This window comes from Mesorhizobium sp., from assembly GCF_041661565.1.
Lineage (GTDB): Bacteria > Pseudomonadota > Alphaproteobacteria > Rhizobiales > Rhizobiaceae > Mesorhizobium.
In genome coordinates this window covers 1-55,337 of record NZ_JBAZUD010000009.1, presented here as the reverse complement: position 1 = coordinate 55,337, position 55,337 = coordinate 1, and the positions used below count along the sequence as shown (strand labels likewise).

Genomic DNA, 55,337 nt, shown 5'->3' with positions numbered 1-55,337 from the left:
GTCGGCTTCGCGCTCGACATCCTCGATGCGGCGCTTGACCACGTCGCCGATCGACACGATGCCGTCGAGCATGCCGTCCTTTTCGACCGGCAGATGGCGGAAGCGGCCGCGCGTCATGATCTCCATCACCTCGTTGACGGTGTGGTTCTCGTTGCAGATCTTCACCTTAGGCGTCATCGCTGAACGCACGGCGATGTCGAGCGCGGCTCCGCCTTCCCTGGCGATGACCCGCACGATGTCGCGCTCCGAGAGAATGCCGACGATCTTGCGATCGCCATTGGTGATGACCAGCGCGCCGATCTTGTGTTCGGACAGGAGTCGAATGGCCTCGCTGAGCTTTTCGTTTGGCCCGAGCGTCAACACATCGTGGCCTTTTCTTTCCAGAATTGCCTTAACCGTCATGGCGTCCTCCTCTGCTTCGCCCGCCGACCCCCTGCCCTGACCGGCTCGCGCAAGTGTGAACATCGTGCGCCGCGATCGGCCGTATTTCAAGTGCGGTGGTCGGGGGCCTCCCATTCGGGCGCCGACCATCGCCGGTCGAACCAGCGCAGGCCGAGGAAGCCGGCGACGAAGCCGCCAATATGAGCCTCCCAGGCGATCTGGCCGTCAATCCCCGATCCGATGCCGATCAGGCCTGTTACGAGGTTGATCACCATCCAGATGGCGAGGAAGGTGATCACGCCCCGTGATCGCAACGCCGCCGCGATCGGCAGGGGCGCTCCTGCAAAGGCCGCCTTGCCGGACGATCGGTCGGTCCGGAAGCCGAAACGTGCGGCGGCTCCCATCATGCCCGAGATCGCGCCGGACGCCCCGACGAGCGGCGCCTCTCCGTAAGGATGAACCGCCCAGAAAAGCACGACGGACGCCAGGCCGGTGACGGCGAAGAAAATCGCGAACCAGAGCGCACCCAGGCGATTTGCCAAGGGCGAACCAAATGCGGCAAGCCAGACCATGTTGATGGCGATATGGGCAAAACCGCCATGCATGAAGGCATAGGTGAACGGCCTGGAAAACAGGAACCAGTCGAAGCCGTACTTGCCGGTGTAGAGGACGGGAATGAAGGCCCCGTCGTAAAGAAATGTCAGTTGCTGGCTCTCTGTGAGCACATATTGCTGCAACAGATAGACAGAAGCGCAGATGGCGATCACCGCCAGCACGACGGGCGGCAGATTGAACACAGGCTCGCGCCGCGAGCCCGGCTCCGGTTCGATTTCGTAAGGACCTGCGGGTTCGCTCATGCGCTCAGACAATCGGTGCGGGTGTTTGTTCTAGCGGCCATCCACGCCGCTTACCCACAAATTGTGGCCAGCGCCAGCCAGGCCGCGCCCGCATTTTGCATGGTGACCAGCGAACCGTCGATCATGGCCTTAACTCGCTGGGTGGTCGCGGAATGACCTTGCCCACTTGTGACCCTGTATCCGGTGCGCTCCGATTGCTCTCGGGCGCTGCACGCCAGGGCCGAATCAAGAAGAGCGAATCAAAAAAAAGCCGCTCAAGGTTTCCCTTGAACGGCCGGTCGAGCCCCCTGCTCCCCTAATAAACTCTTAATGAAGTGCTGCCGACCGTCGCGAAACGACCGCTTCTGGAGTGGTTTTTATGTGCCACGAGCCCCGCCCCAGCGCAACGTCAACCAATTGTTAACCTTAACGACCCCCACCCGTGAACAAGTCTTAACGATGCTGGCACGCTTCCTGCTCCCCAACGCATGTAAGTCATCGGAGGGCGCCCCTTCTGTTCACCGACGGGACACAAGACGACAGATCGTGCGGAGCTGCCTAGCATGAAACAGAACGGATCGATCACGCTGTTCCAGTATTGGAATCGGCTGCGTGACGGGCGCCCGGCCCCCAAGCGGTCTGAGGTCGAACCGGCCGATATCAAGTCGCTGCTGGCCGATACCTTCATCCTGGAGCGGGACACACGCGGGCAAGCCGTTTTCCGGCTGGCCGGCACAAGGCTCTGCGCCCATTATGGCCGTGAACTCAAGGGGTTCTCGTTTCCGTCGCTGTGGCGCGAAAAGGATCAGAGGCTGGTTTCGCGGCTGATTCATGGCGTTTTCGAGAACAAGTCGGTCGTGGTCATCCACTTCGAGGGTTTCAGCCGGGGCGGCCGGTCGAACAGGTTCGAACTGCTCACCTTGCCGCTCGACGGCGGCATCGAGAATCCGCGCTGCCTGGGAGTGATCAGCGCCGTGGAAAAGCCTTTCTGGCTGGGCGCCGACCCGATCACCGACGCATTGATCGATTCGATCCGCGTCATCGATCCGGAGAAAGAGTTGATCAACAATCGTTCGGCGATCGATGTTCCGTCGCTCGTTCCCGATGAGCTCGAGGCGCCCGAGACGATCTCGACGCTCGGTCGGGCGCGGCGCATCCGCCATCTCGTCGTTTTCGACGGAGGACGTGAAGAATAGGACTGAAATGCCGCTGCGAACGCACCGGCTTTTTCCCTTTGTTAACCTGCTTTGTTGTAGTTCTTCGATGGAGTTCCCCGCATCGACGCGCGGAAATGCCATATGAGGTGTAGGCAGTCATGAGGTCAGCGGCGGTCGACTACGCGCCGTCCCAAGCTGAAAGGCGTAACTTTCAGCGCGTCCGGGTCAAGATATACGGGCGCTTCATGCTGGAAGACCGCACCGAGCACCCCTGCCAGGTCGTCGACATGTCTCCCGGCAATGTGGCGCTTCGCACCGAGAGCATCGGGACGCCGGGCGAAAAGGTCATTGCCTATATCGACCATATCGGCCGCATCGAAGGGGTCGTCACGCGCACCTTGCCCGATGGTTTCGCGATGACCGTCATCGCGTCGGACCGCAAGAAGGACAAGCTTGCCGCGCAATTGACCTGGCTTGCCAACAAGCACGAGCTCGACCTGCCGGAAGACCGCCGGCACGAGCGCGTCGCGCCGCGCAACCCGACCAGCGTGCTGCAGCTTACCGATGGCCGCCAGTACCAGTGCCGCATCATCGACCTGTCGCTTTCGGGCGCGGCGGTCGAGATCGACGTCAAACCCGCGATCGGCGTCCAGGTCATGCTTGGCACCATGCGCGGCCAGATCGTTCGCCATTTCGAGGACGGCGTCGCCATCGAGTTCGCTGTCATTCAGCGTCCCGAAACGCTCGATTCCGAATTCAACCCCCTGGGCACCTGACAAGACAGCAGAAGCAGCCCCGCAAGCCGGCCCTCGCGGCCGGCTTTTTTGTTCCAGCGCCGACGGGAAAGCAGCCAGGAACCCCGACCAAGGTCCGACAGGGCACGCATGGCGGGTCCACGCTTACGAAATTCCAAACAACTTAATACTTAAATGATTCAAATTTTACGCTTATTATACTGGTGTTTTACTCAATATCTGCTTCGCGCTTTTGCGTCAAATAAATCCACATGTGGCAATGTCTCCTTCGAACGGGGAGACTACAACAATGAAGAAAACGAGGGGCATGCTGTTGCTGGTGGCAATGGCGATCCAGTTTTCCGCCTTGGGAGCAGCCTATGCCGCGGGACCGGCTTACATGCACACAGGCGGACGTACCACGCAGCCTGTTGGTCACTATGAGCTTTGCCAGCGCATGGCTGGTGAATGCAGTGAAATGACCCGCAAGGGAGCCCCGGTCGAACTGACCCGCAAGCTCTGGGCGACGATCATAAACATCAACAATTCGGTGAACAACAGGGTCAAGCCGCGCACGGACATGGCGAACTACGGCGTCGATGAATACTGGGCCTACCCCGACAATGGCTATGGCGACTGCGAGGACTACGCGCTGGAAAAGCGCCGTGAATTGATGGATGAGGGGGTACCCGCCGGCAATCTGCTGATGACGGTCGCGCGCCAGCCGAATGGCGACGGCCATGCGGTTCTGACCGTGCGGACCAGCCTGGGAGAGTTCATCCTCGACAATCTCGAGACCAAGGTGCTGTCCTGGACGGACACTGACTACACCTACCTCAAGCGCCAGTCGGATCAGAACTCCGGCGTTTGGGTCACGATCAACGACGGTCGCTCCGACGCGGTCGCCAGCGTCCGCTGAGGACGCGGATGCATGTCGTCCAAACAGGGCCTCGGTCCTGGGATCACGGCATGTGTGGAACAGAGGTCAAGCGCGCTGCTTAAAATGCGATACGCCGACGAGAAACCCGGTCGAGTCCCCACCCTCCCCGTCCCCAACGACCGGGTCAAGGAGCCGGCCCCGTCCCCGGGCCGGCTCCGCCATTTAGGCGGCACCATCCGTGGTGGGGCAGTTCGGCAGCTTGGTCACTCGCCCGCTTCCACCCGAGAACGGCGCTTTATCACCGGTCGCGCCATTCAGGCCGGTGCCAGCCCTTCCCTGAAGCGCTTGCCGTTGGCGACATAGTGCGCCGCTGAGCCGCGCAGCTTGGCCACCGCTGCGTCGTCCAGCGTCCTGATGACTTTCGCCGGCGACCCCACGATCAATGAATTGTCCGGAAAGTCCTTGCCCTCGGTGACCAGAGCGCCGGCCCCGACCAGGGAGTTCCTGCCGATCCTGGCGCCGTTCAACACGATGGCTCCCATGCCGATCAGGCTGTTGTCGCCGATGGTGCAGCCATGCAGCAAGGCGCGATGGCCGATCGTGCAGCCTTGCCCGATTGTCAAGGGAAAGCCAGGGTCAGTGTGCATGACCGTGTGTTCCTGCACATTGGTATCGTCGCCGATAATGATCGGCTCGTTGTCGCCGCGGATAACGGCGCCGAACCAGAAGCCGGCATTGCGGCCAACACGGACGTCGCCGATCAGGGACGCATCTGGCGCCACCCAGTTGCTGCCCGCATCGGCAAAGCTGGGCTGTTTTCCGTCGATGGCATAGAGCGGCATTGTCGGTCTCCGAATCGTCTCTCAGACAGGAAGGCCTGACCCTAGGAGGCGGACCGCCCATGAGGCAATGGCGAGCACGACGACGCCCAGCGCTACTGTCCAGGCGATGGCGGTGCAGGCGCAGGACATCAGCATCATCAACGAAATGCGGCCGTCGCGCCGGGCATCGAGGGCGTCGTTCAAAAGCATGAAGGGTCCGGCACAAGCAGTCGTCGCCAGCGACCGCAGCACATGCGACGGCGACACATAGGGCTCGGCGAATGCGAGCTTGCGGCCGGATATGGATTCCATCATCGATCCGGCCAACCCGCAGGCCGTCAGTCCGACGACAAAAGCGACGAGAGTGGGTTCCAGCGAGATCATCTTAACTTTCCGTTTACCATGAAATCGCACAGTCGTTCCAGGGACTCGCAAGAGCCGTGCCGTGCGATGTGTGCCGGCCGGGGACAGCCCGGAGCAGACAGGCCCAGGATATCCGGGGAGCAAGATGAAGCAGGCAGTGATCGCCGAGGGTCCGGAGCCCACAGTTGTGGATTCCAAGCTGATGAGGCGGGTGTTCCACACATTCGCGGCCTTGGCCCTGCTGTCCGTAGCGATCAGCCTTGGCGGCAAATGGTTCGGCCGCTCGATCGCGATGGCCGGATACACCGATGACCCAACCATCCATCAGGTGGTGATCGGCAACAATGTCATCGCCGTGCCGGCCAATGCCATCCGTTTCGACCAGGCCCGCCGCGATGGCATCGCATCGCGGCTCGACCTCTACCTCCGCTATCCCCAGATGACCGGCTACAGCGAGGCGGCGCGCGACGATTTCAATCACACGGGGACGAGCAAGACCATCATCTTCCTGACCTTCGAACAGCGGATGATGTCGCGCGACATGAGCGGCCGCTTCGCGCCGATCTACAGCGCCCTGATCACCCAGCCCGGCATTCCGGGACCAGGCGGGACGACGGTCTACGGCTTCAACGAGAAGTCAGGCTACCTGAACGAGGAGTTGGTTGTCGGCAAGCTGACCGGCAAGGAGCCGTTCGTGGCCCGTTGCCTGAGCGGGCCGAGCGCCGAAGAATCGCTGGCGCCCTGCGAGCGGGACATCCACGTCGGCGAGGATCTGAGCCTCACCTACCGCTTCCCGAAGGAACTTCTCGGCGACTGGCAAGCGCTCGACATGTCGATCGCTGCCGAGGCCGGACGCATTCTGAAGACGGGACATTGAGAACCATGGGGGGCAAGCCGGCCGCGTTGCACGCGGTTCCGGCCGGCCAAGGCAGTCCGGCTCAGGCCAGATCGATGTCGAGGATGGCCATCGAAAAATTATAGTCGCCGTCGTCCTCGTCCTTGAAGACGATGCCGAGGAATTCGTCGCCGACGTAGACTTCGGCCGAATCATCCTTGCGCGGCCGTGCCTTGACCTCAAGCTTGGGATTCTGGAAGACGCGCTTGAAATAGGCGTCCAGCTTTCTGATTTCGTCAGGCTTCAACAGTCTTCTCCGATCATCGGCTTGCTGGTTTGAACGGGGCTTCTGGCACGTCGACGATGGCGATGTAAAGGCAAGCCGGCGGTATTGCACCGCAACGACATCGCCGCCGGGCGCATCGCAACCATGCCAGGCAACGCGCCTGGCGTGGAAAATCAGATGTCGAAGCTGACCACCTGGTCCATCTTCTGGGACGGCAGGAGCTGGTCCATCTGGCGCGAGGGCTGGTCACAGCCGGTCTCGCCGACGACGCGCGCGGGCACGCCGGCGACCGTCTTGTTGTGCGGTACCGGCGAAAGCACCACGGAACCCGCCGCGATCTTCGAGCAATGGCCGATTTCGATGTTGCCGAGGATTTTGGCGCCGGCGCCGATCAGCACGCCGTAGCGGATCTTGGGGTGACGGTCGCCGCCGGCCTTGCCGGTGCCGCCCAGCGTCACGCCGTGCAGGATCGACACGTCGTCCTCGATGACCGCGGTCTCACCGACGACGAGGCCGGTGGCATGATCGATGAAGATGCCCTTGCCGATGCGGGCAGCGGGGTTGATGTCGGTCTGGAAGACCGAGGACGAGCGGCTTTGCAGATAGAGCGCGAAATCCTTGCGGCCCTGGTTCCACAGCCAGTGCGCCAGCCGATGGGTCTGGATGGCATGAAAGCCCTTGAAATAGAGCACCGGCATGATGAACCGGTCGCAGGCGGGGTCGCGATCATAATAGGCCTGGATGTCGACGCGCACGGTCGTCGGCCAGTCCTTGTCGTCGGCTAGCATTGACTTGAAGGTCTGGCGGATGAGATCGGAGCCGATGTCCTGGTGGGCAAGCCGCTCGGCGATCCGGTGGATGACGGCCTCTTCCAGGCTCTCCTGGTTGAGGATCGTCGAATAGAGAAACGCCGCCAGCAACGGATCCCGGTTGACCGCCTCCATGGCTTCATCGCGGATCGAACGCCAGATCGGGTCGACGGGCTGCAACGCGCTGTGTCGGGAAATGCTGATGCTGTTCATCGACGTCTCGTCCTGCGTCCTGCCGGGCATGCCTGTTGTGCTTGCCTGTTGTCCGGCCGCACATATAAGCCAGATCATGGCACGATTGAACTCAATTTTCCTTAGTGCTTTGTCAAATGGATTTGGTTCGCGGGAATTCAAGCAGCCATGGAAAACGAACCCTTGATGGATGACGCGCTGAAACGCGCGCTTTCGCCGCTGTACCGGGCCGAGGGCCGCCACTATCACAACCTTGCCCATATCGAGGCAATGCTGACGCTTGCCGCCGACTATCGGGCGCTGCTGGACGATCCCGATTCCGTCGAGGCGGCGATCTGGTTCCATGATGCGATCTATGACAGCAAGGCCAAGGACAACGAGGCGCAAAGCGCTTCCCTTGCCCGGGGAAAGCTCGCCGGCCGCGCCGATCCCGCGCGTCTTGGCCGCGTGACGGCGATGATCCTCGCGACCGCCACGCATGAGCTGCCCTATTTTGACAATGCGGCGGCCGTACGGGACGCCGCTTTTTTCCTCGACATGGATCTGTCGATCCTGGGCGCCGCGCCGGATGCCTTCGACGCCTATGAACAGGCGGTGCGCCGCGAGTACGACTGGGTGGCGGAGCCGATGTGGCGCGCCGGTCGCGGCGCGGTGCTGAGGAACTTCCTCGCCCGACCGCATATCTTCCACACGGAGGAATTTCGACAGCGTTTCGGGCCTCACGCCGTGGCGAACATGTCACGCTCGCTGGAGCGTCTGGAAGCAATCAGGTAAAGGCGGGATCGTTGCCGCCATTGCCGGCAGAATGGCCAGTTCATCCCAGTGCGCCACTTCTGCCCTCGGCAGCCGCTCAGAGCGGATATTGAGCGTAAAACTCCAGCACGCTTTGCTTGAAGGTCTTGTCTCCAACCGCCAGCATATGGTCGCGGCCCTCGATGTGAAAGGCCCTGGCATTGGGCATCAGCGCCGCGAGTTCGTCGGGCGAGCCGGCGATATCATCGCGGGTTCCAACAGCAATCAGCGTCGGCTGGGCGATGCGGGCAACATCGTCCGCGCTCAACAGTTCCCGCGAGGCGACGATGCAGGCGGCCAGCGCCCGTCGATCACTGCGGGTCTGATCGGCGAAGGCACGAAACGCGCGTCCGCGCGGATGGCTGGTCGCGGCGGGGTCGTCGGCCAGCAGGGCCGCGGCGATCGGATCCCAATCGCCGACGCCATCGACCATTCCGATGCCGAGGCCGCCGAAGACCAGCGTCGCCACCTTGTGCGGATCGGACAGGGCCAGGAACGCCGCAATGCGCGCGCCCATCGAATAGCCCATGACATGGGCGCGCTCGATGCCCAGGTGATCAAGCAAGGCAGCGGCATCCGACGCCATCTTCGCCGGCGTGTAGTCAGCCTCTTCATAGCTCTTCGACGACGAGCCATGGCCGCGATTGTCGAAGGCGATGGCGCGGTAGCCCGCTTCATTCAGGGTCTTGAACCAGCCGGGCGATACCCAGTTGACATAATGGCTCGAAGCGAAACCATGGATCATCAGCACAGGATCGCCTTCGCCCGAAGCCGGCTGGCGGTCGAGAAACGCAAGATCGAAGCCGTCATGGGAAAAAAACTGCATCGGAAAGGAGTCCGCGCTCAGTCGGAATCGATATTGGGCGCATCGCCCTTGTCCGCCGGCGGCACGCCGGGGCCAGGGGCGGTGCCGATTGCCGGGTGACGCAGCAGGTCGCCGGCGACAATGCCGTCGCTCGCCGCCGTTCCGGCCTTTAGCTCCAGCACGAAGCGCACCGGCTCTCCCGGCGTGATCACCGCTTCGGAAAATGGTTCGCCTTGCTTGATGGCGCGGATCCTGCCGTTCTGGCCGACAAAGACCAGGTCCAGCGGCATCGGCGTGTTCTTCATCCAGAAATTGACTTCGCGTGTCTCCTCGAAAACGAACAGCATGCCATGATCGCTGGCCATGTCCTGGCGAAACATCAGGCCGGCCTCGCGCTCCGCCTCGGTGTCGGCGACCTCGATCGAGAACGAACGTTCGCCGCCCTTGGTGACTGCCACCAGCGGCGTAGGATCGACGGGGAGGATCATCGCCTGGCCATCGGCCATGCTGGATTTCTGGAAGTAGAAGAAGGCGCTTGCCACGACGATGACGGCAATCGCGGCGTACTTCACGCCTGCCGTGGGCCAGTTCCTGTGTGCCATGCGAAATCCTCGAGCGGACAACGTCCTAGACCATGATGCCGAAAAGTGGAACCGGGTTTTCCGACAAGATCATGGTCAAACGAAGGGAGAGCTTCACGCCGCATACAGGATGGAGCAGGCGCTAATGCGAAACCGGCAGGGTCCCGACGTCGGGGTGGATTTCGGCTGCCATCAGGCCCTTGTCGCCGCGGCCGAAGCGAACGAGCACGACCTGCCCCGGACGAAGCTCGGTGATGCCGTAATGGCGCAGGGTCTCCATGTGGACGAAGATGTCCTCGGTGCCCTCGCCGCGCGTCAGAAAACCGAAGCCCTTGGTGCGGTTGAACCATTTTACCAGAGCGCGCTCGAGACCGCTTTCCGGCGTCACGGCGACATGGGTGCGCTGCTCCTGCATTTCGGCAGGGTGGACCGCGGTGGTGACATCCATGGACAGCACCCGAAAGGCCTGCAATCCGCGCTCACCATGCTTGACGAGGCAGACCACGCGCGCGCCTTCCAGGGCGGTCTGAAAGCCGTCCCGTCGCAGACATGTCACATGGAGGAGAATATCGCCCGATATACCGTCATCGGGAAGAATGAAGCCGTAGCCCTTGGCAACATCGAACCACTTTATGGCGCCGGCTATTTCCAGCAACTCAGCGGCATCGCCGCCTCCGTCGCGCTGCAAGGCGTCACCCAGGGGTCCGTCCCGCCCCGTTAGAGAGGCCTTTTCCCCCATAAGAATGCCCCCTCTTTTCAAGAACACCGCAACTGATTCTTATCATCAGATTAACACTGCGGCTTCCGGTGTGTGCAAGACCTTCCGTGCCTTTTTTCACGGTTCATCGGGGGAATACCGGATTTGTTCTTTGCCGGCATTGCCGCTGCCGCACGATTGCCCTTTCAGCCGGCCAACCCTATGCTGCGCCGCGAGCCAATCATCGAGGAAATCACATGCGCTATCTGCACACCATGGTCCGCGTCGCCGATATCGATGCGTCGCTCGATTTCTACTGTGCCAAGCTTGGCCTCAAGGAGGTGCGTCGCTACGAAAACGAGCAGGGCCGCTACACCCTGATCTTCCTGGCCGCGCCGGAGGACGAACAGAGCGGCATCAACGAGAAGGCGCCGCTGGTCGAATTGACCTACAATTGGGACGTGGAAGATTACAAGGGCGGGCGCAATTTCGGTCACCTCGCCTATGAGGTCGACGACATCTACGAAACCTGCCAGCGGCTGCTCGACAAGGGCGTCACCATCAACCGGCCTCCGCGCGACGGCAACATGGCCTTCGTAAAGTCGCCGGACGGCATATCGATCGAGCTTCTGCAGAAAGGCCCGGCGAAGGCAAAAGCCGAACCGTGGGCCTCGATGGCGAACACCGGAAGTTGGTAAGCCTCATCATGGCGCCGGGCAAACCTGCCCGGCACCTTTTGCCGTTTCGCATCACCGCACCACCTGCCCGGCCATGTCACCGGCATGGCACCGGCCCCGGCGGCGTAGCCAGCCTATTTCCCGCCAGCGGCGCCGGTGGCCAACTTCAACAGCGCCGTTACCGAGCGCCAGTTGCGCGCGGTGCCGGGCACTCCCAGCACACGTGGGATGAGGTTCGCGAACACCGATTTGCCCACGCCGTCGGGCGCATACAGGTACAGGCAATCGCCCCTGACCTCGAACCGTTCCGGTCCCGTGCACTTCTGGGCGAGCCGCGCCACCTCGGCGACGGTAGGCTCGCGCTCGAGTGCATGGACATGCAGCTTGGTGGGATCGGCGGCGACGTCCGCAAAGGGGTTTTCGTCCACCAGGCGCTCGAACCACTCGAGATCGCGCACCATGACACGCGAAGGGAACCCCCACCTCTTCTCGAAGGCCGCCTCGATCCGCTTCGTCAGCGTGGCCGTATCGCTCTCACTTGACGTGAACACGACATTGCCGCTCTGCATATAGGTGGCGACATCGGAAAGACCGAGATCCTCGAAGAACGACCGCAACTCCGCCATCTTGACGATGCGGTTGCCACCGACATTGATGCCCGAAAACAGTGCGACGAACACCCTATCCGGGTCGCTCATATGATGAACCCAGCCAATGTCTCATTGTCGGTGATGTCCTGATACTGGACTCCTTCGGTCTCGAATTTCGCCTTGAGCAGTTCGAAATTGCGGCGATCCCTGGTTTCGATGCCGATCAGCACCGAGCCGAAATTGCGTGCCGACTTCTTCAGATACTCAAAGCGGGCGATGTCGTCGTCGGGTCCAAGCATTTCCAGGAAGTCACGCAAGGCGCCAGGCCGCTGCGGGAAGCGGATGATGAAGTATTTCTTCAGGCCCTCGAAGCGGAGCGCCCGCTCCTTGACGTCCGGCAGCCGCTCGAAATCGAAATTGCCGCCCGAAACAACGGCCACTATGGTCTTGCCCCTGATCTCCTTCTTCGAAAAATCCTTCAGCGCATCGATCGCCAGGGCACCCGCCGGCTCCAGAACGACGCCTTCGACATTGAGCATCTCGATCATGGTCGCGCAGAGCCGGTTTTCGGGGATCAGCCGCACCGTATCGGCCGGAAAATCCTTGAGATGGCGCAGCGGCTCGCGGCCGATCTCGGCCACGGCCGCGCCATCGACGAAATTGTCGACCTTGGCGAGCTTCAGGCGCTTTCCGGCGGACAGGGTCTCGCGCAGGCTTGGCGCCCCGGCCGGCTCGCAGAACACGAACCGGGTTTCGCGCCCCTGATCGGCGAAATAATGGGTGACGCCGGCCGCCAGCCCGCCACCGCCGACCGGCAGCATGATGATGTCTGGCATGCGCGCGCCGGGCATCTGATCGGATATCTCAAAGGCGACGGTGGCCTGGCCCTCGATGATGTCCTTGTGGTCGAAGGGCGGCACCATGTGGGCACCGGAACTTTCGGTGAATTCCAAGGCGGCGCGATAGCAATCGTCGAAAAAGTCGCCCACCAGCCTGATCTCGACGAAATCGCCGCCGAACAGTCTGGTCTTGTCGATCTTCTGCTGCGGCGTGGTCACCGGCATGAATACCACGCCCTTCTTGCCGAAATGACGGCAGACGAATGCGAAGCCTTGCGCATGGTTGCCGGCCGAAGCGCAGACGAACAATTCCGCCTGGTTGCCCGCGGCAAGCGTCTTGCGGAAAAAGTTGAAAGCACCCCGGATCTTGTAGGAGCGCACCGGCGACAGGTCCTCGCGCTTCAGCAGCACCCGAGCACCGGTCTTCTTCGACAGATAGTCGTTCTCCTGCAGCGGCGTTTCCGGAAAGATCTGGCGGATCGCGGCGGCGGCGACCGCAACGCGCGAAGAAAAACTGTTCATTGAAGACCTACCTTGTGCCCCATCTCCGCGGATTCCGCCTTTGATCGAAGTGTACGCGCTTCTACCGCCATGCAACCCGTCCTGCCTATTGCATATCCGGCCACGGGACGCCATTGTCCGGCGGTTCCTGCGGCCCATAACGGACATTCACGGAATCCTTGCAAGCACTTGGGGGCGTTTGTTCATGCCTGTAGCGTCCGTTGGCCTGAAATCCATGTCGCTGCCCGAGTTCGGCGAGCCGACGGTCATGCCGCTGATTGCGCGAAGCCTACATGAGGCCCGCATCGAGGCGCTGGTGGCGCTCGCCGCCAAGGCCGGCCTCGATGGCTTCGCCGTCTATGGCGACCGCGAGCATGCCGCCAACGTCGCCTACCTCTCCGGCTATGATCCGCGCTTCGAGGAAACGTTGCTGATCATCGTTCCCGGCCGGCAGCCCACGCTTCTCGTCGGCAATGAGGGCTGGGGCTACGCCGAGATCTGCGACGGACCCTACGAGCGCGTCCTCTACCAGACGTTCTCGCTGCCGGCGCAGCCGCGCGACCGCTCGGACGCGCTGCCCGACATCCTGGCCGCGTGCGGCCTGAGGCCAGGCCAGCGCATCGGCGCCATCGGCTGGAAACCGTTCGGCGCCGGCGACGCGGGCTTCGGCGAAACGGCGCTCGATCTGCCGTCGTTCATCGCCGACACGCTGCGAGCGCTCGTTGGCGACAAGGGCGCGGTGGTGAACGCCGCCAATCTGCTGATGAACCCCACCGACGGCCTGCGCGCCATCAACGAGGCCGACCAGCTGGCTGCTTTCGAGTTCGCCGCCACCTTCACTTCGCAGGGCCTGCGCAATGTCCTGCAAGGGATCGAGCCGGGAATGACCGAATTGCAGGCTGCCCGGCTGATGGGCATGAACGGCCTGCCGCTTGGCTGCCATCCGATGCTTTCGGCGGGAAGGCGCGCCGCCTACGGCCTGCCCAGCCCGCGCCTCGACGTCATCGGGCGCGGCGACCCTATCACCATGGCCTATGGCATCCAGGGAGCGCTCAACGCCCGCGCGGGCTTCCTCGCCGAGGATGCGTCCGACCTTCCGCCCGCCATCCGTGACTATGTCGAGAAGCTGGTCGCGCCCTACTTCTCGGCCGTCGTCGACTGGTACGAAGCGATCGGCATCGGCGCCACGGGCGGCACTCTGTGGCAGGCCGTGCATGACCGCATAGGCGACCCCTTCTTTGGCGTTTCGCTCAATCCAGGCCACCTCGTCCATATCGATGAATGGATGCATTCGCCGGTGTTTTCCGGCTCCGAAATCAAGCTCAGGTCGGGCATGGCTTTGCAGGTCGACATCATCCCGGCGACCGGCGGCGACTATTTCACGACCAACATCGAGGACGGCATCGCGCTCGCCGACGACAGCCTGCGCGAGGAGATCGCGGCCCGCTATCCCGAGGCCTGGAGCCGCATCCAGGCGCGGCGCGCCTTCATGGTCGATGTGCTCGGCATACGCCTCAAGCCCGAGGTGCTGCCCTTCTCCAATATTCCCGCATTCCTGCCGCCATTTTGGCTTTCGCGCAACAGTGCGATGGCAGTCGCCCGACGCTGACCGGATTTCGGCGGGACGCGACTTAGTTCTGCCGCACTCTCCCTGTCCGGGAGGTGTCGCGGGGGTAGGATGGGCCAGTTGGCCAGAGTTGGAATTTTGAAGTGCCTTTGAAGAAGATTCTCGTGGTTACGCTTGCCTTGCTCGTCGCCGGTTGCGCCGGCCCGCAAACGCAGGAACTGCTTGGCAGTGCCATGGTCGTAGCGCCGGTTACGGAGATCGCCGGCAACCACAGCATCTTCATCGCCACGACGCGCAAGAAATCCGACGATCCAAACAAGGTCTTCGATGGCGAGCGCTCGGCCACATTGAACTACGCCCGTGTCAGCGTCACTGTCCCAGGCCTGCACAAGGCAGGTCAGATCGAACGGCGCTCGCGCGGCAAATCGAATGATCCGGCGAAATATTTCATGGCCTCCGAGGTGGTCGGCTACGACACGCAGCCGAAATTCTCCAGCGCGCTCAACGCCGATATCGCGGCACGCGGCGGCCGCGTGATGGTCTTCGTGCATGGCTACAACACCGGCTTCGACGCCGCCGTCTATCGCCTGACCCAGCTCGTCCACGATTCAGGCTATCCCGGCACGCCCGTGCTGTTCTCCTGGGCTTCGGGCGCCCGGACCACCGACTATGTCTACGACAAGGAAAGTGCCAGTGCTGCTCGCGACCAGCTCGAAGTGACCTTGCGGATGCTGGAGCAGTCCGGGGCGCGTCGCATCGACATCGTGGCGCATTCGATGGGAACCTGGGTCACCATGGAAACGCTGCGCCAGATGGCCATCAGCGGCGACCGCGACCTCGGCGGCAAGCTCGGCGACGTCGTGCTGGCCTCGCCCGACATCGATGTCGACGTGTTCAAGAGCCAGATGCGCCGCTACGGCAAGCCCGACAAGCCGTTCATCCTGTTGCTGTCGGACGACGATCGCGCGCTGCGGCTTTCCGGGCTGATCGCGGGATCGCGGCCGCGCGTCGGCGACTACAAGGACGCCGCCGACCTTGCCTCCTATGGCGTCACCGTCGTCGATCTCTCCAAGGTCAAGGGAACCGACAGTTTCAACCATACGAAGTTCGCCGACAATCCGGCCCTGGTGAAGATGATCGGCCAGCGGCTGCGCGAGGACGATGGTTTCGCCAGCGACCGCGAGGTGACCGACCGCATCAGCCTGCTGGCCCAATAGATGTGGTCCGGCTCGTTTCGCCGGTACGTTTCAGCCGTAGCGGAGCATATCGGCCACTTTGAACTGGACCGCGACGGCCTCTGGCAGTATCGAATTGGGCAGCGACGTGATGCATTCGACGTCCCCTTTGCTGGAGCCGGCGCGTGACCGTGCGTTTGAAGAGTTTCATTGTCGTGGCGCTCGCGCTCGCCGTCAGCGGTTGCGCCGGCCGGAGCACGCATGATCTCCTCAACACCACGACGATTGCGGCGCCCGCTTCCGATATCGCGGCCACCCATCAGATCTTCGTCGCCACCACCCGCAAGCAGGCAACGAAGGATCCGCGCCAGGTGTTCGACGGTGACCGTTCGCTTACGACCGCTTATGCGCGCGTCGACGTCACCGTGCCGAAAATCCACCAGCTGGGCGCCATCGAGCGAACCAAGGGCTCCGCCAATTCGAACCCCGCCAAGCAATTCACCGCGACCGATGTCGTCCACTACGGGGACGCTTCGCAATTCGACAAGGCGGTTAGCGCAGACATCGCCTTGCGCGGCGACCGCGCGCTGGTTTTCGTGCACGGCTTCAACAACGGGTTCGATGACGGCGTCTACAGGCTGACGCAGATCGCGCACGACACGAAGTATCCGGGCACGCCGGTGCTGTTCTCCTGGGCATCCAGCGGCAAGACAACGGGTTATCTCTACGACAAGGACAGCGCCAACGCGGCGCGCGACGACCTTGAAGCGACGCTCAGGATGCTCGCCAGGACCAAGGTCAAGAGCATCGACATCGTCGCTCATTCGATGGGGACGTGGTTGACGATGGAGGCGTTGCGCCAGCTCGCAATCACCGGCCACCGCGATCTCGACGGCAAGCTCGGCTATGTTATCCTGGCCTCGCCAGATATCGATGTCGACGTCTTCAAGAAGCAGATGATCCGTTACGGCAAGCCCGACAAGCCGTTCGCCGTGCTGCTTTCGGGCGACGATCGCGCCCTGAGAGTCTCGTCCTTCCTCTCCGGCGCGAAGGCACGGGTGGGCGACTACGACGACGCGGCGGATCTCGCCAGCTATGGCGTCTCGGTCGTCGATCTGAGCAAGCTGAAATCCGGCGATAGGCTGAACCATGCCAAGTTTGCCGACAATCCGATCCTGGTGCGATTGCTCGGCGACCGTTTGCGCACTCCGGCAGGACTGGCCTCGGACCAAGCGCCCTCAGGGAAGCTCGACGACGTCGGTGAAGGTCTCGGCAAGGCGGTCGGCTCGGTCGCCGAGATCGTCATCACCACGCCGTTCAGGGTGCTGACCATTGCCACCGGCGGTTGACCGCCCCTTAGATCCCAGTGGTCAAACGATCAGGTCGACCTTCTTGAAGGTCGTCACGTCTATCAAGCCGACATCGGAAATCCTGAGCTCCGGGATGACGACCAGCGCCAGCAGCGAATGCTGCATGTAGGCATTGTTCAACGAGCAGCCCATCTTGCGCATCGCTTTGGTCAATGTCTCGGCCTTGGCGGCGACGACCTCCGCCCGCTCGTTCGACATCAGCCCGGCAATCGGCATTTCGACCAGCGCCAGTTCCTTTCCCTTGGAGAACAGCACCACGCCGCCGCCGACCTCCCCCAGACGGTTGACCGCCAGCGCCATGTCCAGCTTGTTGGTGCCGACGACGATGATGTGGTGGCTGTCATGCGCCACGCTTGACGCCATGGCACAGTCTTCCATGTAGCCGAAACCGGAAACAAAGGCGTTGGTGACGCCGCCCGTGCCCTTGTGGCGCTCGACCAGCGCGATCTGGCAGATGTCGTTGCGGCGATCCATGGCGACCAGCCCGTCCTCGACCGACAGATCCGCCTCGAGCGCCCGCGTCGGCGCCTGGTTTTCGATGACACCGATGACCCGCACCCTCACCTCGTTGGCGCCCTTCGGAGCGGCGATGTCGAAATCGCCGGACTTCAGCTTCTTGCCGAGCTTGACGGTGTTCTTGGCCGCGCTCGGATAATCATAGGCAGGAATGTCGACTTCGAGCTTGCCGCCCTTGGCCAGCCTCACGCCCCGCGCATAGACCTCGTCGATGGTCATCTGGGCGAGATCGGACACGATCAGCAGGTCGGCGAGCCGTCCGGGTGCGATCGAGCCGATCTCGCGCTCCAGCTTGAAGTGCTGGGCGGTGTTGAGCGTCGCCATCTGGATCGCCGTCACCGGCTTCAGTCCCTGTTGGATGGCGTGTCGCACCACGCGGTCCATATGACCTTCGTGGACCAGCGTGCCGGAATGGCTGTCGTCGGTGCACAGGATGAAGTTGCGCGGATCGATGCCGCTCTCCGTCACCGCCTTGATCTGCGAGGCGACATCGTACCAGGCCGAGCCCAGCCGCAGCATCGCCTTCATGCCCTGGCGCACGCGGGCGATGGCGTCCTCGGCGCGCGTGCCCTCATGGTCGTCCTCGGGGCCGCCGGCGACATAGCCGTGAAACGGCAGGCCGAGATCGCGCGATGCGTAGTGCCCGCCCACGGTCTTGCCGGCGTTCACGGTCGCGGCGATCCCGCCCGACATGACCGGGTCGTTGGCGGCGACACCGGGAAAATTCATCACCTCGCCAAGGCCGATGATTTTCTCCCATGTCATCGCCTCCTCCACATCGGCCACCGTCAATTCGGCGCCGGCATGTTCCAGTCCCGGCGCCGAAGGGACGCAGGACGGCATCTGCACATGCACGTTGATTGGCATGGCCACGGCTTCGTCATGCATCAGCCGCACGCCCGGCAACCCAAGGACATTGGCGATCTCATGCGGGTCGATGAACATCGAGGTGGTGCCGTGTGGAATGACGGCGCGACAAAACTCGGTCACTGTCACCATGCCGCTCTCGACATGCATGTGCGCGTCGCAAAGGCCCGGCACCAGGTAGCGCCCGCCGGCGTCCACCACCTTGGTGCCCTGGCCGATGGCATGGCCGGCGTTCGGCCCACAATAGGCGAAGCGGCCGCCGGCAATGGCGATGTCGGTGCCGGCGATGATTTCGCCCGAATGGACGTTCACCCAGCGCCCGTTGCGGATGACGAGGTCGGCAGGCTCGCGGCCCATTGCGACATCGACGAGATGCGTCGCCATCTCGGTCCACGGTTTTGGCTTCGTCGCATGCGCCGCCAGCTTCTTTGCCATGAAGGGACTCCTGTTTGCGCGACTGTGCCAAGCCTGCCCGGTTTTGACCAGCGTCAAACTGCCGATGGGCGGGCTCCGACCGGAAACGGACTGACGCGCTCGCCACGTCGGGGCCTTGCTCGAACGGACCTTTCTGAACCGGCTTTCGGGGGATTCGATGTATCTTTCGAGGCTTGCGGCGCCGGTGCTCTTGCCGCATTGGCCGTGCCAGCGCCGACCAGTGGTCGAGGCGCCGATTGGCGCGGAGCATCTTGCTGGAGGCAGGGCGGCCGACGCCCTCAGTGGGCGGGGGAATGGGGTTGGGCCTGAGAGGCGCCGGCCTTGGCGGATCAGATCCGCCGTGGACCCACTTTAGCAAAAGCCGCGACGCGCATAATTGCGCGATCGCACCATACCGGCGCCCGCTCGACGATCTCGAAGCCGCCCGAAGCTGTCAGCGGTTTTGCACAACACAATCCTCGTGTCGCGCGACAAGGATTGACGAGGAACCGTAAGTAGTTGAAATGAAAGGCATGCGGACGTGGCGGAATTGGTAGACGCAAGGGACTTAAAATCCCTCGATCTCTGATCGTACGGGTTCGATTCCCGTCGTCCGCACCATATTGATCTCTTGGGCATGCGCTGGGATATCTGTCCGCCGGACGCCTTCGCTTTATTGCGGATATCTGCCGAGGCGATCTTGCGGCGGCGAAGGTGGCGCTGCATCCTGACAACAAGGTCTGGGAGGCACAGTGGATATATCGAACCTCGCGGCGAAGGTGCAAACCGCGCTGAGGCAGGTCTGGAACCCGACCCGGTTCTGGTGCAGCTTTCCATTTGTCCGAATCGCTTTCTGGCTTCGAGAGCGAAAGCGCTATAATTCGATGTTCCCGCGACGATGGATTGGTCCGGCCGCTATCATTAATCAAGATCTGGAGCTGGTGGACGACGACGACGTTGACAAATTGGATCGATCTCTGCTCGATTTACTTGTCGCCAGAAGGGATCAACTTAAGTCGTCAAGCGGAAAGTTTTCTCTGCTAAATATCTCCCTTTTTGCGTTCCTCGTCACGAACTATTTTAACAAGAGTGCTGACGTGAGCGTATATGGAGTCTCCATTAAGAGTTCCCCGGGCGTTGCGGAGGCACTGATTGTTATTTCAAGCACCCTGGGAATACATGTGGCAACTATACAAGGAAATATAGCAATTATAGACGGCGCAATAGCTCATATCATCAAGAGGATTTTTCCAACAGGGATCCTAAATATAATGCAGTCTGCTCTGGTTCCGGAGACGTCTATCGGTAAATATTTCCCTATTAACCTTCCTCATTTAGTATTTACTTCTGGACATTCTTTGGCTTCTAAATCGTTTGTATATTTTTATCTATTTATTATACTTGTAGCGATTTTTGGGGTATACATAGTAAATTTGCTGCTTTTAAGAGAACTATGGCTCGCTTCTTCTATAGGTATATATAGCAAGATAGTTGTTATTTATGTTGTAGTTTGCGGGTTGTTTGGGGGAATATTCCTTTTTCTAACGAGATTACCATCTCCTTACCGAGACTTTACCGTACTTCATGAATTACAGATCGCGGAGCAATTAAATCCCGTTCATGCGTCAAAGCTTTGGCAACGTTTCTACAAGGCCAAAATAGATGATAGGTCCGATTTGGAACGTCGAGGTTTCATTGGACCGAAAGCAGTGAAACAAGGCTGATAACGAAATTACTTGACCAACACCCGCAGTGAACGGCGATCCGATACTGCATTGCTCTGAACCAAATCGTCGGCGGCGGCCAAAGCCGGGAGCGCAGAAAAAACGGCGGATTCAAACCCGCATCGGGTTCAGCTTCAGGTGCTGGATCAGGATGATGGTCTTGGCGTCGATGATGCGGCCGTCGGCGATGCCGGCCAACGCCTCGTCGAGCGGCATTTCCAGCACTTCGATGTCCTCGCCCTCCTCCGGTGCGCCGCCGCCGGCCGAGATGCGATCGGCTGGCGAATAGCGCGCGACGAAGAACCAGAGCCGCTCGGTGACGCTGCCGGGACTCATATAGGGTGAGAACAGCCGCTCGATGTCCTGCAAGCGGTAACCGAGCTCTTCCTCGGCTTCCTTGCGGATCGCGGTCTCCGGATCGTTTTCGTCGAGCAGCCCCGCGCAGGCCTCGATCAAGGGCTCGCGGTGGCCGGTGACATAGGCCGGATAGCGGAACTGGCGCACCAGAAGCACGGTCGAGCGCGACGGATCGTAAGGCAGGATGACAGCGCCGTCGCCGCGATCATAGGTCTGGCGGATCTGCGTTTCCCATTGGCCGTCGCGCCGGCGGTAATCGAGGACGGTCTTCTTCAGGACGGCCCAGTCGTCGGAGAGGATTTCCTCAGAGCGGATGCGGATGCGATCTTCCATCGTGGTCTCCCTGCCCTCTGGTCGAGGCGTAGCGGCGAACCGACATTTGCGCAATGTGGGCAATCGGTCCAAAAAGGCGTTTCACCGTCTCGTGTCTGGCGCACGTCCCAGCCATTGCCTAGATAGCCTATTCCTTCCCGGAGCCCCTTTTCATGACAGCATCGCTTTTCCAGCCGATCACACTTGACGGCCTCGACTTTCCCAATCGCATCGCTGTCGCGCCGATGTGCCAATATTCCGCCGATGACGGCTCAGCCAGCGACTGGCACCTCTATCACTGGATGAACCTTGCCATGTCCGGCGCGGGCATGGTCACGGTGGAGATGACCGATGTCGAGCGGCGCGGACGCATCACGCATGGCTGCCTCGGCCTCTACTCCGACCACAACGAAGCCGCCGCCCGGCGCACGCTCGACGCGGCCAGGAGGGTCGCGGCTCCCGGCACGAAGTTCGGCACGCAGCTCGCGCATGCCGGCCGCAAGGCCTCGAACCGCAAACCGTGGGACGGCGGCGGACCGCTGCGGCCAGACGAAGACCCCTGGCAGACCGTCTCTGCCTCGGCTATCGCCTATGACACAGGCTGGAACGTGCCGCACGCGCTGGAGGACGACGAGATCCTGCAGCTGATAGAACGGTTCGCCGAGGCGGCAAGGCGGGCCGAACGCGCCGGCTTCGACTTCATCGAACTGCACGCCGCGCACGGCTATCTGATCTTCCAGTTCCTGTCGCCCTTGTCCAACCAGCGTACCGATCGCTGGGGCGGATCGGCGGAAAACCGCATGCGCCTCGTCGTCGAGATCGCCAAGGCGGTGAGGAAAGCAGCGCCGAAGCTGATGCTTGGCGCCCGGCTGTCGGTGAAGGACTGGGTCGATGGCGGCTTCGACGTCCCCGACGCTATCGAGGTGGCGAAGGCGCTCAGGGATGTCGGCGTCGCCTATCTCTGCTGCTCGAGCGGTGGCAATTCGCCGTTGCAGAAGGTGCCCGGCGGCCCCGGCTACCAGGTGCATCTGGCGGAAGCCGTGCGCAAGGGGGCCGGCATTCCAACACGGGCCGTCGGCCTGATCGACAATCCGAAGCAGGCCGAGGCAATCGTCGCCGAAGGCCGCGCAGACATGGTGGCTGTCGCCCGCGCCTTCCTGGCCGATCCGCGCTGGGGCTGGCGGGCCGCCGCCACGCTGGGCGAGCCGATCCACCCGGCGCCGCAGCTCGCGCGCGCCGTCACGACGATGCAGCATTGGATAAAAGCGGCGGGCTGAGGCTCTTTCCCCGACGCCGGCGCGGTACCGCCCGCTCCAGGCAATTTGCCACAACCCCGCTTCAATTCCGTCGGCAAGCTGTTACGTTGGGGAAGGCTGCGGCGGGCGGGGCCGGGGGTTGGGGAGGACATCATGTCATTCAGGGCATTCTGGCCAGTCGCGGCGCTGACAGCCGTGGCTGGACTTTGGATCGGCGCGGCGACGCCGGCCAGCGCGCAATATTGCGAGGGCACGGTGCACGGCCTGTCGGGCCGCTACAATCTGGCCACCGGCAGCGGCTTTCTAGCCGTACGGACACGGCCGAACTCGTCGTCGCGGATGATCGGACAGCTGTTCAATGGCGATCATACCGAGATTTTCGACAGGCGCGGCAACTGGTACAAAGTCGAGATCGGCGGCACGACCGGCTGGGCAAACGCACGCTGGATCAGGAACGACTGCGGCTATTGAGACGCGCGTCCCTGCCATCCAAAAGTCGACCCGATCTTGGGACAAGGACATCGATCTGACAAAGCTGAGCGCGTCGCCACCGCGACGCGACTTTTGGGCGCAGGCCGACGGCCACGGTTGCAACCAAATTGGCTGCTTTGCGTTGCGGCCATGATGGACAACAAACCCTTTGAAGCGCCGGTCGTCGTCGAACTTGGCCATGTCGGCAAATATCGCCATATCCGCAACACCCAGGAGGCCGCCGAGTGCCTCATGACGGTGTGGCCGCTCAATCGCGGGCCTCGCCATCGTGACGCCCTCGACACTTGCCTCAAAGTGCTGGAAGGGTATCGTTCGACAGCGGATGCGCGCCGGGCACTGATAGAAGCCGCCAAGGAATCCGAAGTGCTGGTGCCAGACGACAAACTGCGCGACGACCGGCTGCATTGAGCAGGCCGGGCTTTTAAAACCGGAGAGTTTTCATGGCGAAGCTGACTTACAAGATCGTCGAGCATGACGGCGGATGGGCCTACAAGGTCGGCTCGACGTTCTCGGAGACATTTCCCACGCATCATGACGCCTTGCGCGCGGCCGAGATCGCTTCGGCCGAGCAGCAGGTCGCCGGCGCCACCGATGGCATCCAGTACGAGGATTCCGAGGGCAAATGGCACGAGGAACTCGCGGACGGCCGTGACCGGCCACAGACGGAAGTTTCCGACTGAGGCCCTCGCCCACGCGGCGGCCGCGCACGCTTTGGACGTAGCGCGGCCAGAACCGCCTTCGGATCATTTACCGCAATATTGATCGTTGACGTTGCCTTGCGCATTGGCGTCGGGACCCGCCGTGTCGGAGGCACAAGGCCCGACGGCGCCGGTGTTGCCCAGTGTGTTCAGCCCCGAGCGGTCGCCATTGATGCTGCCGGTGGTGGTGGTGTCCACGGACGAGGATGATCCGTTGCCGGAGATCCAGTTGTGGAGCCAGTCCTGATGGTTGCTGCCCGCAGATTGTGCCATGGCCGACGTGGCCAGACCGATCGTCAGGACAGATGCTGCCAGAAGTTTCCTGTACATTGATTTACTCCGTGTCTTGGTCGCCTTGGGTGCGACACGGGGGTAAACCCTGGGATCCACCACACGGTTCATTGAAATTGTCGTGACTCCGCGGTGATGTCCGGCTCGCCCAGGGCCGCGTCCAGCCATCCGGAACCGTCCATCTGACCAGGGTTCGCCCAATTCGGCCGCAACTGGCTCCTCCGCGGCTTCCATGCAAAACGGGCGGCCAGATGACCGCCCGCTTCATAAGAGGTTCGCCATGCGCGGGCTCGCCGCGACAGGGCAAAAGTGACGATCAGCCGTGCAGCTTGATGGTGATCTCGGCGACGCGCTTGCCCTGGAATTTCGCGCCTTCGAGTTCCTGCGCCGAAGGCTGACGCGAACCATCGCCATCGCTGGTCGTCGTCATGCCGTAGGGAGCGCCGCCACGCACGACATCATTGCCCATCTGGCCCTGATACGCGTAGGACAGCGGCACGATGATCAGGCCGTGATGCTGCAGCATGGCTTGCGTGCTGAGGAGTGCGAGTTCAGCGCCGCCATGCTGTGTCGCGGTCGAAACCATGACCGAGCCAACCTTGTTGACGAGCGCGCCCTTGGCCCATAGCGGGCCGGTCTGGTCGAAGAAGTTCTTCAACTGTGCCGCCATCGCGCCATAACGCGTCGAAGCGCCGACGATGATGGCGTCGTAGCCGTCAAGCTCGAGCGGATCGGCGATCGCCGCCTCCTGGTCCAGCTTGTAGTGGGCCGCCTTGGCTACCGCTTCGGGCACCAGTTCGGCAACGCGCTTGATGGTCACTTCGGCGCCGGCCTCGCGGGCGCCTTCGGCCGCGGCCTTGGCCATCTGTTCCATGTGGCCCCAGCTTGAATAGTAGAGAACAAGTACCTTCGCCATTTCCATCTCCTTGATTCAAAAAGCAACCAGAGCCCGAGGCCGCCGGCCTGGAAGCTATCTAGGGGCATGGGCGTTCAAAGGATACGCCGCAAATAGGCACAGATTGTTCACCGCTCGGCCGGCATTGCCGCGACGACCGCGCCGCGCTATTTCAGGGCACCGTCTCACCGGAGCCCTCCATGCCTGAAATCGTTACCGCCGCCATGCTCGTCATTGGTGATGAGATCCTCTCCGGCCGCACCAAGGACAAGAACATCGGCCATCTCGCCGACATCATGACGGCGATCGGCATCGACCTGAAGGAAGTGCGGATCGTCCCGGACGAAGAAGACGAGATCGTCGCGGCGGTGAATGCGGTGCGCGCCCGCTACACCTATGTGTTCACCACCGGCGGCATCGGTCCGACCCATGACGACATCACCGCGGATTCGATTTCCAAGGCCTTCGGCGTGCCGTGCGAATATGACGCCAGGGCCTATGCGATGCTGGAAGCAAGCTATGCCGCGCGCGGCATCGAATACACCGAGGCTCGCAAGCGCATGGCGCGGATGCCACGTGGCGCCGACCATATCGACAATCCTGTGTCGATCGCGCCTGGCTTCCGCATCGGCAATGTCCATGTCATGGCCGGCGTGCCGTCGATCTTCCAGGCCATGCTCGACAATGTCTTGCCGACCCTCAAGGCCGGCACCAGGATGCTGTCGGCCAGCGTCCACTGTCCGTTCGGCGAAGGCCTCATCGGCGGACCGCTGGGCGATATCCAGAAGGCCCATCCGGACACCATCATCGGCTCCTACCCGAAATTCGCCGACGGCAAGTTCTGGACCGAACTGGTCGTGCGCGCCCGCAGCCAGGAGGCGCTGGAGGCCGCGCGCGCCGATGTCGAGGCGATGGTGGCGGGCTTCGCCGCCGCCACGGGTTGACCGTCGCCGCCGGAACAAGGCACGGTGCTGGCACGTTTTCTTCCAGCGAGTGATATCGCTCGTGAACTGAGGGATTATCATGCGATTCAAAACCATCGTTGCCATTCTGCAGAACGAGCAGGACGCCGAGCGCGTGCTCGACTGCGCCATCCCCCTCGCCACACGGTTCCAGAGCCATTTGATCGGCATCCACGCCGAAGCGTTGCCGGTGCCCTACACCTCGGCCACCGGCTTTCCCGACACTGAATTCCTGCAGGTCTCGGCTGACATGAGCCGGGAGCGCGCCGACAAACTCGAGGCGACGTTCCTGAGGCACATCGAGAATTCAGGCCTGTCCTTCGAATGGCGCAGCCTCGAGAGCTTCTCCGGCGACAGCGCATTGACCGGCATATCTAGCGTCCGCACCGCCGACCTGATCATCGCTGCCCAACGCGAGTCGGGCGGCGATCCCAGTGCGGATGTCGATACGCTGGTCTATGACGCCGGCAGGCCGGTTCTGGTGGTGCCGCATTCGGGGCCACTCGTCACCAGTTTCAAGCATGTCCTGCTCGCCTGGAACGGCAGCAAGGAGGCCGCGCGCGCCGCCTTCGACGCCCTGCCCTTCATCATCGAGGCCGAGAAGACAGACATATTGGTCATCGATCCGCCCGAAACCCTCGACGACAGCCCAGAGGCCGCCGGCGCCGAAATCGCCTCCGCCCTCGCCCGCCACGGCGCCACGGTCAGTGTCTCGGTGCTCAAGTCCGAAGGCATTTCGGTCGACGACGTCATCCAGACCAGGATCGCGGAAACCGGTGCCGACCTTCTGGTTCTCGGCGCCTACAGCCACTCATGGCTGCGGCAGTTGCTATTTGGCGGCGTGACGCGCACGGTTCTGCGGACGGTTCCGGTAGCAGCCTTCCTGTCGCGCTGAGAACCCGGGCGCGCTCCCTTGCCAAGTGCTCGGCTTTCCAGTTAATTCCGCGCGCATTCCCCTGTGGTTTCGCGCGCGACGCCCGCGCGCGGCGGAGCATGACATGGCCCTTCCAGAAAAAGCCTTTCCGGTCTCCTGGGACCAGTTCCATCGTGATGCCCGTGCGCTCGCGTGGCGGCTTGCCAGCGCCAACAAGGGCCAATGGAAAGCCATCGTCTGCATTGCCCGCGGCGGCCTGGTGCCCGCGGCGATCATCTCGCGCGAACTCGGTATCCGCGTCATCGAGACGGTCAGCGTCGCCTCCTATCACGACTATACGACCCAGTCGCAATTGCAGGTCCTCAAAGGGGTGGCGCCAGCATTGCTGGCCGAGAACGGCGCCGACGTGCTGATCATCGACGACCTCACCGACACCGGCAAGACCGCCAGCATCGTCAGGGCGATGCTGCCCAAGGCGCATTTCGCCACCGTCTATGCCAAGCCGAAGGGCCGGCCGCTCGTCGATACGTTCGTCACCGAAGTCAGCCAGGACACCTGGATCTACTTCCCCTGGGATATGGGTTTCACCTATCAGAAGCCGATCGCCGACGACCACGCCGGCTGAGTCGCAGCCTCGCCGTCGGAGCCAGACTCCGCCATCGTCGGCATGGCACCCCGCCCAGACGGCTCTCAATCTCCGAAATCGACTTCGATTTGCGTGCTTTGGTCCGACTGGACGAACTTTTTACTTTTATTGTCGACAATTGACCGTAAGATTCGTGAGACGGCAAACGATTCTGGAGGCTGGGGCTAGCTTCTCCGATGTTGACGAGGCCAACGACGCACAATCATCTTGCCGAAAGGGTCCGGCGGCTCTTCGGCACCGCGCCGTGCCGTCTGCAAGTGGCCGCCCTGCCCTGGCGAGACACCGGGGACGGCGTCGAAATCATGCTGATCACCAGCCGCGACACCGGCCGCTGGGTCATTCCCAAGGGCTGGCCGGAAGCGAAAGAACCGCTGTGTGAGGCGGCGGCGCGCGAGGCTGGAGAAGAGGCCGGACTGCGTGGAACCGTCTCGCCTCTCGAAGCCGGCCGTTACTTCTACGCCAAGATGCTGTCCTCGGGCAAAGAAGTGCCTTGCGAAGTGCTGGTGTTTCCGTTGCTGGTCGACAAGGTGGCGGACCAGTGGAAGGAAAAGCGGGCGCGCACGCGCAAATGGGTGAGGTCCTCGGAGGCCGTGCGCATGCTCCATGAGCCGGATCTTTGCCAGATCGTCGCCTATTTCTGCGCCGACCCACATGGATTTGCCTGATCGCAGCTTGCCTCCGCGCACACCACGCTCCGGCCGAACCGGCCGTGTTTCGGTATCATCATGAATGGTTTGATAATGTTTCGGCGATAGGGTTCGGCGATATTGGCGCTGCACCTATGGCTGACCCCGCGAACACCCTTCAGGTAGAGACGGCCGTTCCCGAGCGCGATCACCGTTCGCGCGTGCTCAAGGGCGGAACAATCATCAGCGGAATCAAGAACTCGGAGATCAGCTGCATGCTGCGCAATCAGCATGAGAACGGCGCCGAGTTGAAGGTCCCCATCGAGGCCCAGATTCCGGACAAGTTCCTTCTCTACGTTCCGCTCGATCGCACCGGCTACCGATGCGAGGTCCGTTGGCGGCGCAACGACCGGATCGGCGTCAAGTTCACCGGAGTGGAACCGAAGCCGAGATTGCATTACGGCTGATCGTGTGGGCGCGGCGATCCCGCATGGCCGTCGCATGGCTTCTAGCGGCGGATCCGGATCAAGGGGCGGCGATTCTATCCCCGTTATCCACATGTGTGACACACAAGATGTTGGGGTCACAAAAGCTACGCAAACGAATCCTTGACGGCGCAAAACGAGTCGCCTTTTATAGGCCATGCGCTCCTGTTGAGAGTGCGGCCGGAAAGTTTTGAGCCCGGTCTTTTCCCGGATTATGTGCGTTTTTTCCCGCATTTCCGCCCGTTCACGAGGCTGGCGGAAGCGTGGAGCGGTTGCGCCGGGGGCCGAGAAAGGGAGACTTGTCGGACTGGAATAAATTGTCTGTTAATACTATATTTAGTGTTTGCAGGTAGGTTCGGCGCTAGATAGTGTGAATTTCCCTCCAGCGAGGGAATCGAAAAAATCAGATTTGACGAACCTGCGGGTTCATCGGCGTGCTGAACGGAAGCTTCGCAGGGAGCTTGAGCAGCATTCGTCGCGGAAGACCGCGAAATGGAGAGCCGGCTGTCTTCGGATGTCGGCGGACGGCGGACACGCGCGTTTCACATTGGGGCGGAAATCCCCGGGGAAATGCGCTATATATAGACAAAAGGGATCGGACCAATGCGCATCGAGCGTCGTTTCACCAAGCCAGGGCAATCCGCTTACGCGGAGATCGAATTCCGCAAGGCGCTGTCCGAGATCAAGAATCCGGATGGCTCGGTGGTGTTCCGCCTGGACAATATCGATGTGCCGGCGCAGTTCTCCCAGGTGGCCGCCGACATTCTGGCGCAGAAGTATTTCCGCAAGGCTGGCGTTCCCGCGCGCCTCAAGAAGGTCGAGGAGAACGACGTCCCCTCCTTCCTGTGGCGCTCCGTCGCCGACGAGGCAGAACTCGCCAAGCTGCCGGAAGCCGAACGCTACGGCTCCGAGATCGATGCCCGCCAGGTCTTCGATCGGCTGGCCGGCACCTGGACCTACTGGGGCTGGAAAGGGGGCTACTTCAAGGCGTCGGAGGATGATGCGCGCGCGTTCCGCGACGAGCTTGCCTACATGCTGGCCACCCAGCGCGTCGCGCCGAACTCGCCGCAATGGTTCAACACCGGCCTGCACTGGGCCTATGGCATAGACGGCCCGAGCCAGGGCCACTTCTATGTCGACCCGTTCACCGGCAAGCTGACCAAGTCGAAATCCTCCTACGAGCATCCGCAGCCGCATGCCTGCTTCATCCAGGGCGTCCAGGACGACCTCGTCAACGAGGGCGGCATCATGGATCTGTGGGTGCGTGAGGCGCGCCTGTTCAAATACGGCTCGGGCACCGGCTCCAACTTCTCGATGCTGCGTGGCGAAGGCGAGAAGCTGTCGGGCGGCGGCCGTTCGTCCGGCCTGATGAGCTTCCTCAAGATCGGCGACCGCGCGGCCGGCGCCATCAAGTCGGGCGGCACGACGCGCCGCGCCGCCAAGATGGTCATCGTCGACGCGGACCACCCCGATATCGAGGAATTCATCGACTGGAAGGTCAATGAAGAGCAGAAGGTCGCCTCGCTGGTGACCGGCTCGAAGATCGTCAAGAAGCATCTCGAGGCGATCATGAAGGCCTGCGTCAATTGCGAAGGCAATGGCGACGACTGCTTCGACCCGTCGATCAACACCGCGCTGAAGCGCGAGATCAAGTCGGCCAAGAAGGACGCGGTGCCGGAGAACTACATCTACCGCGTCATCCAGTTCGCCAGGCAGGGCTACAGCTCGATGTCGTTCAAGACCTACGACACCGACTGGGATTCGGATGCCTACCTCACCGTTTCGGGCCAGAACTCCAACAATTCGGTGTCGCTGAAGGACAATTTCCTGCGCGCCGTCGAGGACGACGCCGACTGGCACCTCACCGCCCGCAAGGACGGCAAGGTGATGAAGACGCTGAAGGCCCGCGATCTCTGGGAAAAGATCGGCTACGCCGCCTGGGCGTCCGCCGATCCGGGCCTGCATTTCAACACGACGATGAACGACTGGCACACCTGCGCCTCGGCCGGTGCGATCCGGGCGTCCAACCCGTGCTCGGAATACATGTTCCTCGACGACACGGCCTGCAACCTCGCCTCGATCAATCTGCTCCCCTACCGCAATGCCGACGGCACGATCGATATCGCTGCCTATGAGCACACGGTTCGGCTGTGGACCATCGTGCTCGAAATCTCGGTGATGATGGCGCAGTTCCCGTCGAAGGAGATCGCCAAGCAGTCCTACGAATACCGCACGCCCCGCCTGGGCTACGCCAATATCGGCGGCTTGCTGATGACATCGGGCATTCCCTATGACTCGGATGAAGGCCGCGCGATCTGCGCCGCGCTCACCGCGATCATGACCGGCATGGCCTATGCCACCTCGGCCGAAATGGCGGGTGAGCTCGGCGCCTTCGCCGACTACGACCGCAACGCCCAGAACATGCTGCGCGTCATGCGCAACCATCGCCGTGCCGCCTATGGCGAGAAGCAGGGCTACGAGAAGCTGGCGGTCAATCCGGTGCCGCTGGTTGCGTCCGACCTCAAGCAACAGGCACTGGCGGCACACGCCAAGGCCGCCTGGGACCGCGCGATCGAGCTTGGCGAGGAGCATGGCTACCGCAACGCGCAGGCGACCGTCATCGCGCCAACCGGCACGATCGGCCTGGTCATGGATTGCGACACCACCGGCATCGAGCCCGACTTCGCGCTGGTGAAGTTCAAGAAGCTGGCCGGCGGCGGCTACTTCAAGATCATCAACCGCGCCGTGCCGGAAGCACTGCGCACGCTCGGCTACACGGAAGCCCAGATCGCCGAGATGGAGGCCTACGCGGTCGGCCACGGCAATCTCAACCAGGCACCCGGCGTCAACCCCGGCTCGCTCAAGGCAAAGGGCTTCACCGATGACAAGATCGCGGCGCTCAACGCGGCGCTGAAGTCCGCCTTCGACATCAAGTTCGTCTTCAACCAGTGGACGCTCGGCGCCGACTGGGTGAAGGAGACGTTCGGCTTCACCGACGAGCAGCTCAACGATTTCTCGTTCGAGATCCTGCCGGCGCTGGGCTTCTCCAGGAAGGACATCGAGGCCGCCAACATCCATGTCTGCGGAGCGATGACGCTGGAAGGCGCGCCCTTCCTCAAGCCCGAGCACATCGCGGTGTTCGACTGCGCCAGCCCGTGCGGCAAGATCGGCAAGCGCTCGCTGTCGATCAACAGCCACATCATGATGATGGCGGCGGCGCAGCCCTTCATCTCCGGCGCCATCTCCAAGACCATCAACATGCCGAACGACGCGACGGTGGAAGACGCCAAGGGCGCCTACATGCTGTCGTGGAAGCTGGCGCTGAAGGCCAACGCACTCTACCGCGACGGCTCGAAGCTGTCGCAGCCGCTGAACTCGTCCCTGCTCGCCGACAGCGAGGATGACGAGGACGAGGCGATCGAGCAGCTGATCGCCGCGCCCGCCGCGCAGCGCGCGGTGCAGGTGACGGAAAAGATCGTCGAGCGCGTCGTCGAGCGTCTCTACCGCGACCGCGAAAAACTGCCGAACCGCCGCAAGGGCTACACCCAGAAGGCGGTGGTGGGCGGACACAAGGTCTATCTGCGCACCGGCGAATTCGATGACGGCCGTATCGGAGAGATCTTCATCGACATGCACAAGGAGGGCGCCGCCTTCCGTGCGATGATGAACAACTTCGCCATCGCGATCTCGCTCGGCCTGCAATATGGCGTGCCGCTCGACGAATATGTCGAGGCTTTCACCTTCACCAAGTTCGAGCCGGCCGGCATGGTGCAGGGCAATGACGCGATCAAGAACGCCACGTCGATCCTCGACTACGTGTTCCGCGAACTTGCCGTGTCCTATCTCGGCCGCCACGACCTCGCCCATGTCGACCAGTCGGATTTCGACAAGACGGCGCTCGGCCGCGGCATCACCGAAGGCAAGGCGACGCCCTTCTCGAAGGGCCTGATGCGCGGCGCCTCGCCGGTCAAGCTGGTCTCGGGCGCCGGCTCCGAGCCGAAGGGCTTTGGCGGCGCTTCGGTTCCCCCGGCCCCAGGCCGGACCGTGACGACCGCCTTCTCCGGCTCCAACGTGCTGGCGCTGAAGCCGGCCAGCGACGAGGCCATCGCCTACAAGCGCGACTATGAGGAGCGGGCCAAGGAACTGGTCGAGGACATCGTCTATGAGGAAGCCGTCGACGAGGCCTCGGGCGCCTCGGCGCTGTTCACCGACGCCGCCGCCAACGAGGCCGCCGAAGCCAAGGCGCTTGCCGCGACCCGGCGCCAGCAATCGCTGATGCAGGGCTACACCGGCAACGAATGCTCGGAATGCCACAACTTCACCATGGTGCGGAACGGCACCTGCGAGAAGTGCGATACGTGTGGAAGCACGAGCGGCTGCAGCTGAGAACAATCTGTACCGCTAAACGCAACATCATCGGCCCGGTCGTAAGATCGGGTCGATTTGCATTAGGCCAACATGCAGAGATCCAGCACCAGCGAGCAGCCGCCGCTCACCCACCTGCATTTCGCCTTCCAGGTGAAGAGCTAGGCCGAGGTCAATGCGTTTCACCGCGCGGCGCTCGAAGCGGGTGCAGCGGGCGATGGCGCCCCGGGTCCCCGTCCGGACTACGCGGAGAATAACTACGCCTGCTTCGTGCTTGATCCCAACGGCTACAAGGTCGACGCGATGATCAACGAGGCTTGGGATGGCGTCGCCCTTCGTTTCGTCATTCCTGGGCGGAGCAAGGAGCGAAGCGACGCGCGCAGACCCTGGAATCCATGCCGTGACGTCGAGGCGTTGCAACGATGCAGAATTCTGACCGGCCGCATTCTTCGGCGAGCGTCACGGTATGGATCCTCGGGTCAAGCCCGAGGATGACGAAGGCGCGAGGTGCGCCGCTCCCTATGCGTTGACGTATGTCAAAGCCGCGCTGTCCACGATCCCATACCATTGCCGTGTCATTAGTGACTTGGGAGACAATCGGTGGACGCGGAGATCAAAGACAAGATCCAGACGCTTCTTGATCAGCATCGGATCATGACGGTGGCGACCTTGAGGCCGGATGGCTGGCCGCAGGCGACGACGGTGGGTTACGCCAATGACGGCCTGTCCCTCTACTTCCTGTGCGGCCTGGACAGCCAGAAGGCTGCCAATCTGGCGCTGGACGACCGCCTGTCGCTGACCATCGACAACGACCCGCCGCAGGTGATGGAGATCACCGGCCTTTCCATGGCCGGACGCGCGGAGCCGGTCACCGACAGGGCCGAGGCCGAGAAGGTTCTGAGCCTGCTGCCGACGAAATACCCGCCGCAGACGTCGATGCCGTTCGCGATGCCGACGCCGGAGCAGGTCCGCATCTTCCGCGTAATGCCTTCGGTCATCTCCGTGCTCGACTACTCGAAGGGCTTCGGCCACACTGATCTCGTCACGTTTTGAGCTGAGCCCCTACAACGCATTTCGGATGGCTGGCGCGATCGCGTACCGGCATGAGCCGTCGCGGCGGCAAGCGGGCAACAATCCGGTCAATCCAGTCTCGTGGCCCTGCCATCCATGCATCCCATCCATGCATGGCGCCGGACGAAAAGATCCCCACGCCGGACTGACACTTTGATCCACATCAAGGCGCTTTCGCCCTTCGCCCGGTTTTCTCGGCTATCATCGAAGGAGTTACGAAAATGTCGAGTTACGACATGATGGTTATCACGGCGGTTCTGGTCTATTTCGGATCGTTCTCGGCGGTTCTGGCCTATGCCACCTTGGAGGAATCACGGCATCGGCCGAGCAGATCGAAGCTCGGCGTCACGAGATAGCGCATCGTCTCGGGACGAGTGCCGGCTTCGCGGCTTCGGGTCGCAAATCGGAGAGCGGTTATTCCGACGCGACCATCTGCTGCCCGCCAGCCCAGGCTCGCCATTGCCGCTCGTCGCCGTGGAACACGTTGAGGTCGATGCGGCCGGTGACGCCATGCGACAGGCCGGAGCCGGAATACTGCCAGAACAGCCATTTGCGGCCCGGATAGACCTTTGAGGGATGTTGCGCCACGGCGCGCAGCCAGAACGGGTAGTCCAGGAATTCGCCCCTGAGATTGTCGCGGTAGAAATCCGGCGAGGTGTAGATGATGGGGCGCTGGCCGTAATGGCGCTCCAGCTTGTCCATGAACACCTGCATCTTCTCGACCACCTTTTCGCGCGATGGCCGGCGCTTGCAGCTGGACTCACCGTTCCACTCGACGTCGATCACGGGCGGCAGCGCACCCGGCATCCTGGGCACGTTGCGGATGAACCAGTCGGCCTGTTCGCCCGCGGTGCGGCACCAGTAGAAGAAGTGATAGGCGCCGCGCTTCAGCCCGGCGGCGTCGGCGTCACGCCAGTTCTTCATGAACATCGGATCGAGGTGATCGCCGCCGTCCGTGGCCTTGATGTAGGCGAAATTGGCGCCCTGGGCGCGCAGTTTTCCCCAGTTGACGTTGCCTTGCCAGCGCGAGACGTCGACGCCATGCACGGCAAGGTGGCGGGGCGACGCCTTGCCGAAATTGATCGGCTTGGCGTCGCGGAAGCCGTAACGCATGATCGAGCCGGCGAACATGGGCGGCGCATTGCGGTTCAGCAATTTCGATGGCGACACCAGCGCGGCCGGTTCAAGCTGCGGCTCGGCCTCGGGCGCAGGCTGATCGCCCAACATCACCGTCTCCTCCTCCGCCAGGCTGAAAGGCCTGGCGCTTTCGGCGACGGGCGCCAGGTCGACAGTCCTCGGCGCCATCCTGCCGGCACCCCTGGGGGCCCTCTTGGTGGTGGGGGCCGTGGCTATGGAGGCCGGCGGGCGCACCACGGAACTGGTGGTTTCGCTCGACGGTTTCTGCAGATCCAGCGCGTCCATACCCGCCGTCGACGTGCAGCCGGCAAGGCAAAGCGATGCGATCAAGAAACTGATGACGCCCGGTATCCGCATCTGGACCTGTACTCAAAACACAACAGACCGAGGGCAAAATCGACAGCCAACGGACAAACCAGATCGAGTTATGAACGGGAAATTACCAATAAAGTTTGAATCAAAGGTTATCTCCGCGAGGAAGGGAGTGAAGGCAGCTGCCAGCAAGGGCAGAACGGAGCTGGCAATCGCCGCTCGGCGCTAACCGCTTTTCCTGAACACGCCGATCATCGGCCCCAAGTTCCAATAGTCGTCGTTGCGGCCGGTGCCGGGCGCCAACAGGCTCGATATGGAGCCATCGAGGAACAGCGCATTGTCGCAACCGAGCGCGTCGCGAAAAAGCCGGGCGAAGGCATGGAAGGTCACCGTGCCGTTCGAAATCGCGAAGACGGCGACACCGTCCTTGCGCACACCGACGCCGTCACGGATCTTGCGCGAGGTGCTGTCGGCCAGGAACTTCGGATGCAGCCGGCCGTCGATCACCAGCATCGGCCCGGACTGCGTGGCGTAGTCGACATGCGGGCGCTTCTTCAGAAAATCGCCGGTCTCGCGCACAGAGGCCTTGCCGTCGCTGATGGAGAAGATGCCGTTGGGAAGCAGTGAAAAATTGCCGCTGCCAGATCCGGTCTTCGCCGATGTCATTTCCCGTCCGTGCTCGACATAGAGCCCGACCGGCTCGAGGTTGGGGTGATACATGCCGGCGTTGATGGCAAACAGCATCGTGCGCCCGGAGGCCCGTTGCGAGGCATGCAGTGCGTGCAGCGACTGAAACGGTTTGCCCGCCGGATCCTTCCAGAACAGCTCGATCGAGTACAGCTTCGGATCGACCTCGCAAACGAGAAAGCTCGTCGCCTCGAAAGTGGAGGTCCGGCATGGCGGCAGCGAGATGGCCCATTGGCCAAATCCCGCGACCAGTGCCACCGTCGGCGGCATCGCACCCTTGGCCAAGGCCACCAGCAAAGGCAGCATTTGCAGAAGGCTGAAGAGATCCATGCGCGTCCCGGACTTGAGTTGAGTGTCCGGTATAGCCCATTTCGCGATGCAGCGACCGGCCGCTCAGCCGGGCGCTAGCCCTTGCCGTCAAAACCGGCGCGCGCTGCGGCTGACCGTGAATTCATCCGCAAGATCGCCAGTCGGTCAACGGCACAACCAGAGTTTCTGGCATGTCCGGGCGATCACATGCGCCGGGGGAACGGCCGGCTCATCGACGGGCAGCCGGCGAACCCGCTCGAGCAGCATGCGGACCTGTTCGGGGCGTACGCGGTCGCGCTCCATCACAAGCAGGACCATCGGATCACTCAGAAGTTCGTCCAGGGTGCTGATGCTGTCGTTCATCCGTCGTCTCCTCAAAACCGTGCCCGCAGCGCACAAATAAGAAGACAATGATGGCTCGCCAATGACGCTTTGCCGGCCATCTCGTGACGATTTGGATCAAATCTTGGTCATCCTCCGGGCCCCCCTTAGGACAGAAACTAACCGGGCGGCGGCGCGCCTTCATATTGCGGCAGCCCGTCGTCCAGAATCACCCAGGCCTGCTTCGAGGCGGTGTAGATATGCATTTGCGGCTTGAAGGCCGAGGGATCGTCGAGCGAACCCGTGGTGATCCCCATGATGCCGGCGGCATCGCGGCGCGAAAACATCGTCGTGCCGCAGCTTGGGCAGAAGCCGCGCTTGATATCCGGTGAGGAATCGGCCGTCGCCAGGGTGCCTTCGATCGTGACATCGTCGATACGAAACAGCACACGCGCGTTGAAGGCGGCGCCGATCGCCCTCTGGCAGAGGCGGCAATGACATATGCGTTCGTTGATGGGGGCCGCGTCGGCGCGGTACCGCACCGCTCCGCACAGGCATCCGCCCTCATATCTAGCCATCGCCTGGATCCGTTGCTGGAGACTGGGACAGCCAAAGTATCGGGGCAGCCGATTGGGTCAATTGAAAAGCTTTGATACACTACCATCGATTATCGTGATGGGGCTGGATCTAGTCATGGCGCAGGACATCGAAACCATCGACATCGCGGAGCTGTTCGGCCCGCCCTCACCTGCCCGCGACCGCACCGACGCCGCTGTCATGGCCGCTGCCTCGGGCATCGGCTTCATGGCGGTGCGGGGTTTTCCCGGAGACGAATGGCTGACCCCCGACAAGCGGGCGCAACTGCTCGGCATCTTCGCCCTTTCGGACGCAGAGAAGCAGAAACTGCTGCGCTGGAATTTCGACAGTTCGAAGACCAACGTCTATCGCGGCTGGTTCCCGCTGCAGCCAGCGGCCGTCTCCTACAAGGAAGGCATCGACATGGGTCCGGACCTCGCCGACGCGGCGACCGTGCCGGTTTCGCACGATCCGCTCTGCGAGCCGACACCCTTGCCGACCGAAGATGCCCTGCCCGGCTGGCGCGCGGCGGCGGCCGACTACTACCGCGCGATGCGGACGGTGGGCAACGCGCTGATGCGATCGATCGCGCGCGGGCTCGGCCTGCCGGAGACGATCTTCGAACCCTATTTCGACCAAGGCATCTCGACGCTGCGCCTGATCCGCTACCCCTTGCGCGACCCCAAGGCCGGCATCGACACCAGCGGCCCGGAATTCTCGGTCGTCCACAAGGGCGAGACCCGCACCGTCATCGGGCGGGAACACGCCGATTCCGGCTTCGTCACCTTGCTGGCGCAGGACGGTGTCGAAGGCTTGCAGGCCAAAAACCTCGCCGGCGAATGGATCGACGTGCCGCCGGCCGACGGCACAATGGCCGTCAATTTCGGCCAGTTGCTGGAGCGCTGGACCAGCGGCCGCGTGCGGGCAACCCGGCACCGGGTGATCGCGCCGAAAACAGCGCGTTTCTCCATCCCGTTCTTTCACGAGCCGCGCGTCGACGCCGAGATCGCGCCACTGCCCTTGAGCGGCGCCGAGCCCTTCGAGCCGTTCCTGTATGGCGATTATCTCTGGGATTCGGCGACGAATTTCGTCGAGATGAGCGGCATCAAGCATCTGAGGCCGCCACGTCGGACCAAGGTCTCGTAAGCGATGTCCGATTTTGGCCTGAGTTCGCCGGGAGCGGTTGAACGGCTCCACCCGAATTCGCGTCAGTGCCGCTTGGCTTGCACCAGATAGGCCTCGATCTCGCTCTCGCCCAGCCACTTGGCGGCCTCCAGCCGATGCACGCCTTCGACGAGGACATGGCGCTTGCCGTCATGACGGACCTGGATCGGCGTCTTCATGCCGTTTTCCAGAATGTCCTCGGCCAGATGACGGACGGTCTCGGGATGCAGCGTCTTCTTGCGCGCTGTCGGCACGTAGATGTCGTTGATCTTGACCTTCTGCACTTTGAGCATGCCCACTCCCGTGGCGGAAACGCCGCCTCTCCCTGAGATAGTCGGTTTGTTCAAATGCACCAAGGGCACGGCTAACGAATAGGAGACTTAAGGCCATCGCGGTCTGGAGACGTGGGGGGAACCGCTGGTTGCCTGGCGCGGTCATCTCCATATGGCGGTCGGCCCACCTGGCAGTCGGTCAGTCCCTGTAGATGCGATCCTCGAGCGGGGTTTCGGCAATCAGCGACCGCAGGCCGGAAAGCAGCGCCTTTTCCGCACGATTCATCGCCTTGTCGGGATTGGTGAGCAGGAAGATGTCGATGGCCGGCGGCGCGTCATAGGGTGGCAGCCGCCACAGCGTCCCGTCCGCCACATCGCGCCGCGAGACGTGCAGAGGCAGCGGGCCGATGCCGAGCCCGGCGACAATCATGCGCCGCACCTCTTCCAGGCTGGACGACACGCCGACGACATCGACATTCAGCCTTGCCTCGCTGCGCAACAGCGCCACCGGCCGCAGCGCGTCCGAAATATGGTCGGTCTGGAACGACACGGACGGCTCGCCCCGCAGATCGTCCAGCGTCAGGCCGCCCTGCCCGTAGAGCCGATGGTGCGGCCCGCAGAAGAAGCCGAAGAACTCGCGATAGACCATGGCGTAGTCGAGCGCGGGATCACGCTGGCTGACGAGGCAAATGCCGAAGGAGGCGCGGCGCTCCCTCACCTGCTTGGCCACTTCGGTGCTTGCCGCCACCGAAATGGTGATGCTGGCGCGCGGATAGTCGCGGTGAAACTCCGACAGCGCGCGATCGAAGAGCGGCGAGACGACATGGCTGGCCGTCGCGATCATGACGTGGCCGGTGACGTCGTCGCTGATCCCCCGCATCAGCAGGGGGAGCTGCGATATGGTGCCGAACACCTCGACACTTTGTTCGTAGAGAAGCCGTCCGACCTCGGTCAGTTCAAAGCGCGTCGCGTCGCGCTCGACCAGGCGCCGGCCTAGCCGGTCCTCCAGCCGCCGCAACGCATTGCTGACGCTGGGCTGCTTGAGGTTGAGACGCTCGGCGGCGCGGGTGATGCTCTTCACCTCGGCGATGACGACGAATGTCCGCAGCAGGTTCCAGTCCAGATCCCACACCAGGCGCTCGGGGCGCGGCAAAGCCATTCCTGATATCTATGCTCCCCATTCGCATTATCTATTTGCGCAATGATGCCGCAAAGGCAATCATCGCCCATAGGAAAGCGTCCAGACGCCTCCCAAGAACAAGACGCTCAGCACCATCCAGAGGACAGAAAAATGAACAGACTATTCTCCGGCATCGCCGTCGCGGCCCTGCTGCTCGCCTCGACCTTCACCTCCATTTCGGCCAGGGCTGACGACCTCGAGAAGATCAAGTCGGCTGGCGAACTGAAGATCTCGATGAGCGGCCAGTATCCGCCTTTCAACTTCGTCAACGACCAGAATGAAGTCGTTGGCTTCGACGCCGATATCGGCAAGGCCATCGCCGAGCGCATCGGCGTCAAGGGGACCATCATCACCACGGCCTGGGACGGCATCATCGCCGGCCTGCTGGCCAACAAATACGACACCGTCGTCGGTTCGATGACCATCACGCCGGAACGCGAGAAGGTGGTCGATTTCGTCGGCCCCTACTACCATGCCGGCCGCGCTGTCTTCGTCAATGCCGATTCCAAGGTGCAGAGCCTCGACGACCTCAAGGGCAAGACCCTTGGCGTGACGCTGGGCGAAACGCATGAGAAGTGGGCGCGCCAACAGGGCGGCTGGGATATCCGCACCTACAAGGGGCTGCCGGAGTTGCTGCTGGAACTGAAGGCCGGCCGCGTCGACGCCATCGTCGTCGACAACATCCCGGTCATGATCGCGATGAAGCAGACCGGTGAGAAGGTGCGCCAGCTCAACACGCCTGACATCGAAGGCGGCAGCGTCGCCATCGGCATCGCCATCCGCAAGGACAATCCGCAATTGAAAGCGGCCATGCAAAAGGCGCTGGACGAGATGCTGGCCGACGGCACATACAAGAAGATCTCCATGCAGTGGGTCGGCAGCGACATCCGCTGATCCGCTCCTGGCTTCAGGCGGCCACGGCCGCCCGAAGCTGAATGCCACTCTTGCCGGACCGCCCCATGGATTTCTCCCTGATGCGGCGCGTCTTTCCCTTCTTCGTGGAAGCCGCGCTGGTGACGATCGAGATTACCGCATTGGCCCTGGTCCTCGGCCTGGCGGTCGCGGCCCTGGCGGCGGCGGCCCGCATGTCGAGATCAGCGATCGCGCGGGCTGCCGGCACGCTCTATGTCAGCCTGTTTCGCGGCACGCCCTGCCTGATCCAGCTCTTCGTGCTCTATTTCGGCGGGCCGCAGATCGGCATCAATCTCGATCCGTTCCTGGCGGGCGTCATCGGCCTTGGCCTCAACATCGGCGCCTATATGGCGGAATCGATCCGGGGCGCGCTGGTCGCGGTCGACCGGGGCCAGGCCGAGGCGGCGCGAACCATCGGTTTCAGCCGCTTGCAGACGCTGCGCAAGGTGGTGCTGCCACAGGCGGCACGGCTGATGATCCGGCCGCTCGGCGTCAATACGATCGCCCTGCTGAAGGGATCGGCACTGGTGTCCACCATCTCCGTGGTCGAGCTGACCTACACGGCCCAGCGCTTCATCGGCTCGACCTACAAGCCGTTCGAGATCTTCGGCGTGGCAGCGCTGCTCTACATGATCATGGTCTACGCCGTATCGCGAACCGTCGACCTGCTCGACAAACGCTTTGCCATCGTCTGAGCGGGGAACACGATGCAAGGTCTCGATTTCACCGTTGTCTGGCCCTACTGGGACATCCTGCTGATCGGCACCTGGTGGACGGCCGTGCTGACGGTGGCGGCGGGCGCGGTGAGCTTCATCTTCGGCATCCTGTTCGCGGTCATCGTGCTCTACGCCCCGCGGATCGTCGCCTATCCGGTGCGCGCCTTCATGTGGGTGTTCATGGGCACGCCGCTGCTGCTGCAGCTGTTCCTGATCTATTTCGGCCTGGTCCAGATAGGCATCGACATCCCGGCGCTGGCCGCCGGAATCGTCGGGCTCGGCTTGCACTTCGCCGTCTACAATGCCGATGTCATCCGCGCCGGCATCGTCGCCGTCGATGTCGGCCAGACCGAAGGCGCGCGCAGCATCGGCTTCGGCAAATGGCGAACGCTGCGCCATGTCGTGATACCGCAGGCCATCCGCAACACCGCGCCGCCGATCGGCGGCAATATGATCGCGCTGCTGAAGGAGTCCTCCATCGTTTCGGTCATCGGAATCGCAGAGCTTGTCCATTCGGCACAGCTGGCGATCAGCGAAACCTTCCGGCCGTTCGAATTCTACATCACGGCGGCCGCGCTCTACTACATCCTGAACCTCGTGCTCGAAGCGGCCTTGAACCGGTTCGAACGACATGTGGAGGTCTCCCGATGAGGACGCAGCGGCCAATGGTCGAGGTGCGCGGCGCACGCAAGTCGTTCGGTGCCGTCGAGGTGCTCAAGGGGATCGACCTGTCGGTCGAGCGTGGGCAGATCGTGGCCATCATCGGGCCGAGCGGCTCGGGCAAGAGCACGCTGCTGCGCTCGATCAACCATCTCGAGACCCTCAACGGCGGCGAGGTCTGGCTGGACGGCGTTCAGGTCAATCAGAAGCTGCGCGGCCGGGCCTTCGAGCGCCACATCAACACGGTGCGCCAGCAGATGGGCATGGTGTTCCAGCACTTCAACCTGTTCCCACACCTGACCGTCATCGAAAACATCACCATGGGACCGGTGATCCTGAAGGGCACGCCGAAAGCCGAAGCCAGGGAACTGGCCGTCGGCCTGCTGACCAAGGTCGGGCTCGCCGACAAGATCGACGCCTATCCCTCGCGGCTGTCCGGCGGCCAGAAGCAGCGCGTGGCGATTGCCCGTGCGCTGGCAATGCAGCCCAAGGTGATGCTGTTCGACGAAGCGACTTCGGCCCTCGATCCGGAACTGGTCGACGAAGTCAACGCGGTGATGAAACAGCTCGCCGCCGAACATATGACCATGCTCATCGTAACGCACGAGATGCGCTTTGCCGGCGAAGTCGCCGACAGGGTGCTGTTCATGGATGGCGGCGTGGTGGTGGAAGAGGGTCCGCCCGCCGACATGTTCCGTGCGCCGCGGCAAGAACGCACCCGCGGCTTCCTCAAGAAATACCTTTCCGCCTGAGCAGGACAATGACCGGATACCCCACCCAATTCCCCGATTTCGGATTGACAGCTGAGCAGCGCCGCCATGCGGTGCGCGGTCACTACTATGAATGGCCGGGCATGGATGGCGAGCGCGGCGAGATTTGGTGCTACAGCGACCGCTTCTCTTACCGCGCCGGTGAGACGGTGACGCTGCATGTCAGTTCCACTGCTCCGTCCTTCAGCATCACGATCATTCGCGACGGCGGCTTGGAGACGAGAGTCTTCGAGCAGTCGGGCATCGCGGCGCGCTGGCAGGACAGTCCGGATCAATGTTCGGTCGAGGGCTGCGACTGGGAGGCTTCGTTCGAATTCCCCGTCGAGGCCGACTGGCCGTCCGGCGCCTATCGGATTACGCTCACGGCGGAAGGCCGTGACGGCAAGCCGATCCAATGCCACCATATTGTGATCGTCGCGCCACTGCCCGGCAAGAGGCCCGGCCGCGTGCTGCAGGTAGCGGCGACTGGTACCTGGCTCGCCTACAACACCTGGGGCGGTTCCAACCACTACCAGGGCATCACCGGGCCGAACCGTGACCAGTATTCGCCCATCGTATCGACGCAGCGCCCCTGGTGCCGTGGCTTCGTCGTGCTGCCGAAGGATGCGCCGCGCGTACCGCTGGAAATCGCCGTGCCGCCGAAGACGGCGCCGCGCTATCCGCACATGGAATGGGCGCTGGCCACCGGTCATTCGAAGAAATACGCCTCGTCGGGCTGGGCCAGCTATGACAGCCATTTCTTCCGCTTCGCCGAACGGGCCGGCTACGGCGTCGACCTCGCCAGCCAGCATGATCTGCATTTTTTTCCTGAAATTCTCGACGGCTACGACTGCGCCGTCTTCGTCGGCCATGACGAATACTGGACCTGGGAAATGCGTGACGCGGTCGACAATTATGTGGAACGCGGCGGCCATGCGGCGCGCTTCGCCGGCAACTTCATGTGGCAGACCCGGCTGGAGGACGAGGGCCGCCGGCAAGTCTGCTACAAATATCGCTCGCGCAAGGAGGATCCCGCCTATCTCCAGGGCGGCGACGTGACCCGAGCCACAAATTCCTGGGAGGCGCCGGAAATCGGCCGGCCGGGTTCAGCGACCTTCGGGCTCAACGCCACACGCGGCCTCTATGCTGGCTGGGGCGGCTGCGCGCCGCGCGGCGTGCGCGGGTTTCCGGTCTACCGGCCCGAGCACTGGGCCTTTGCCGGCACCGGCATCTATTATGGCGACCTGCTCGGCGCCGACAGCCATGTCTATGGGTATGAGGTCGATGGGCTCGATTTCGAGATCCGCGGCGGCCTGCCCTACCCTACCTCAGACAGCGGCGCACCCGACGGATTGCAGGTTCTCGCCGTCGGTATGGCCAGTCAGGTCGAGGAAAGCGCGGATATCGCGATCGAGGATCAGTTCCTTACCGACGAGGACGGGCGCTTCAGCGCCGAAACGCTGTTCGGCGACAGGAGCGATGCCAATCTCGAAAAAGTCAAACGCGGCAACGGCATGATCGTCAACTTCCCGCGAGGCAAGGGCGAGGTTTTCCACGCCGGAAGTTGCGAATGGGTGGCCGGCCTGCTGCGGCAGGATCCCATGGTCGAACGCGTCACGCAAAATGTCCTCGATCGTTACCTCGGAAAGTCCTGACATGTCGAAAATCCAGACCACCTCTCAAGGCGTTGACGCCAGGCGTGAATCGCATCTGTTCTATTTGTCCAGCCTGCGCCGGCCGCTGATCGATCGCGCCGAAGGCATCTATATGTGGACGCAGGATGGCCGCCGCTTCATCGACGGATCGAGCGGGCCGATGGTCGCCAATATCGGCCATTCCAACCGCAATGTGCTCGACGCCATGAAGCGCCAGATGGACCGCGCCACCTTCGCCTATCGTCTGCATTTCGAGAACGAACCGGCTGAAGAGCTGGCGCGGGAACTGGCCGGAAAACTGCCGGAAGGCATGGACCGCATCTTCTTCGTCTCCGGCGGCTCTGAAGCGACGGAATCCTGCATCAAGCTGGCGCGGCAGTGGGCGGTCGCCACCGGCCAGGCCAGCCGCTGGAAGGTGATCACGCGCTTCCCCTCCTATCATGGCGGCACGCTGGGGTCGCTGTCGATAACGGGCGACGACGCGCTGGTCGAAACATTCGAGCCGATGATGCGGGTGATGCCCACCATCCCGGCGCCAACCGCCTGGCGCGACCGTGACAACCTTTCGATGGAACAGCGCGGCATCCGCTATGCCGACATGCTGGAGGAGAAGATCCTCGCCGAAGGGCCGGAGAGTGTCGTCGCCTTCATCATGGAGCCGATCGGGGGCGCCGCGACTGCGGCACTGGTGGCGCCGGACAGCTATTATCCGCGAATTCGCGAGATCTGCGACCACTACGGCATCCTCCTGATTCATGACGAAGTGATGAGCGGCGCCGGCCGCACCGGCAAGTTCCTCGGCGGCGACCATTGGAACTGCAAACCCGACATCGTCGCGCTGTCGAAGGGGTTGGGTTCCGGCTACGCGCCGCTCGGCGCACTCGCTGCCCCCCAGCGTCTGGTGCAGCCACTGCTCGCCTCGGGCGGCTTCCAGCACGGCCACACCTATGCCGGCAACCCGCTGGCCTGCGCCGCCGGGCTCGCTGTGCTCGGCGAGATGGACCGGCTCGACCTGATCGCCAATGCGGCCGCCATGGGCGACGTGCTGATGGACGGGCTGAAGGGTCTGGCCAAGCGTTTCCCGTTCATCGCCGACGTCCGCGGGAAGGGCCTGCTCACCGGCGCCGAGATGGTTGCCGATCCCGAGACGCTGCGGCCCATCGACCAGGACAAGAAAGCCACCCAGCGGCTGCTCGACCTCGCCTATGAGCGCGGGCTCATCATCTATGGCCGCAGGGTCAAGGGCGGCGTCGACGGCGACAATTTCATGGTCGCCCCGCCGATGATCGTGACCAGCGACCAGGTCGGCGAGATCGTTTCGATCATCGGCGACTCGCTGGAGGTGCTGGCATCCGAGCTCGACCTGCCGGTCGAAGGCCGGGGCTAGCAGAATGGCGCCGCGAAAAGTCATCATCACCTGCGCCATCACCGGCTCGGTGCACACGCCGTCGATGTCGCCCTATCTGCCGATCACGCCGGACCAGATCGCGGCGAACGCCATCGCCGCCGCCGAGGCCGGCGCCTCGATCCTGCATCTTCACGCCCGCGATCCGGAGGACGGGCGGCCGACGGCAGACCCTGACGTCTACATGCGGTTCCTGCCGCGCATCAAGCAGGCCACCGACGCGGTGATCAACATCACCACCGGCGGCTCGTCGCTGATGACGCTGGAGCAGCGGCTGGCCGCGCCGCTGCGGGCCGAGCCGGAAATGTGCTCGCTCAACATGGGATCGATGAATTTCGCGCTGTTCCCCATGCTCGACAGGCCAAGGGAGTGGCAACACGAGTGGGAGCCGAAGCTGCTCGAGGCCACCCGCGACTCCATCTTCAAGAACACGTTCGCCGACATGGAAGGGGTGATCGAGAAGCTTGGCCAGGGTTGCGGCACGCGCTTCGAATTCGAATGCTACGATGTCGGCCATCTCTATTCGCTGGCGCATTTCCGCGACCGCGGCCTGGTGTCGGGACCACTCTTCATCCAGTTCGTCCTGGGTATCCTGGGCGGCATCGGCGCCGACCCGGACAACCTCATCCACATGAAGCGGATCGCCGACAAGCTGTTCGGCGACAGCTACCAGTTTTCGGTGCTGGCCGCCGGCCGCAACCAGATGCCCCTGATCTCGATCGCGGCGGCGATGGGGGGCAATGTCCGCGTCGGGCTCGAAGACAGTCTCTACGACGGCCGTCAACTGGCGAAGTCCAACGCCGATCAGGTGCGCCGCATCCGTGGCATTCTCGATGGACTGTCGCTGGAGGTTGCGACGCCGACCGAGGCGCGCGAGATGCTGGCGCTCAAGGGCGGCGACCGGGTGGCGTTTTGAGGCGATGATCTGATGGTAGCGTCCAGTCCCACCCCCCTCTGGCCTGCCGGCCATCTCCCCCTCAAGGGGGGAGATTGGCTGTCATTTCGGCTTTCACCACCTTCCGGCCTTGCAGCATGTACGACGGGTCAGAAGCTGCCAATCTCCCCTCTTGAGGGGGAGATGTCCGGCAGGACAGAGGGGGGTGCCTGGGCGCCGACCCTCGTATGACCGTTGCCCCCGAAATCACCCTCCGCCCCGGCCGGATCGAGGACGTCGAAACGATCCATGCGGCAATCCTGAAGCTTGGCACGCATATCGGCGCGCCCGAGGAGATCATCTCGACGGCGGACGATCTCAGGACCTACGGCTTCGGCGAGAAGCCTGCCTTCTCGACACTGATCGCGGAAGTGGGCGGTGAATTCGCAGGCCTTTGCCTGCATTTCCCGATCTTTTCCACCTGGATGGGACGGCCCGGCGTCTATGTGCAGGACCTCTATGTCGAGGACCGGTTTCGCGGCCGCAGGATCGGCGAGCGCCTTCTGCGGCAGGTCGCGGCACAGTGCCGGAAGCAAGGCGGTGTCTATCTGAGGCTCTCCGTCGATACCGACAATGAGGGTGCGACGGCCTTCTATGAAAGGCTGGGGATCGCCTGGTCGAGCTACGAGCAAACGCAAAAGATCATCGGCGAGGCCTTTTTCGCCTTCGCCGACGCGCCGAATACCGGGGAGCAGGAATGAAAGCCTTTTACGCCGAGGAGCAGAAGCGCCATGACCCCAAGGCCTTTCTGTCCAGCGGTGCGGCACAGCCGAATCCGGAAAAACCGGAACGCGTCGAGAGATTGTTAGCCGGCGCATTATCTGCCGGCTGCACGATCGAACGACCGCGCGAGCGTGGGCTTGGTCCGGTCGCCGCGGTGCATACGCCGGAATATCTGGATTTCCTCGAGCATATCTTTACGCGCTGGCAGCGCATCGAAGGCGCCTCCGCGGAAGTGATCCCCAACATCCATCCGATCGCGCGCAACGGCTCCTATCCGGCCTCGGCGGTCGGCCAGGCCGGCTACCATATGGCCGATACCGCCTGCCCGATCTCGGGCGATACCTGGCAAAGCGCGCTGTGGAGTGCCTGGAGCGCGGTCGAAGCCGCAGAGTCCGTCATGGCTGGGGCGACGGCCGCCTATGCGCTGTGCCGTCCGCCGGGCCACCACGCCTTCGCCGATGTCGCGGGCGGCTTCTGCTTCATCAACAATTCGGCGGTCGCGGCGCAGGTCCTGCGCAAGCAGGCGGCGCGGGTGGCGATCCTCGATGTGGATTTGCACCACGGCAACGGCACGCAAGGCATTTTCTATGCACGGCCCGATGTGCTCACCGTCTCGCTGCATGCCGATCCGGTGCGCTTTTACCCGTTCTTCTGGGGTCATGCCGATGAACGTGGCGAAGGTGCTGGCCTGGGTTACAATTTCAACCTGCCGCTGCCGCGCAAATCCGCCGACGCGGCGTTTCTGGAGGCACTCAAGGCAGCGTTCCAACGCATCCGGGCCTTTTCACCCGACGCGCTGGTCGTGGCGCTCGGCCTCGACGCCTTCGAGGGCGATCCGTTCGGCGGGCTTGCGGTGACGACGCCGGGCTTCTCGCGCATCGGCGAAGCTATCGCCAAGCTCGGCCTTCCGACCGTCATTGTCCAGGAAGGCGGCTATCTCTGCGACGAACTTGGCGACAATCTCGCCGCTTTCCTAACCGGCTTCGGCGGCAAGGCGCGGTAAGGTTCAAGCAGGCGTCAGGAACGCTGCTGCCTGAGCATGGCGATGACGCGGTGCACGCTCTCCAGCGTCTCGTCGATCTCGGCCGATGTGTTGTAGTGGGCGATGCCAATGCGCACGACGCCCTGCTCGTCCGGGATGCCGAGTTGGTGGACGATCTCCCAGGCGTAGTTGTGGCCCGACCACAGGAAGATGTTCTCGGCATTCATCTGCCGGACGATCGTTTCAGGCACGATGCCATCGACGGTGAAGGAAACCGTCGGCACGCGATCGCCGAGCCGCTTCGGATCGGTGATGCCGTGGATGGTCAGGCCCGGGATATCGGACAGGCCGTCGATCAGCCTTTGCGCCAGCGGATTTTCATAGGCGATGGCGACTTCGAATGCCCTGGCGATCTTATGCCTGCGCGATCCGCCCTCGCCCGTTGCTGCACCCAGCCCGGCAAAATAGTCCACCGCCGCCGTGAGGCCGGCCATCAGTTCGATCTGCGGCGTGCCAAGCTCGAACCGTTCCGGCAGACCATTGGATGAACAGCGGCATTTGTAGGGCGTCAGCCCCTCGATCACATCGCGCCGGCCCCACAATATGCCCATATGCGGACCGAAGAATTTATAGGCCGAGCAGACCAGGAAATCACAGCCGAGGTCCTGCACATCGATCAGGCCATGCGGCGCGAACTGCACAGCGTCGACATAGACCAGTGCACCGGCCTGTTTTGCGAGGCGGGTCAGCGATTGAACGCGATTGATCGAACCGGTCAGGTTGCTGGCATAGTTCAGCGCGACCAGCCGTGTCTTCTGCGACAGCAGGCCGGCCAGAGTCTCTTCCTCGACCTGCCAGCTTTTTTCATCGAACGGCAGCCAGCGCACGACCAGACCGAGATCCTCGGCCAGTTGCAGCCAGGGCGACACATTGCCCTCATGGTCCATGCGGGTGAGGATGATCTCGTCCCCCCGCTTCATCGTCCGGCCGAGCGTGCGCGACATGTTGTAGGTCAGCGTTGTCATATTGGCGCCGATGATGATTTCCTCGGGGCTCGCGGCCCCAAGAAAATCAGCCATTGCCTGATGCGCGTCGTCGACGACAGTTTGAGCCGCGATCGTGGTTTCGAAATAGCCGCCGAGATTGGCATTGGTGGTGAGCAGGCAGCGCGACACCGCTTCGGCCACGGACCGGGGCACTTGGGTGCCGGCGGGATTGTCGAGATAAATCCGGCGGCGGCCGCTGTCGGTCAGGGAAAGAGCGGGAAATTTTCCACGTACCGGCTCGATCGGAAAGTCCACCATTGTCCCACCTCTCTGTTGTCTCGGGGATCCCTGTTGCTATCAAGGACAGCGATTGCCAACCCCGTGATAGATCGCATCCCCTGCAGTCCGCACCCTCAGGACATGGCTGGCATGCTTATGTTGCACTGCACAATTGTCACGATTCACCTATAATGGCAGGTGTGGAGGATCTAACGGGGGCTCAAACATGGGTTTCTTCACTGAAATGTTCGCAAGGCCGCGTCCACAGGAACAACTGAGATACCGAGCGGCACTCGCCGTGCTTCATTCGATGAGCAATGCGGACCGAGCCGACATCGGGATAAAGCCAGCCGACTTTCCACGCATAGCGCGCGAAATGTCGATGCGCTGAGCAAATCAAGCCGAGGGATGTCCCGGATCGCTCCGGGACATCTTGAAAAACTGAAAATCCTCAGCGCGTGCCAATGAAGGTGGCCTTGCCGAGCGGCACGCCGTTGTGGCGAAGGATGTCGTACGCGGTGGTGATGTGGAAGTAGAAATTGGGCATGGCCAGATGCAGCAGATACTGCATGCCGCTCAACGTCGTTTCACGGCCTCCCATCTTCAACTCGATCATCTTGTCGTCGGAGCCGTCAAAGTCGGCGGCTGAAAATGTTTCGAGATGGGCGATCGTCTTGGCAATGCGCGCTTCCAGATCGGCGAAGCTAGCCTCATTGTCCTCGTATTTCGGCACTTCACGACCGGCAAGGCGCGAGGGCGCGCCCTTGGCGTGATCGGTGGCAATCTGGACCTGCCTGGTCAGCGCATACATGTCAGGCGCCAGCCGCGATGTCAAAAACACCTGCGGATCGATCTTGCGGTCAAGCGCATTCTGTTCCGCCGCCGCGAGCACACTGGAAAGTGCTTTCAGCCTTGCCGAAAACACAGGCACGGATGCCTCGTACATCGATATCGTCACGTCATATCTCCTGTCCGGCCGAACGCCGGCGAACGGGACGTAGCGCCTTCGCGGCCGATTCTTCAAGCTTGACCCGCGCGGCGTCACCACCTTGCCGCAATCCGCACGGTAGAATCCCTCTATCAGGCGGAGATCACCCGATGAGACACGTCCTATTCGCAGCGACTGCCTTTCTATCCCTTGCCACATCTGGCCCGACGGCGCTGGCCGCCGGCGATGTGGCCGAAGCGCCCTATGTCGATGACCGGTCAAGTGCGGATGCGGTCATCCAGTCGCTTTACAGTGCCATAAACCGGCATGAATTCGCCCGCGCCTGGGGCTATTTCGGAGATACAAAGCCGGCAAAGGATTTTGATGCTTTCGTCAAGGGTTATGACGGGACCGACAAGGTCGAGGTGGAGACCGGCGCGATTTCGAATGACGGCGCCGCTGGCAGCATCTATTACAGCGTCCCCGTCGCCATCCGCGCCACCGACAAGGCCGGCGGCGAAAAGGTCTTTGCCGGTTGCTATACGCTGCGCCAGGTGAATGCCCAGATCCAGGCGGCGCCGCCCTTCGATCCGATCCATATCGAAAAGGGCGAGCTGAAACCTTCCTCCGCCGGTTTCGAGGACGCTCTGCCATCAAGCTGCGGCGAAGGGCCGCCGCCGCCGAAAAAGGATGCGGCACTGGAACAGGCCAAGAAGGCCTTTCTGGCGGCCTATGGCAACCAGTGCGACAAGGACCGGCTAGCCAATGAGCCGGAGCTCTATTCGATCAAGTACAAAGACAAGGATGCGCTGCCGACCGATCCGGACAAAGAAACACGGCTCTTCCAGTTTTCCTGCTCTGCCGCCGCCTACAATGAAAGCTCCATCTACTACATAAGCGACGATGTATCTGGCGTCAGGCAGCTGCAGTTCACCGAGCCGGAGATGGATATCCGCTATGTGAACAACGACAGCGAAGGCAAGGTCGAATCCATCCACATCATCGGCTTCCGAACGACCGGCTGGGCGGTCAATTCCAACTATGATTCGGATGCCCACACGATCAACACCTTCAACAAGTGGCGCGGCGTCGGCGATGCATCGAACGCGGGAACCTACCTGTTTCGCAACGGTGATTTCTCGCTGGTCCAATACGACGTCGACGCATCTTATGACGGCGAGCAAAACCCGGAGACGGTTGTCGACTACAACACCGCGCCCTGAGCGTTGGACGGCCGTCCTCAGCGGCGATCAGGGCGCCTTCGTCAGCATCCAGTTAAGCGTGCCGCGCCAGTCGGTCATGCGGATCGGCGTGCCATGCGTGCCTGTCTCGAAGCGGACGAAACGGGTCGGGTAGGTCTTGGATCTGGCAAGGATGGAGCGGAAGAACGCCTCCTGTTTTGCCACGGGAAAGACCACGTCATGGCTCCCCTGGCCGAAGAAAACCGGGACGCGCCGCTTGAAGGCGGGGCTCGCCAGAAAGCTCTCGTCCCAAAATGAGCCGAGCAGCAGCAGCCCGTCGATACGGCCTCCCGTGTCCTTGCGCGCGGCGAGCTTCCAGCAGAGCGCGCCGCCCATCGAGCCACAGGCGACAAAGATCTTCGCCCCCGGCGATTGCCCGGCGTAATGATCGATCAGCGCGGCGATCTGGGCGGCGCCGGCGTCGCCGAAATCCGGAAAGTCCGGACTGAGATAGAGGCCGCCATTTTCGGCCATCAGGTTCTTGAGCCGGTTGAAATTGCCGCCGAATGTGAAGTCGTCGACGCCTTGCTTGCGGCTGCCGCCCTGCCCGTGCAGATAAAGAACGATGATGCCGGCGCCTTTCGACTTCCCCACGGCGATGTGCCTGATATCGCCCACATCGGTCTTCAACATCAGGTCCTGCTGCACCTTGCGTACGCCGGTTTCAGTGTATTGGGCATGCACGCGCTTTTCCGGCACCTCGTCGCGCTGGTTGATGTCGCGCGGTTCCCGGTAATCGATGACCGTGTAGGCGCCGCTGGTGTCGGACGACAGCGCGGCCGGATAGGCGAAGAGATCGTCCTTGAACGGTTTCAGTTCGAGAGCACTGGCGTGACCGGCAGAAAACAGAAAAAAAACGGAAACTAGAATGGTTCGGAGCGCGACTGCCCCCCTCTGGCCTGCCGGCCATCTCCCCCTCAAGGGGGGAGATCGGATGTCACGTCGGCTTTCGCCAATCTCGAAGGCTGCAGAATGAGTGCCGCCACCGACCCTGCCAATCTCCCCCCTTGAGGGGGAGATGGCCGGCAGGCCAGAGGGGGGTAGAAGCGCATAGGCGGACGGAAGAAAAGCCATGCCAAAGGCTTGCGTAATTCGGTCCGGGTTTGTCAATCCTGCAGCACGCCGCCGGCACCTTCGAGCGCTTCGCGGGTGTCGACATCGAGCGAAGCGGCCTCGCCGATTTCGACGTCGATGACGTCGAGCCCTTCGGCCTCGACCAGATGCCGTGCACCGGTATCGCCTTCGAGATGGGCGATCGCGGGAAACAGCGAGCGCGGCAAAATCACAGGGTTGCCACGCTTGCCCCGATGCGAGGCGCGGACCACCGAATTGCCTCCGGCCTCGCGAAATGCGTCGATCAACCTGTCGATGTCGTCCGATCCGACACCCGGCATATCGCCGAGCAGGATCATCACGCCGGCCGAGTCCTCGGGCAGATAGGCAATGCCGGCCTTCAACGACGTTGACAGGCCTTCGGAAAAATCGGGATTGTCGGCGAAGGTCACATCCAGCCCCGCCAGTGCCGCACGCACCCGCTCGCGCTGGTGACCGGTGACGGCAATCGTGCCGGAAGCCTTCGAGCCGAGAGCGCGTTCGGCAGCACGTTGCACCAGCGGCTTGCCGTCGAACAGCGCCAGCAATTTGTTAGGCCCTCCCATCCGGCTGGACCGGCCCGCCGCCAGTAGCACGATCCCGACCTTGAACTGGCTTTTGACCGGCAATGGCTCGCGCGGCTGCGGCCGAGTGGGAATTTCCATCAACAGCCCGCCCACCCCCATGCCGGCAATATCCCTGGACGTCACATCCAGACCGGCGATCAATCGATCCAGAACCCAGTCGAAGCCATTCTCCTTGGGGCTGCGGGCGCAGCCCGGCGCACCGATGACGCGTTTGCCGTCGAGCGTGCCGAGCACCAGAAGATTGCCTGGATCGACAGGCATGCCCGCGCGGATGACGGTGCCACCTGCTCTTTCGATCGCCGCCGGAACGACATCGGCGAAATCGCTCATCGCCGACGCACCGAAGATCACCACCATGTCGTTGTCGCGGGCCAGCGCGGCCGCGGCCTCCGCCACCGGCGCGATCTCATGCGCCGTGCGACGCTCGGCCGTCAGCCTGCCGCCGGAGCGCGCCAGCCGCGCTTCGGTGACGCGAAGCGTCTTGTCGAGCACGCTCGGCTTGATGCCCGGCAGAACGGTCTGGATGACGCCGACGCGCACTGGTTGATAGGCGTTGACGGCAAAGATCTCGCCACCGGCGCAGATTTTCATGACCGCATCGACCAGGGCAGACGCGACCGCGAAGGGAATGATTTTCACAGTCGCGACCATCTGGCCTTTTTCGACCGGCGCATGCTGAGCCAGCGTGGCGATGGTGATGGTGGGATCGACGGCGTTGATGGCGTCGATCATCGCGGCGTCGACTGTGAAGATACCGGCCGCTTCGGCATGGAGGTTGACCCGGCCGGTCGCCGGTGCCTTGGTGTCGATGTTTCTGTGGAGCATGCTTGCGGCGATTTTGGCGGCGGCGGCATCCTCGCCAAGGTCGTCTGCGGCCAGCACGGCCGCGACGACCCGCGAAATCCCGGCCGCTCGCAGCACCGACACATCATCGGCGCTCAGCCTATGCGCCTTGCGGAAGCGCCGGTCGCCGGCGGTGGTGGCGTGCGCCAGGATCGCCCCTTCGGCCGCCTCGATCGGCACGGGTCCGAATTTCACGCCGCGGCGCCCTTCGCTTCAAGACCTCGAGATCGGAAGGCTTGAACGACCTGCGCGAGGACGGCGACGGCAATTTCGGCCGGGCTGGCAGCCCCGATGTCCAGGCCGATGGGCGCGTGGATGCGGGCGAGCTGGTCGGCGCTCGCACCCAGCGTCAGCAAGCGCTCGACGCGCTTGGCATGCGTCTTTCTGCTGCCGAGCGCCCCGATATAGAAACAGTTGGCGTCGAGCGCCGCCTTCAGCGCGAAATCGTCGATCTTGGGATCATGCGTGACGGCGGCAAGTGCCGTATAGCTGTCAAGCGGCTGGCGCTTCAGCACATCCTCCGGCCATTCTGCGTGCAAAGCGATATCGGGAAAGCGTTCCCGCGTCGCAAAGGCCGTGCGCGGATCGACGATCTCGACGGGATAGCCCGCAATGCTTGCCATCGGCGCCAGCGCCTGGCTGATGTGGACGGCCCCGATCACCACCAGGCGCGGCCGCGGCAGATGCGCGTTGAGAAAGAAGGTGCGGCCCTCGGCCTCGATCGAACCGGAATTGCCGGTTCGGAATGCCCTGGCGATCGCGGCGCCGAGATCGCCCGCGACATGATCGCCTTCACGCACGACGCGGTCGCGGCCATCGCCAAGATCGGTGACAAGGATCGCCGCGCGGCGGGCGCGGCGTTCGGCGTTGAGCGTTTTCAGCGCATAGGGATCCATCGCAGATCAGCCCAATCTTTCCACATAAACCTTGATGCGGCCGCCGCAGGAC

60 protein-coding genes, 1 tRNA gene and 1 pseudogene (1 of these 62 running past the window's edge) are annotated in these 55,337 nt (G+C 62.7%); 36 read left to right on the top strand and 26 right to left on the bottom strand.

All coding sequences use genetic code 11. The features are described 5' to 3' along the window. Both WC739_RS03310 and WC739_RS03305 read right to left on the bottom strand, forming a co-directional pair. Window positions 1–402 carry the 5' portion of a CBS domain-containing protein gene (locus WC739_RS03310; RefSeq protein WP_372951595.1) on the bottom strand. The gene continues 30 nt to the left of window position 1, outside the view, so only the first 402 of its 432 coding nucleotides appear in the window; the start codon lies at window positions 400–402; its stop codon lies off the left edge, out of view. An 86-nt stretch (window positions 403–488) separates the two neighbouring features. Further along, window positions 489–1,238, bottom strand: coding sequence for a rhomboid family intramembrane serine protease (locus tag WC739_RS03305; RefSeq protein ID WP_372951594.1), 750 nt, complete (start codon window positions 1,236–1,238; stop codon window positions 489–491). Between the two features lie 542 nt (window positions 1,239–1,780). On the opposite strand from WC739_RS03305, the gene WC739_RS03300 reads away from it, so the two are divergent. From WC739_RS03300 to WC739_RS03290, 3 genes are all read left to right on the top strand, one after another. Next, window positions 1,781–2,413, top strand: a complete 633-nt coding sequence (locus tag WC739_RS03300) for a PAS domain-containing protein (protein WP_372951593.1) — start codon at window positions 1,781–1,783, stop codon at window positions 2,411–2,413. A gap of 119 nt (window positions 2,414–2,532) precedes the next feature. After that, window positions 2,533–3,150 (top strand): PilZ domain-containing protein, encoded by a 618-nt coding sequence (locus tag WC739_RS03295; RefSeq protein WP_372951592.1) that lies wholly within the window; start codon window positions 2,533–2,535, stop codon window positions 3,148–3,150. Between the two features lie 268 nt (window positions 3,151–3,418). Further along, a complete protein-coding gene (locus tag WC739_RS03290) occupies window positions 3,419–4,027 on the top strand; it encodes a transglutaminase-like cysteine peptidase (protein ID WP_372951591.1) in 609 nt (202 codons plus the stop codon). A 275-nt stretch (window positions 4,028–4,302) separates the two neighbouring features. Here the strand turns inward: WC739_RS03290 and WC739_RS03285 are convergent, their stop codons facing one another. Beyond that, window positions 4,303–4,830 carry a gamma carbonic anhydrase family protein gene (locus WC739_RS03285; RefSeq protein WP_372951590.1) on the bottom strand — a complete coding sequence of 176 codons (528 nt, stop codon included), beginning with the start codon at window positions 4,828–4,830 and terminating at the stop codon, window positions 4,303–4,305. Between the two features lie 21 nt (window positions 4,831–4,851). Next, window positions 4,852–5,193 (bottom strand): hypothetical protein, encoded by a 342-nt coding sequence (locus WC739_RS03280; protein ID WP_372951589.1) that lies wholly within the window; start codon window positions 5,191–5,193, stop codon window positions 4,852–4,854. A gap of 124 nt (window positions 5,194–5,317) precedes the next feature. On the opposite strand from WC739_RS03280, the gene WC739_RS03275 reads away from it, so the two are divergent. Then, window positions 5,318–6,049 (top strand): hypothetical protein, encoded by a 732-nt coding sequence (locus tag WC739_RS03275; protein ID WP_372951588.1) that lies wholly within the window; start codon window positions 5,318–5,320, stop codon window positions 6,047–6,049. Window positions 6,050–6,110: 61 nt separating this feature from the next. Here WC739_RS03275 and WC739_RS03270 read toward each other — a convergent pair whose 3' ends face one another. Both WC739_RS03270 and cysE read right to left on the bottom strand, forming a co-directional pair. Beyond that, window positions 6,111–6,314, bottom strand: coding sequence for a DUF3126 family protein (locus WC739_RS03270; RefSeq protein ID WP_013531334.1), 204 nt, complete (start codon window positions 6,312–6,314; stop codon window positions 6,111–6,113). Between the two features lie 152 nt (window positions 6,315–6,466). Further along, complete coding sequence (cysE, locus tag WC739_RS03265) at window positions 6,467–7,315, bottom strand: serine O-acetyltransferase (protein ID WP_372951587.1); 849 nt, start codon at window positions 7,313–7,315, stop codon at window positions 6,467–6,469. Between the two features lie 147 nt (window positions 7,316–7,462). Between cysE and WC739_RS03260 the strand changes: the two genes are divergently transcribed. Next, window positions 7,463–8,068, top strand: coding sequence for a hypothetical protein (locus WC739_RS03260; protein WP_372951586.1), 606 nt, complete (start codon window positions 7,463–7,465; stop codon window positions 8,066–8,068). Between the two features lie 76 nt (window positions 8,069–8,144). On the opposite strand, the gene WC739_RS03255 is transcribed toward WC739_RS03260, so the two are convergent. The 3 genes from WC739_RS03255 to WC739_RS03245 all read right to left on the bottom strand — a co-directional run bounded on the left by WC739_RS03255 (window position 8,145) and on the right by WC739_RS03245 (window position 10,211). After that, window positions 8,145–8,912: an alpha/beta fold hydrolase gene (locus tag WC739_RS03255; protein WP_372951585.1), complete on the bottom strand. Its 768-nt coding sequence runs from the start codon at window positions 8,910–8,912 to the stop codon at window positions 8,145–8,147. 17 nt (window positions 8,913–8,929) lie between these two features. Continuing rightward, complete coding sequence (locus tag WC739_RS03250) at window positions 8,930–9,493, bottom strand: DUF192 domain-containing protein (protein ID WP_372951584.1); 564 nt, start codon at window positions 9,491–9,493, stop codon at window positions 8,930–8,932. A gap of 121 nt (window positions 9,494–9,614) precedes the next feature. Further along, entirely contained in the window at window positions 9,615–10,211 is a 597-nt protein-coding gene (locus WC739_RS03245; RefSeq protein ID WP_372951583.1) for a cold-shock protein, read from the bottom strand. A 215-nt stretch (window positions 10,212–10,426) separates the two neighbouring features. Here WC739_RS03245 and gloA point away from each other — a divergent pair, with 215 nt between their 5' ends. After that, window positions 10,427–10,867 (top strand): lactoylglutathione lyase, encoded by a 441-nt coding sequence (gene gloA, locus WC739_RS03240; protein ID WP_372951582.1) that lies wholly within the window; start codon window positions 10,427–10,429, stop codon window positions 10,865–10,867. 113 nt (window positions 10,868–10,980) lie between these two features. On the opposite strand, the gene WC739_RS03235 is transcribed toward gloA, so the two are convergent. Both WC739_RS03235 and ilvA read right to left on the bottom strand, forming a co-directional pair. Beyond that, window positions 10,981–11,544 carry a DUF1697 domain-containing protein gene (locus tag WC739_RS03235; protein WP_372951581.1) on the bottom strand — a complete coding sequence of 188 codons (564 nt, stop codon included), beginning with the start codon at window positions 11,542–11,544 and terminating at the stop codon, window positions 10,981–10,983. After that, entirely contained in the window at window positions 11,541–12,797 is a 1,257-nt protein-coding gene (ilvA, locus tag WC739_RS03230; protein ID WP_372951580.1) for a threonine ammonia-lyase IlvA, read from the bottom strand. Before ilvA ends, WC739_RS03235 begins: the two co-directional genes overlap by 4 nt. 184 nt (window positions 12,798–12,981) lie before the next feature. Here ilvA and WC739_RS03225 point away from each other — a divergent pair, with 184 nt between their 5' ends. The 3 genes from WC739_RS03225 to WC739_RS03215 all read left to right on the top strand — a co-directional run bounded on the left by WC739_RS03225 (window position 12,982) and on the right by WC739_RS03215 (window position 16,867). Continuing rightward, window positions 12,982–14,385: an aminopeptidase P family N-terminal domain-containing protein gene (locus WC739_RS03225; protein WP_372951579.1), complete on the top strand. Its 1,404-nt coding sequence runs from the start codon at window positions 12,982–12,984 to the stop codon at window positions 14,383–14,385. A 101-nt stretch (window positions 14,386–14,486) separates the two neighbouring features. Continuing rightward, window positions 14,487–15,560 carry an alpha/beta hydrolase gene (locus WC739_RS03220; RefSeq protein WP_372951578.1) on the top strand — a complete coding sequence of 358 codons (1,074 nt, stop codon included), beginning with the start codon at window positions 14,487–14,489 and terminating at the stop codon, window positions 15,558–15,560. A 143-nt stretch (window positions 15,561–15,703) separates the two neighbouring features. Next, window positions 15,704–16,867: an alpha/beta hydrolase gene (locus WC739_RS03215; RefSeq protein WP_372951577.1), complete on the top strand. Its 1,164-nt coding sequence runs from the start codon at window positions 15,704–15,706 to the stop codon at window positions 16,865–16,867. Between the two features lie 21 nt (window positions 16,868–16,888). Here WC739_RS03215 and ade read toward each other — a convergent pair whose 3' ends face one another. Continuing rightward, window positions 16,889–18,706, bottom strand: a complete 1,818-nt coding sequence (gene ade / locus WC739_RS03210; protein WP_372951576.1) for an adenine deaminase — start codon at window positions 18,704–18,706, stop codon at window positions 16,889–16,891. A gap of 514 nt (window positions 18,707–19,220) precedes the next feature. Between ade and WC739_RS03205 the strand changes: the two genes are divergently transcribed. Together WC739_RS03205 and WC739_RS03200 are read left to right on the top strand one after the other, a co-directional pair. After that, window positions 19,221–19,306: transfer RNA gene (locus tag WC739_RS03205), tRNA-Leu, on the top strand. Between the two features lie 476 nt (window positions 19,307–19,782). After that, a complete protein-coding gene (locus tag WC739_RS03200; protein ID WP_372951575.1) occupies window positions 19,783–20,409 on the top strand; it encodes a hypothetical protein in 627 nt (208 codons plus the stop codon). Between the two features lie 111 nt (window positions 20,410–20,520). Here WC739_RS03200 and WC739_RS03195 read toward each other — a convergent pair whose 3' ends face one another. Further along, window positions 20,521–21,099, bottom strand: coding sequence for an NUDIX domain-containing protein (locus tag WC739_RS03195; RefSeq protein WP_372951574.1), 579 nt, complete (start codon window positions 21,097–21,099; stop codon window positions 20,521–20,523). Between the two features lie 152 nt (window positions 21,100–21,251). Here WC739_RS03195 and WC739_RS03190 point away from each other — a divergent pair, with 152 nt between their 5' ends. The 4 genes from WC739_RS03190 (at window position 21,252) to WC739_RS03175 (ending at window position 23,506) form a co-directional block, all read left to right on the top strand. Further along, complete coding sequence (locus tag WC739_RS03190; RefSeq protein ID WP_372951573.1) at window positions 21,252–22,355, top strand: NADH:flavin oxidoreductase/NADH oxidase; 1,104 nt, start codon at window positions 21,252–21,254, stop codon at window positions 22,353–22,355. 132 nt (window positions 22,356–22,487) lie between these two features. Next, complete coding sequence (locus tag WC739_RS03185; RefSeq protein WP_372951572.1) at window positions 22,488–22,805, top strand: SH3 domain-containing protein; 318 nt, start codon at window positions 22,488–22,490, stop codon at window positions 22,803–22,805. A 150-nt stretch (window positions 22,806–22,955) separates the two neighbouring features. Continuing rightward, on the top strand, window positions 22,956–23,234 hold the full coding sequence (locus tag WC739_RS03180; protein ID WP_372951571.1) for a DUF982 domain-containing protein: 279 nt from the start codon (window positions 22,956–22,958) through the stop codon (window positions 23,232–23,234). Between the two features lie 32 nt (window positions 23,235–23,266). After that, the gene (locus WC739_RS03175; RefSeq protein WP_372951570.1) at window positions 23,267–23,506 is read left to right on the top strand and encodes a DUF2188 domain-containing protein; all 240 of its coding nucleotides are present in this window, start codon (window positions 23,267–23,269) and stop codon (window positions 23,504–23,506) included. A 63-nt stretch (window positions 23,507–23,569) separates the two neighbouring features. Here WC739_RS03175 and WC739_RS03170 read toward each other — a convergent pair whose 3' ends face one another. Further along, complete coding sequence (locus tag WC739_RS03170) at window positions 23,570–23,854, bottom strand: hypothetical protein (protein WP_372951569.1); 285 nt, start codon at window positions 23,852–23,854, stop codon at window positions 23,570–23,572. Between the two features lie 277 nt (window positions 23,855–24,131). Next, window positions 24,132–24,731 (bottom strand): NAD(P)H:quinone oxidoreductase type IV, encoded by a 600-nt coding sequence (gene wrbA, locus WC739_RS03165; RefSeq protein WP_372951568.1) that lies wholly within the window; start codon window positions 24,729–24,731, stop codon window positions 24,132–24,134. Between the two features lie 179 nt (window positions 24,732–24,910). On the opposite strand from wrbA, the gene WC739_RS03160 reads away from it, so the two are divergent. From WC739_RS03160 to WC739_RS03120, 9 genes and pseudogenes are all read left to right on the top strand, one after another. Further along, window positions 24,911–25,654, top strand: a complete 744-nt coding sequence (locus tag WC739_RS03160) for a competence/damage-inducible protein A (protein ID WP_372951567.1) — start codon at window positions 24,911–24,913, stop codon at window positions 25,652–25,654. Between the two features lie 79 nt (window positions 25,655–25,733). Further along, on the top strand, window positions 25,734–26,567 hold the full coding sequence (locus WC739_RS03155; protein WP_372951566.1) for a universal stress protein: 834 nt from the start codon (window positions 25,734–25,736) through the stop codon (window positions 26,565–26,567). A gap of 103 nt (window positions 26,568–26,670) precedes the next feature. Continuing rightward, entirely contained in the window at window positions 26,671–27,171 is a 501-nt protein-coding gene (gpt, locus tag WC739_RS03150) for a xanthine phosphoribosyltransferase (RefSeq protein ID WP_372951565.1), read from the top strand. A gap of 197 nt (window positions 27,172–27,368) precedes the next feature. After that, window positions 27,369–27,857, top strand: coding sequence for an NUDIX hydrolase (locus WC739_RS03145; RefSeq protein WP_372951564.1), 489 nt, complete (start codon window positions 27,369–27,371; stop codon window positions 27,855–27,857). Window positions 27,858–27,973: 116 nt separating this feature from the next. Then, complete coding sequence (locus WC739_RS03140) at window positions 27,974–28,285, top strand: PilZ domain-containing protein (RefSeq protein ID WP_372951563.1); 312 nt, start codon at window positions 27,974–27,976, stop codon at window positions 28,283–28,285. A gap of 621 nt (window positions 28,286–28,906) precedes the next feature. Next, complete coding sequence (locus WC739_RS03135; RefSeq protein WP_372951562.1) at window positions 28,907–32,689, top strand: vitamin B12-dependent ribonucleotide reductase; 3,783 nt, start codon at window positions 28,907–28,909, stop codon at window positions 32,687–32,689. An 87-nt stretch (window positions 32,690–32,776) separates the two neighbouring features. Then, window positions 32,777–32,983, top strand: a pseudogene (locus tag WC739_RS03130) (VOC family protein); the annotation flags it as partial. A gap of 285 nt (window positions 32,984–33,268) precedes the next feature. Next, the gene (locus tag WC739_RS03125; RefSeq protein ID WP_372951561.1) at window positions 33,269–33,721 is read left to right on the top strand and encodes a pyridoxamine 5'-phosphate oxidase family protein; all 453 of its coding nucleotides are present in this window, start codon (window positions 33,269–33,271) and stop codon (window positions 33,719–33,721) included. A gap of 239 nt (window positions 33,722–33,960) precedes the next feature. Continuing rightward, window positions 33,961–34,095 carry a hypothetical protein gene (locus tag WC739_RS03120; RefSeq protein ID WP_372951560.1) on the top strand — a complete coding sequence of 45 codons (135 nt, stop codon included), beginning with the start codon at window positions 33,961–33,963 and terminating at the stop codon, window positions 34,093–34,095. Between the two features lie 58 nt (window positions 34,096–34,153). On the opposite strand, the gene WC739_RS03115 is transcribed toward WC739_RS03120, so the two are convergent. Both WC739_RS03115 and WC739_RS03110 read right to left on the bottom strand, forming a co-directional pair. Then, a complete protein-coding gene (locus WC739_RS03115) occupies window positions 34,154–35,233 on the bottom strand; it encodes a GH25 family lysozyme (RefSeq protein ID WP_372951559.1) in 1,080 nt (359 codons plus the stop codon). Between the two features lie 180 nt (window positions 35,234–35,413). Continuing rightward, on the bottom strand, window positions 35,414–36,145 hold the full coding sequence (locus WC739_RS03110; RefSeq protein ID WP_372951558.1) for a phosphodiester glycosidase family protein: 732 nt from the start codon (window positions 36,143–36,145) through the stop codon (window positions 35,414–35,416). Between WC739_RS03110 and WC739_RS03105 the strand changes: the two genes are divergently transcribed. Further along, window positions 36,072–36,227 (top strand): hypothetical protein, encoded by a 156-nt coding sequence (locus WC739_RS03105; RefSeq protein ID WP_372951557.1) that lies wholly within the window; start codon window positions 36,072–36,074, stop codon window positions 36,225–36,227. The genes WC739_RS03110 and WC739_RS03105 overlap by 74 nt on opposite strands. Window positions 36,228–36,349: 122 nt before the next feature. Here the strand turns inward: WC739_RS03105 and WC739_RS03100 are convergent, their stop codons facing one another. Then, window positions 36,350–36,547: a hypothetical protein gene (locus WC739_RS03100; RefSeq protein WP_372951556.1), complete on the bottom strand. Its 198-nt coding sequence runs from the start codon at window positions 36,545–36,547 to the stop codon at window positions 36,350–36,352. Between the two features lie 137 nt (window positions 36,548–36,684). Beyond that, window positions 36,685–37,083, bottom strand: coding sequence for a GFA family protein (locus tag WC739_RS03095; protein WP_372951555.1), 399 nt, complete (start codon window positions 37,081–37,083; stop codon window positions 36,685–36,687). Window positions 37,084–37,198: 115 nt separating this feature from the next. On the opposite strand from WC739_RS03095, the gene WC739_RS03090 reads away from it, so the two are divergent. Further along, the gene (locus WC739_RS03090; RefSeq protein ID WP_372951554.1) at window positions 37,199–38,227 is read left to right on the top strand and encodes an isopenicillin N synthase family dioxygenase; all 1,029 of its coding nucleotides are present in this window, start codon (window positions 37,199–37,201) and stop codon (window positions 38,225–38,227) included. A gap of 62 nt (window positions 38,228–38,289) precedes the next feature. Here WC739_RS03090 and WC739_RS03085 read toward each other — a convergent pair whose 3' ends face one another. Both WC739_RS03085 and WC739_RS03080 read right to left on the bottom strand, forming a co-directional pair. Further along, window positions 38,290–38,538, bottom strand: a complete 249-nt coding sequence (locus tag WC739_RS03085; RefSeq protein WP_372951553.1) for a ParB N-terminal domain-containing protein — start codon at window positions 38,536–38,538, stop codon at window positions 38,290–38,292. Between the two features lie 178 nt (window positions 38,539–38,716). Next, window positions 38,717–39,676 (bottom strand): LysR family transcriptional regulator, encoded by a 960-nt coding sequence (locus WC739_RS03080; protein ID WP_372951552.1) that lies wholly within the window; start codon window positions 39,674–39,676, stop codon window positions 38,717–38,719. Window positions 39,677–39,808: 132 nt separating this feature from the next. Between WC739_RS03080 and WC739_RS03075 the strand changes: the two genes are divergently transcribed. The 9 genes from WC739_RS03075 to WC739_RS03035 all read left to right on the top strand — a co-directional run bounded on the left by WC739_RS03075 (window position 39,809) and on the right by WC739_RS03035 (window position 48,454). Continuing rightward, a complete protein-coding gene (locus WC739_RS03075; RefSeq protein WP_372951551.1) occupies window positions 39,809–40,591 on the top strand; it encodes an ABC transporter substrate-binding protein in 783 nt (260 codons plus the stop codon). A 65-nt stretch (window positions 40,592–40,656) separates the two neighbouring features. Further along, entirely contained in the window at window positions 40,657–41,304 is a 648-nt protein-coding gene (locus WC739_RS03070; RefSeq protein WP_372951550.1) for an amino acid ABC transporter permease, read from the top strand. 12 nt (window positions 41,305–41,316) lie between these two features. After that, complete coding sequence (locus WC739_RS03065; protein ID WP_372951549.1) at window positions 41,317–41,976, top strand: amino acid ABC transporter permease; 660 nt, start codon at window positions 41,317–41,319, stop codon at window positions 41,974–41,976. Beyond that, window positions 41,973–42,737, top strand: coding sequence for an amino acid ABC transporter ATP-binding protein (locus WC739_RS03060; protein WP_372951548.1), 765 nt, complete (start codon window positions 41,973–41,975; stop codon window positions 42,735–42,737). The genes WC739_RS03065 and WC739_RS03060 overlap by 4 nt, the downstream gene beginning before the upstream one ends. 8 nt (window positions 42,738–42,745) lie before the next feature. Then, complete coding sequence (locus tag WC739_RS03055) at window positions 42,746–44,389, top strand: N,N-dimethylformamidase beta subunit family domain-containing protein (protein WP_372951547.1); 1,644 nt, start codon at window positions 42,746–42,748, stop codon at window positions 44,387–44,389. A 1-nt stretch (window position 44,390) separates the two neighbouring features. Then, window positions 44,391–45,776: an aspartate aminotransferase family protein gene (locus WC739_RS03050; RefSeq protein ID WP_372951546.1), complete on the top strand. Its 1,386-nt coding sequence runs from the start codon at window positions 44,391–44,393 to the stop codon at window positions 45,774–45,776. A 4-nt stretch (window positions 45,777–45,780) separates the two neighbouring features. Beyond that, the gene (locus WC739_RS03045) at window positions 45,781–46,710 is read left to right on the top strand and encodes a 3-keto-5-aminohexanoate cleavage protein (RefSeq protein WP_372951545.1); all 930 of its coding nucleotides are present in this window, start codon (window positions 45,781–45,783) and stop codon (window positions 46,708–46,710) included. Window positions 46,711–46,916: 206 nt separating this feature from the next. Next, complete coding sequence (locus WC739_RS03040; protein ID WP_372951544.1) at window positions 46,917–47,429, top strand: N-acetyltransferase family protein; 513 nt, start codon at window positions 46,917–46,919, stop codon at window positions 47,427–47,429. Next, entirely contained in the window at window positions 47,426–48,454 is a 1,029-nt protein-coding gene (locus WC739_RS03035) for a histone deacetylase family protein (RefSeq protein WP_372951543.1), read from the top strand. Before WC739_RS03040 ends, WC739_RS03035 begins: the two co-directional genes overlap by 4 nt. Window positions 48,455–48,468: 14 nt before the next feature. Here WC739_RS03035 and WC739_RS03030 read toward each other — a convergent pair whose 3' ends face one another. Together WC739_RS03030 and WC739_RS03025 are read right to left on the bottom strand one after the other, a co-directional pair. Then, entirely contained in the window at window positions 48,469–49,737 is a 1,269-nt protein-coding gene (locus WC739_RS03030; protein ID WP_372951542.1) for a cysteine desulfurase-like protein, read from the bottom strand. A gap of 412 nt (window positions 49,738–50,149) precedes the next feature. Further along, entirely contained in the window at window positions 50,150–50,656 is a 507-nt protein-coding gene (locus WC739_RS03025) for a DUF1993 family protein (protein ID WP_372951541.1), read from the bottom strand. A gap of 140 nt (window positions 50,657–50,796) precedes the next feature. Here WC739_RS03025 and WC739_RS03020 point away from each other — a divergent pair, with 140 nt between their 5' ends. Continuing rightward, a complete protein-coding gene (locus WC739_RS03020; RefSeq protein WP_372951540.1) occupies window positions 50,797–51,849 on the top strand; it encodes a DUF1176 domain-containing protein in 1,053 nt (350 codons plus the stop codon). Window positions 51,850–51,876: 27 nt separating this feature from the next. Here the strand turns inward: WC739_RS03020 and WC739_RS03015 are convergent, their stop codons facing one another. The 3 genes from WC739_RS03015 to WC739_RS03005 form a co-directional block, all read right to left on the bottom strand. Beyond that, on the bottom strand, window positions 51,877–52,788 hold the full coding sequence (locus tag WC739_RS03015; protein WP_372951539.1) for an alpha/beta hydrolase: 912 nt from the start codon (window positions 52,786–52,788) through the stop codon (window positions 51,877–51,879). 185 nt (window positions 52,789–52,973) lie between these two features. Beyond that, entirely contained in the window at window positions 52,974–54,584 is a 1,611-nt protein-coding gene (locus tag WC739_RS03010; protein WP_372951538.1) for an NTP transferase domain-containing protein, read from the bottom strand. Further along, a complete protein-coding gene (locus WC739_RS03005) occupies window positions 54,581–55,285 on the bottom strand; it encodes an XdhC family protein (RefSeq protein ID WP_372951537.1) in 705 nt (234 codons plus the stop codon). The genes WC739_RS03010 and WC739_RS03005 overlap by 4 nt, the downstream gene beginning before the upstream one ends. Window positions 55,286–55,337 lie beyond the last annotated feature (52 nt).

Bases quoted from the DNA above. Each gene is read 5' to 3' on its own strand.
- WC739_RS03305 (WP_372951594.1), bottom strand. From the start codon at position 1,238: ATGAGCGAACCCGCAGGTCCTTACGAAATCGAACCGGAGCCGGGCTCG.
- WC739_RS03300 (WP_372951593.1), top strand. From the start codon at position 1,781: ATGAAACAGAACGGATCGATCACGCTGTTCCAGTATTGGAATCGGCTG.
- WC739_RS03295 (WP_372951592.1), top strand. From the start codon at position 2,533: ATGAGGTCAGCGGCGGTCGACTACGCGCCGTCCCAAGCTGAAAGGCGT.
- WC739_RS03290 (WP_372951591.1), top strand. From the start codon at position 3,419: ATGAAGAAAACGAGGGGCATGCTGTTGCTGGTGGCAATGGCGATCCAG.
- WC739_RS03285 (WP_372951590.1), bottom strand. From the start codon at position 4,830: ATGCCGCTCTATGCCATCGACGGAAAACAGCCCAGCTTTGCCGATGCG.
- WC739_RS03280 (WP_372951589.1), bottom strand. From the start codon at position 5,193: ATGATCTCGCTGGAACCCACTCTCGTCGCTTTTGTCGTCGGACTGACG.
- WC739_RS03275 (WP_372951588.1), top strand. From the start codon at position 5,318: ATGAAGCAGGCAGTGATCGCCGAGGGTCCGGAGCCCACAGTTGTGGAT.
- cysE (WP_372951587.1), bottom strand. From the start codon at position 7,315: ATGAACAGCATCAGCATTTCCCGACACAGCGCGTTGCAGCCCGTCGAC.
- WC739_RS03260 (WP_372951586.1), top strand. From the start codon at position 7,463: ATGGAAAACGAACCCTTGATGGATGACGCGCTGAAACGCGCGCTTTCG.
- WC739_RS03255 (WP_372951585.1), bottom strand. From the start codon at position 8,912: ATGCAGTTTTTTTCCCATGACGGCTTCGATCTTGCGTTTCTCGACCGC.
- WC739_RS03250 (WP_372951584.1), bottom strand. From the start codon at position 9,493: ATGGCACACAGGAACTGGCCCACGGCAGGCGTGAAGTACGCCGCGATT.
- WC739_RS03245 (WP_372951583.1), bottom strand. From the start codon at position 10,211: ATGGGGGAAAAGGCCTCTCTAACGGGGCGGGACGGACCCCTGGGTGAC.
- gloA (WP_372951582.1), top strand. From the start codon at position 10,427: ATGCGCTATCTGCACACCATGGTCCGCGTCGCCGATATCGATGCGTCG.
- WC739_RS03235 (WP_372951581.1), bottom strand. From the start codon at position 11,544: ATGAGCGACCCGGATAGGGTGTTCGTCGCACTGTTTTCGGGCATCAAT.
- ilvA (WP_372951580.1), bottom strand. From the start codon at position 12,797: ATGAACAGTTTTTCTTCGCGCGTTGCGGTCGCCGCCGCCGCGATCCGC.
- WC739_RS03225 (WP_372951579.1), top strand. From the start codon at position 12,982: ATGCCTGTAGCGTCCGTTGGCCTGAAATCCATGTCGCTGCCCGAGTTC.
- ade (WP_372951576.1), bottom strand. From the start codon at position 18,706: ATGGCAAAGAAGCTGGCGGCGCATGCGACGAAGCCAAAACCGTGGACC.
- WC739_RS03195 (WP_372951574.1), bottom strand. From the start codon at position 21,099: ATGGAAGATCGCATCCGCATCCGCTCTGAGGAAATCCTCTCCGACGAC.
- WC739_RS03190 (WP_372951573.1), top strand. From the start codon at position 21,252: ATGACAGCATCGCTTTTCCAGCCGATCACACTTGACGGCCTCGACTTT.
- WC739_RS03185 (WP_372951572.1), top strand. From the start codon at position 22,488: ATGTCATTCAGGGCATTCTGGCCAGTCGCGGCGCTGACAGCCGTGGCT.
- WC739_RS03180 (WP_372951571.1), top strand. From the start codon at position 22,956: ATGATGGACAACAAACCCTTTGAAGCGCCGGTCGTCGTCGAACTTGGC.
- WC739_RS03175 (WP_372951570.1), top strand. From the start codon at position 23,267: ATGGCGAAGCTGACTTACAAGATCGTCGAGCATGACGGCGGATGGGCC.
- WC739_RS03170 (WP_372951569.1), bottom strand. From the start codon at position 23,854: ATGTACAGGAAACTTCTGGCAGCATCTGTCCTGACGATCGGTCTGGCC.
- wrbA (WP_372951568.1), bottom strand. From the start codon at position 24,731: ATGGCGAAGGTACTTGTTCTCTACTATTCAAGCTGGGGCCACATGGAA.
- WC739_RS03160 (WP_372951567.1), top strand. From the start codon at position 24,911: ATGCCTGAAATCGTTACCGCCGCCATGCTCGTCATTGGTGATGAGATC.
- WC739_RS03155 (WP_372951566.1), top strand. From the start codon at position 25,734: ATGCGATTCAAAACCATCGTTGCCATTCTGCAGAACGAGCAGGACGCC.
- gpt (WP_372951565.1), top strand. From the start codon at position 26,671: ATGGCCCTTCCAGAAAAAGCCTTTCCGGTCTCCTGGGACCAGTTCCAT.
- WC739_RS03145 (WP_372951564.1), top strand. From the start codon at position 27,369: ATGTTGACGAGGCCAACGACGCACAATCATCTTGCCGAAAGGGTCCGG.
- WC739_RS03140 (WP_372951563.1), top strand. From the start codon at position 27,974: ATGGCTGACCCCGCGAACACCCTTCAGGTAGAGACGGCCGTTCCCGAG.
- WC739_RS03135 (WP_372951562.1), top strand. From the start codon at position 28,907: ATGCGCATCGAGCGTCGTTTCACCAAGCCAGGGCAATCCGCTTACGCG.
- WC739_RS03120 (WP_372951560.1), top strand. From the start codon at position 33,961: ATGTCGAGTTACGACATGATGGTTATCACGGCGGTTCTGGTCTATTTC.
- WC739_RS03115 (WP_372951559.1), bottom strand. From the start codon at position 35,233: ATGCGGATACCGGGCGTCATCAGTTTCTTGATCGCATCGCTTTGCCTT.
- WC739_RS03110 (WP_372951558.1), bottom strand. From the start codon at position 36,145: ATGCCGCCGACGGTGGCACTGGTCGCGGGATTTGGCCAATGGGCCATC.
- WC739_RS03100 (WP_372951556.1), bottom strand. From the start codon at position 36,547: ATGAACGACAGCATCAGCACCCTGGACGAACTTCTGAGTGATCCGATG.
- WC739_RS03095 (WP_372951555.1), bottom strand. From the start codon at position 37,083: ATGGCTAGATATGAGGGCGGATGCCTGTGCGGAGCGGTGCGGTACCGC.
- WC739_RS03090 (WP_372951554.1), top strand. From the start codon at position 37,199: ATGGCGCAGGACATCGAAACCATCGACATCGCGGAGCTGTTCGGCCCG.
- WC739_RS03085 (WP_372951553.1), bottom strand. From the start codon at position 38,538: ATGCTCAAAGTGCAGAAGGTCAAGATCAACGACATCTACGTGCCGACA.
- WC739_RS03080 (WP_372951552.1), bottom strand. From the start codon at position 39,676: ATGGCTTTGCCGCGCCCCGAGCGCCTGGTGTGGGATCTGGACTGGAAC.
- WC739_RS03075 (WP_372951551.1), top strand. From the start codon at position 39,809: ATGAACAGACTATTCTCCGGCATCGCCGTCGCGGCCCTGCTGCTCGCC.
- WC739_RS03070 (WP_372951550.1), top strand. From the start codon at position 40,657: ATGGATTTCTCCCTGATGCGGCGCGTCTTTCCCTTCTTCGTGGAAGCC.
- WC739_RS03065 (WP_372951549.1), top strand. From the start codon at position 41,317: ATGCAAGGTCTCGATTTCACCGTTGTCTGGCCCTACTGGGACATCCTG.
- WC739_RS03060 (WP_372951548.1), top strand. From the start codon at position 41,973: ATGAGGACGCAGCGGCCAATGGTCGAGGTGCGCGGCGCACGCAAGTCG.
- WC739_RS03055 (WP_372951547.1), top strand. From the start codon at position 42,746: ATGACCGGATACCCCACCCAATTCCCCGATTTCGGATTGACAGCTGAG.
- WC739_RS03050 (WP_372951546.1), top strand. From the start codon at position 44,391: ATGTCGAAAATCCAGACCACCTCTCAAGGCGTTGACGCCAGGCGTGAA.
- WC739_RS03045 (WP_372951545.1), top strand. From the start codon at position 45,781: ATGGCGCCGCGAAAAGTCATCATCACCTGCGCCATCACCGGCTCGGTG.
- WC739_RS03040 (WP_372951544.1), top strand. From the start codon at position 46,917: ATGACCGTTGCCCCCGAAATCACCCTCCGCCCCGGCCGGATCGAGGAC.
- WC739_RS03035 (WP_372951543.1), top strand. From the start codon at position 47,426: ATGAAAGCCTTTTACGCCGAGGAGCAGAAGCGCCATGACCCCAAGGCC.
- WC739_RS03030 (WP_372951542.1), bottom strand. From the start codon at position 49,737: ATGGTGGACTTTCCGATCGAGCCGGTACGTGGAAAATTTCCCGCTCTT.
- WC739_RS03020 (WP_372951540.1), top strand. From the start codon at position 50,797: ATGAGACACGTCCTATTCGCAGCGACTGCCTTTCTATCCCTTGCCACA.
- WC739_RS03005 (WP_372951537.1), bottom strand. From the start codon at position 55,285: ATGGATCCCTATGCGCTGAAAACGCTCAACGCCGAACGCCGCGCCCGC.